Here is a 43,122-nt window from a genome sequence, read left to right on the forward strand (position 1 = left end):
GTGAAGTTCATCCGCTGAGATATTAGCTAAGGTATAATTACTATAATACTACAAAGAAACAATAAAAATTGTTGTGGCTTTCTTTATTTCTTAAAAATATTCTGCTATTTAGGGTTATGAATGCAATTGTAACGGGTGCAACGAAGGGGATAGGCAGGGCTATAGCAGTCAAACTTGCTGAGGCCGGATATAACATTGCGGTATGCGCAAGAAGTAATATTGATCTTGCAGTTCTTGCCGGGGATCTGGCTTATACAGGGGTAAAAGTGTTTTGCTGGACTGCAGATCTGAGCGTAAAAGATGAGGTTTACCGCTTTGCCGCAGAAGTGGGAACGACATTTGATAAGATTGACGTTCTGGTAAACAATGCGGGAGTATTTATTCCGGGTTCTGTACTCAATGAAGAGGATAAATCTTTTGAAGAACAGCTGTTCCTGAACCTGAATGCACCCTATTATCTGGCTAAATATTTCGGTAAAATGATGTCTGAACAACAATACGGGCACATCTTCAGTATTTGTTCGGTTTCAAGTAAAGAAATTAAAGAAAATGGGGGCAGTTATGCTGTAACTAAATCAGCATTGCTCAGTCTTAATAATGTATTACGGCAAGAGTTATCCAGATACAACGTTAAAGTAACGGCGATTTTGCCAGGTGAAACACTTACTCCGTCATGGGAAGGGACAGCCATCCCGGCAGACAGTTTTGTAAAGCCTGAAGACATCGCAGACGCTTTGTACACAATACTGAACTTAAGCAGCGGAGTGAATGTTGAAGAGATTATTTTAAAGCCGTTAAATTTTAAGGCCTAATATAGGAGAGAGAGTTATGGAAAACAGATTATTAAGAAACGAACACGACAAAGTAATTGCCGGCGTTTCATCGGGATTAGCAGCATATATGGAGGTAGACGTAACAATTATCAGGTTACTGTTTGTCTTGTCGACTATCTTTCTGGTAGGTACAGGAATACTTGTATATCTGGTAATGTGGATTGTAGTACCGGTAAATAATGATCCTGCGGCAAAGTTTTCTAAGTTTAATGATTTTTTTAAACAGCAGACACCACCATCAGGATTTAATGTTCCACCATTCGGACAGCCAAATCCCTTTACCAGCGAAAATGCCACTGAAACAAAAACAGGCGCAGGCGCAGGATGGCAGAATCCGGTAGATTTTAAAACACTGCCAAAAAATAATGGTACGGGCAGAACTGTGGGCGGGTTGTTTCTGCTGGTCATAGGGTTATATTTCCTGATGAATGAATTTGATATTATTCCATACTGGTTCAGGCTTGGTAAATTATGGCCACTGGTATTTGTAGCGATAGGACTGAGTTTTATCCTGAAATCCAAACGGAAAAACAGCTGGGAAGAATGGAAACGCGAGCAGGATGAAGCTATGAAAAAAACAGAGGAGAATACAGCTTACACAGCGCCCGCAGATTTCACAGAGAAAAAGCCTGCGGACTTCAGTCAGGATCTTCCCAAAGACGAACCAAAAGACCAGTTCTGATAAAAATTAAACTTACAAAGATGAACCCGAAGGCTCCATCTTTACCATTGAAAACATAAACTTACCAAAATGAAATTAAATAGAGTAATGTGGGGTATTATACTGCTGTTTGTAGGTATAGTCCTGTTGTTGGAGAATTTCAATGTAATCGAATTTTACTGGAGAAACGTATGGAGTTTCTGGCCGGTGTTCCTGATCATCTCAGGTGTAAATATTCTTTTCAACCGTAATAAATCGCAGGTAGGAAATATGATCTGCCTTGGAGTACTTGTACTGATGTTATGTGTAGTGTTTTACAAAGGACAGCAGCCTCCTGCCAACAAATTCTGGATAGGGGATAAGTTTACCAAAGATCTGGATATAGATATTGACGATGATAAGGATGGTGGTACGGCAGATAAATTATCTTTCGCACAGCCTTTGATGCTTACAGACAGTGCAAAAAAGACAGTACTGAACATTTCCGGAGGAGGTACTTCATTTAAACTGAGCGGCGAGTCGGACAGTCTGATCCAGGCTGAAGTAGAACGCAGATATGGCAATTTTATCCTGCAAAGGGAAAGCTCAGATTCTGTGACAACCCTGACGTTCAAAATGAAGAACAAGCAAAACAAATGGTCACTTGGCGATGGTGGGAACGACGTAGACCTGAAATTGAACAAGAAACCTGAATGGAACATCAACATGAATATGGGTGCTGGAGAAGTTGATCTGGACATGGCAGCATACAGACTGAGAAGCTTCAGGTTTGATGGCGGCGCGGCATCGATAGATCTTAAAGTAGGAGAGCTGCTGCCAATTACTGATGTGACAGTGAAAACTGGTGTTGCCGACGTGAAGATCAATATTCCCGAAGCCTCCGGATGCAGGATCAAAACTAAAACCGGCCTGTCGGCCAAAGATTTTACAGGCTTCATTAAAATAGACAACGGTAATTATGAAACTGCCAATTACAAAACCTCAGCAAAAAAGATTTTTATCAATCTTGATGGCGGATTGAGTAATTTTGAGGTCAACAGATATTAATACCCTTGAAAGACCTGGAAAATAATGAATATACGGTTGTTGTCAATGGTAAGCCTGAAGGGCCCTATGATTTGGACAGCATCAGAAAGATGAATATCCTGCCGGGAACATTTCTGAGAAAACCTGGTATGGATGATTATAAAGAAGCGCACGAGTTCCCCGAACTCCGTGCGCTTTTTGGTTTCAGCTATGAGCACACCGCGCCGCAGTATTTTGCTTCCTTTGACCAGCGCCTGCTGGCTTCGGTGATCGACTATTTTATATTATTACTTGTTTATATTTTTCTGCTGCTGTTTGCTTTTGTTTTCATTGAAGGAAAAGAGGAAAGGATCACCGCAGGTATACTGATGTTACCCCTGCTTCCGGTATTCAAGTTTATATATGGTGTTGCTGCGGAGTGTGCTGCCGGTCAGGGAACAATCGGAAAACGCCTGCTGAATATTAAGGTAACCGATCTGAAAGGCCGGAAGATCAGTTTTGCCACTGCAGTAATAAGAAATATAGCAAAGCTGCTTTCCGTCCTTCCCCTGTTTTTTGGGTATCTCTATAGTTTTCTCAATAAAAAGCAACAATGTTGGCATGATATTGCAGCAAATACTTTAGTTATTAAAGATCGATTGATTTAATCTTTATCTTTGCATTGCATGGAAAACGTATCAGTACAAAAGGATTTAGCCGGAGGATATTGCGAAAATTTAAACCAGTATTCGAGGTTCTTAACACGTGAAGTTTATATCGGGGATATTCCTATGGGTGGCGTAAACCCCATCAGGATCCAGTCGATGACTACTACTGATACCATGGATACCCTTGGAACAGTTGAGCAAACCATCAGAATGGTCGAATCCGGCTGTGAGTATGTGCGCGTCACCGCTCCAAGTATGAAAGAGGCAGAAAACCTGGCCCTGATCAAAAAGGAACTCCGTTACCGCGGGTACAACGTCCCCCTGGTTGCCGATATACATTTTACGCCCAACGCAGCTGAATCCGCTGCCCGTATAGTAGAAAAAGTAAGGATCAATCCCGGCAATTATGCTGATAAAAAACGCTTTGAAAACATAGAATATACCCAGCTGGCTTACCAGGCTGAACTGGAACGCATATACAAGAAATTTTCACCCCTGGTAAAAATCTGTAAAGAGTATGGTACGGCAATGCGTATCGGTACCAATCATGGCTCCCTGTCTGACAGGATCATGAGCCAGTATGGTGATACCCCGCGCGGAATGGTAGAATCTGCTATGGAATTCATCAGGATGTGCGAGGATATGAACTATTATAACCTGGTGATTTCTATGAAAGCCAGTAACACACAGGTAATGGTGCAGGCTTACCGCCTGCTGGTAGAAACAATGGTGAAGGAAGGGATGAACTATCCGCTGCACCTTGGGGTTACCGAAGCAGGAGATGGAGATGACGGCAGGATCAAATCAGCCGTAGGGATTGGTACATTGCTGGAAGATGGACTGGGAGATACTATCAGGGTTTCACTTACCGAAGATCCGGAATTTGAGGCTCCTGTAGCTAAGGCCCTGGCCGACCGCTATTCAAAACGCGGAGTCGCTGGAGCAGACACTCTGAACTCTGTATTTGAAAACGAGAAAATCAGCATTAAGGATCTTCCTTACAGTCCATATGTTTATAACCGAAGGCTTACACAAGCTGTACAGCACATCGGGGGACATCACCATCCGGTAGTTATGCTGGATGTTTCTTCGAAAAATTTAAAGGACCCTTACTTTTTGATGGAAGCAGGGTATCAGTATAGTGCTGTACTGGATAAATACAATATGGCCGATCAGGCATGTGACCTTGTTTATCTGGGTGATGCTTTGCCCTCTTTTTCATTTCCGGGAAATTTACGCCAGATCTATAACTATGGAACATGGCTCGGACTGAAAGACAAAACCAATTGCCATCCACTGCTGAAACTTGAACAATACGCTTCTACAGCAGTTAAAGATCCGCTTCTGAATCTGGTGAGTGTTAATGCAGCTGCTTATACTATTGATTTACTGCAATCTTTGGATCATACAGCTGTAATTGTGCTGGAAACTTCTGCTGAGCATGGCATGGCAGAACAACGGGCCTTTTTTATTGCACTGCTTAAAGCAGATATTCAGTTGCCGGTGATCATCAAAAGATCATATAATGATACCAATGCTGATGATACAACGCTGTATGCCGCGACAGACCTGGGTGCTTTGCTTACTGATGGATTTGGAGACGGTGTCTGGATAGACGCGCCAGCAGATATTGCGCTGTCAACAGTGAATGCCGTTAGTTTTATTATTCTGCAGGCTACCAGAACCAGGATCTCCAAGGCAGAATATATCTCCTGTCCGAGTTGCGGAAGAACGCTGTTCGACCTGCAGGAGACAACACAGCTGATCCGTTCGAGAACTGACCATTTGAAAGGGATCAAGATCGCTATTATGGGCTGTATAGTAAACGGACCCGGTGAAATGGCAGATGCCGATTATGGCTATGTTGGTGCCGGCCCGGATAAGATCACACTATACCGGAGTAAGGAAGTGGTGAAAAAGAACCTCAGCGCAGCTTTTGCACTGGACGCCCTGATTGATCTGATCAAAGAAGACGGCAACTGGACGGAAGTAAAGTAAGCTTATTCTTCCCTGACAAAAGCCAGCGTTTTATCAAAAACTTCCTGCAAATGCTGAGGGAGTTCTGCTGCTGTATAAGGGTGTGAAGCACCGTATACATGATTTGCTCCCTGTATTTTTTGCAGTTTTGCTTTGACCTGTACCTGGGCCAGTTGCTGTGCAACGCTGAAGGGTACGTTGATATCGTCATCCCCATGCAGGATTAACCAGGGTATTTTAATAAAAGAAGCAGCTTGCAGAATGTCAAACTCATCCTTATGTGCATTAAAGTCTTGCAGCAAGGTACTGTTTAAAGGCATCTTTTCTTTGGTACGCGCATTTTCCACGTAAATACGTCCTGTCTTTAGCCATTCCTCTTCCTGTTCCTTTTTCCAGAGAGAACTGAAATCCGCAATAGAAGACCAGGTAATTATTTTTTTTATCCTTTCATCGGCTGCACCCTTCAGGATTACGAGTCCGCCGCCCTTGCTGTGGCCGATCAGATAAATCGGTTCCAGTGGGTAAGTGTGTGCTACATAATTTATTGCAGTATCAAGATCTTGCAGTTCCATACTGGTTGTATTGGCCGCAAAAGCATCCAGATCGGTCACGTCGTTTGGTGACTCCAGAGTAACGCCGCTATGGCTCAGATTAAACTTCACATAACGGTAACCTTCTTTTGCAAACGACTCTGCAACAAGGTTATGAGTGCCCCAGTCTTTGAACCCCTTAAACCCGTGAACGAATATGATGCTGGGTTGATTTGTATGATTTTCGTCATATGTAACATCTCCGGCGATCATCTTGTCTCCGGCGCCCGACAAAATAAACTGCTCTTTCTTTATCATATCTGCTTCTGTGTATGTTATACTTGCAATAACAAACTATAACGCTCCTTGTTTAGTGTATATTTCCCTCAATTTAAAATCTTTCTAAATTAGTCTTAATTACAGCATAATGACAGACCATACTAGTCGTCTTGTTACTTTTGTTCGCACTAAAAAAATAACTCGAGCACACCTTGGAATATTTAAAGATACTTGCTTTCACACACAAACAGATTGACCTTAAATCATTAGGCAAACTGGTAATATGCGAGCAGACACTGGATGACAGACTAAAGAATATTCAAAAGGAACTGGATGTCAAAGAAGTCTTTTACATTGGTACCTGTAATCGTGTAGAGTTTGTTTTTACGACCAACCGCGAACTGGACCGTGAATTCATTTTACGCTTTCTGACTGTACTTAATATGGGACTGCCAGAGGAGTATATGGATAAGTTCATAGAGAACGTTTCTGTATATGAACAGGTAGAAGCCTTTAACCATTTGCTGCGTACTTCCTGCTCTCTGGAAAGCCTGGTGGTGGGTGAAAAAGAAATACTTGCCCAGGTGCGGAGAGCGTATGAAGCATGCCGGGTTTCAGGATTTACTGCAGACTATATGCGGATGATCATGAACCGCGTAGTGAAAACAGCAAAAGAAGTATATACCCATACCAATATCTCTAAAAACCCGGTATCTGTAGTTTCCCTGGCTTACCGCAAACTGCGCGACTTAACGATCACTGCCAACTCAAGGTTACTGATCATCGGCGCAGGAGAGACCAATAAAAACCTTGCTCAATATCTCAAAAAACATAAATATTCTAATTTTTCTATCTTCAACAGAACGGTAGAGAATGCAGAAAGCCTGGCGAAAGACCTAAACGGTATCGCTTACCCGCTTTCTGAACTGGAAAACTTTACCGGCGGCTTTGATGTGATCATCACCTGCACGGGAGCTACTGAACCAATCATCACTGAAGAGATCTACCGTAAACTGCTGAATGGAGATACCGGTAAAAAAGTAATTGTCGATCTGGCCATTCCCAACGATGTTGCCCCATCAGTGATCAGGAACTTCCCTGTCCATTATATCGAGGTAGAATCCTTAAAAGAAATTGCCCGCAAAAATATCCAGGAGCGTTACGACGAACTGGTAAGTGCGGAACAGATCATCGATCAGAACATCAAAGAATTTGACCTTGATCTTCGCCAGCGCAAGATAGAAATTGCTATGAGCGAGGTTCCCCAAAAGATCAAAGCCATCAAAACAAAGGCGCTTGACATCGTTTTTGCCGAAGAAATCAATACACTGGATGAAAACTCCAGACTGGTACTGGAACGTGTAATGGATTACATGGAGAAGAAATACATCAGCGTACCGATGGTCATGGCAAAAGAGATCCTGGTGAACAACAGCTAGTTTCCCTTAGATAAGTCACTGTAAATACATTATTCGTTTATTATTTAACTCTATAAATCTTTTAGGTTAAATTTGCGCAAATCTAATTACGTGATACCTACATTGGCTAACATCAAAAACTTATCAACTAACAGGCTTATGCAAGCTTCATCACCGTTAAAAATCTATATACTCTGATGAAAAAACTTATTATCGGTACCAGGGGAAGCGACCTGGCTTTATGGCAGGCCAATTTCACAAAAGACAAACTTGCTGAGATCGGCGTTGAATCTGAACTTAAAATCATTAAAACACAGGGTGACAAAATTCTTAACCTCAGGCTGGATAAGCTCGAAGGAAAAGGCTTCTTTACAAAAGAACTCGAAGAAGGATTGTTAAACGGTACGATTGATATTGCCGTACATTCACATAAAGATTTACCCACTACCCATCCTGCCGGTCTGATCATTGCGGCAGTATCTGAACGTGAAGACCCCTCAGAACTGTTGCTGATTTTAAAGGACTGCGTGGATGTTACCCAAAAGCTTTCGTTAAAGACAGGTGCCCAGGTAGGTACTTCATCAAACAGGCGCAAGGCACAATTGCTGGCGATGCGTACCGATTTGAACATTGAAGATCTCCGCGGAAATATCAATACGCGTATCCAGAAATTAAGGGACGAGAACTATGATGCAATCATGATCGCAAAAGCTGGTGTGGCCCGTTTGAACCTGGATCTTACAGAATTTCATATGGAAGTGATCGACCCTACTGAACTGGTTCCTGCACCTGCACAGGGTGTGCTGGCCATCCAGATCAGGGAAGATGACCAGGAATTATTCGAATTACTGCAGAAAATAAACGATGCTGATGTTGCTGCTGCTATCGCCGTAGAGCGTAAGGTGCTGAACCTTTTTGAAGGGGGCTGTCATATGCCGCTGGGCTGCTATTGCAGAAAGGAAGACGAGCAGTATGAAATCTGGACTTCCAAAGCAAATTCCGGTGATGATTTTCCTGACCGCCTGTTCTTAAGGGTGGATAGCCTGGAAGGACTGGCAGAAAAGATCGTTGCTAAATTTAATACCGAAAGAAAACTGCCCGCAAAAGTTTTTATCTCACGCGAGATCGGTGAGCACAGTTATTTCAGAAGGGCTTTAGAAAAAAATAATATTGAAATTGAAGGCAGATCGCTGATCCGCACTTTTCCAATTGTAAATGTGCTGGATCCGTTTTACCTGAAACATATCGACTGGATATTCTTCAGCAGCCGTAACGGTGTGGAGTACTTCTTTAACCTGAAACCCACATTACCAAAACACGTGAAATTTGGTGTGGTAGGCAGAGGCTCTGAAGATGCACTGCGTAAGTTTGGCCACCTGGCTGATTTTGTAGGCGAGACTGGTGATATTACCGAAGTGGCGGAAGTGTTTTCTCCGCTGGTTAAAGGAGCTACCGTACTTTTTCCGCGTGCACAGGACTCGTTGCTCACTATCCAGAAATCACTGTCGGCAGACACCAAAGTTGTGGACCTGCCTATTTATGAAACCGTAATAGAAGAAGACATCGACCAGACGCATGCCGATATCCTGATCTTTACCAGTCCCTCCAACGTAGAGGCCTACTTTGTAGATAATCTGCTGGAGCCCGGACAAAAGGTAATCGCAATCGGAAATTCCACAGGAAAGAAATTTGACGAAATGGGCGTGCAGTATGCCCTTCCGTATTCTCCTGATGAAATCGGCCTTGCCGAAGCTGTCTTCGGAATTGATATAAAATAAAAAAAAAGAGAGGTTGATTATGTTGCACCGTCCGCGTAGATTAAGAAAGAACCCAGTGGTTAGAGAAATGATGGCCGAAACAAGGCTGTCAAAAGACATGTTTATGTATCCATACTTTGTGGTACCTGGTAAGGGGGTAAAACATGCGATCGATTCAATGCCCGGCGTCAATCATTTTTCGCAGGATACCCTGATCAGTGATGTAGAGAAAGGTCTTGAACTGGGGGTAAATAAAATCATGCTGTTTGGTGTGGGTGATGAAAAGAGTGAAGATGCACACAGTGCATACCATGATCATTCCCTGGTGCCTTCAGCTGTTCGTGAACTGAAGAAACAATTCGGTGAGGATCTGTACGTTGTTACTGATGTATGTGTTTGTTCATATACTACACATGGCCATTGCGGTATCATGAAAGACGATTATGTGCAGAATGATGAAACTGTAGAGCTGATTGCAAAAATGGGTCTTGCCCATGCAGAAGCCGGAGCAGATATGCTGGCCCCCTCAGATATGATGGACGGGCGTATCGCTGCGATCAGGGAGTTACTGGATCAGAATAAATTTGTAAATACAGCGATTATGTCGCATGCCACCAAGTTTGCTTCTGCCTACTATGGCCCGTTCAGGGAGGCGGCCGACTGCGCACCAAGTAAAGGCGACAGGAAAGCATACCAGATGGATTTCAGAAATCCAAATGAAGCACTGAGAGAGGCTTTGCTCGACGAAAACCAGGGTGCTGATGTGCTGATGGTGAAACCGGCACTGGCTTATCTTGATATCATGCATAACCTTAAGCAGCACGCTAATCTGCCAATTGCCTGTTACAATGTATCAGGTGAATATGCAATGGTGAAAGCCGCAGCTGAAAGAGGCTGGATTGATGAGCAAAAGGTAGTTATGGAAACAATGTATGCCTTTGCGCGTGCAGGAGCAAGTATTATCACAACGTATCATATCAGGGATATGGTAGAAAACAACTGGATATAATATGTTAGAGTCAATAAAAAAAATGTTCTCCGGTAATGAAGAAGACCTGCCGGCTAACCCGGGCAGCAAACCTGATATCTCAAGGGCGAAATCAGCAGAGCTTTATGAAAAGGCAAAAACATATTTCCCGGGTGGGGTAAATTCACCTGTAAGGGCTTTTAAATCTGTTTACGGAACACCACTGTTTATCCAAAAAGGGGACGGATGTTTTGTATGGGATGCCGATGGCAACCAGTTTATAGATTTCTGTGGCAGCTGGGGCCCATTGATCCTGGGGCACAATCCACAGAAAGTAAGAGAGAAAGTTACTGAAGTAATGCAGAACGGTATGAGTTTCGGTGCGCCTACTGCGCTGGAAAATGAACTCGCTGAACTCATTATCAAAAATAATAAACATGTAGAAAAGATCCGCTTTACCAGTTCAGGTACTGAGGCGGTGATGTCTGCTATCCGTTTGGCAAGGGGATACACCAGGCGGGATAAAATCCTGAAGTTTGAAGGCTGTTACCATGGCCACAGTGATTCACTGCTCGTAAAAGCAGGTTCTGGTCTTGTGACCTTTGGCGAAACATCATCTTTAGGTGTTCCCAAATCCTTTGCCGAAGAAACTATTGTTGTTCCTTTGAATGACAAAGAAGCTTTAACCCAGGCATTCGGTCAGTTTAAAGATCAGATTGCGGCGGTGATCATTGAGGGCGTTCCTGCCAACAACGGTTTACTGATCCAGGATGCGGAATATATTGAGTTCCTGCAGAAGATCTGTAAAGACAACGGTACGCTGCTCATCTTTGATGAGGTAATTACAGGTTTCAGGCTGGGGTTTGAAGGTGCAGCAGGTTATTATGGTGCCAAACCGGATATCGTTACCTATGGAAAGATCCTTGGTGGCGGTTTACCCGTAGGTATGTATGGTGCTTCTGCTGAAATTATGGGGCATATTTCTCCTGACGGAGGCGTATACCAGGCAGGCACTTTATCTGGTAATCCTGTGGCTATGGCTGCGGGTATTGCCCAGCTAACCGAACTGCTCCGCTCTGGTTTTTATAAGGAACTGAACAATAAAGCTGCGGAATTTGTAGAAAGCATACAGCGTTTTGCTACTGCAAGAAGTTATAAGTTTAAGGTATTTAATATCGGATCGATCTTCTGGTTCGCTTTTACGGATAAGGATAAAATCCAGTGTGCAGATGATATTGATCCAGCAAGCATGGAGAAATTCAAAGTGATGCACCGTGAGCTGCTGAACAGGGGAATCTACCTTGGCCCATCGGGATATGAGGTTGGATTTGTATCTGCAGCACACAGCAAGATCGAACTGGAGAAAGCGAAAAGGGCAATCCTTGAAGCCCTCGATATTGTTTTTAGGAATAAGTAAATTAACACTATATTTAAACAGTTCAATCAAAGCTTTGAAGAAATCAATCATCATATTCTATTTCATGTTGCTGTACTCACTGGTACAGTTGATTTCCTGGGGAACGCTTGTCGTTAAACTCCAGCCTTCCAGAATGGCCATGGTTATGGGTGAAGGCTCTGTCTTCCTGTTTCTGCTTTGCGTAGGGGCATATTTCCTGCACCAGTCGATTAAAAAAGAAGATAAATTGCGCGAACAGCAACAAAACTTCCTTTTATCTGTTACTCATGAACTGAAGTCGCCTTTAGCTGCCATTAAATTGTCTTTGCAGACCATCATCAAGCGTGATCTTGACAAAGCCCGCCAGACTTCCCTGCTGAATAATTCACTGAAGGATATCGAACGGCTGGACGACCTGGTAGAAAATATGCTGCTGGCAACAAAGATTGAGAACCGCTCTTACTCTTTCCCTCAGGAAGAGTTTGATTTCTCTGAGCTGGTGAGTAAGATTACAGACAGGTTACAGGTGCATTCCTGCGGATGTGAGCAGATTATTAACCCTTCAATTGAGCCTAAGGTGAAAATTACGGGCGATCCGTTTACGCTTTCATCAGTAGTGACCAATCTGGTTGAGAATGCAGTGAAGTATTCGGGTCCATGTGCAGAGGTAAGTGTGGAACTGGAGATGCAGAACGGACATCCCTTTTTAAGGGTATCTGATACAGGGCCAGGTATTCCGGATGCGGAAAAAATGCTCATATTTGATAAGTTTTACCGTGTAGGTGAAGAAAATACAAGGAAGGCGAAAGGAACAGGATTAGGCCTGTTTATTGTGAAGGAAGTTTTGCAAAGACACGATGCAGACATCAGTGTTAAAGACAATGTGCCGCAGGGTACAATTTTTGAAATCACATTTAGTTGATCATTATGCAACAGAAATTAAGAATTTTACTGGTCGAAGATGAAGACCATTTATTAGATGCCATAAAATTGAATCTTGAGCTGGAAGGATATAAAGTCCATGCCGTAAAAGATGGTAAAACCGCGCTCAAAATATTTAAAGAAGAACGTTTTAACCTGATCATCCTGGATGTGATGCTTCCTGAAATGGATGGTTTCCAGGTGTGTGAAACCATACGTTTGGAAAATACAGAGGTGCCAATCTTATTTCTGACCGCCAAGAATACCAGCGAAGACCGTGTGATGGGACTCAAAAAAGGTGCCGATGATTACCTGGTGAAACCGTTTAACCTGGAAGAACTGATCCTTAGGGTTGGTATCCTGGTAAAACGCAGCATGAAATCTGATGACCTGAAAGAATTAAACTCTTACAAAATCGGTGAAAAAACTATCTATTTCAATTCTTTTGAACTGAAACAGGATGATGGTGTGATCGTTCCCCTGACTAAAAAGGAAACGATGCTGCTTAAACTGCTGATCGAAAGAAAGAATGAGGCCGTATCCAGGGAGCAGATCCTGGAAACCGTATGGAATTATGATGTTTATCCTTCTACACGTACGATTGATAACTTCATCCTTACCTTCCGTAAATACTTTGAGCCTGACCAAAAAAATCCGGTATATTTTCATTCGATCAGGGGTGTAGGTTATAAATTCACGGATATCCATAACTAATGTTTAACGCAGCAGGCAGGTATGCCCTGATGGCAATCTTTGTCATCGCAGCAGGGGTATGCCTTTTTTATGATGAAAACCAGATGGCAGCCGTTGCCGGGGTAATGTTTGCGTTTGTGCTGTGGAGCCATTTTAAAAGCAGTTCCATATTAATGGCCTCCAAATATTTTAAGGCAGGCGATTACGAAAAAGCACTTAAACTTTTAAAAGAAGTACCAAATCCGGACAGACTGGCAAGAAACAGGCGGGGCTATTATGAATTCATGATGGGGAACATTTCTCTTAAAAATGAAGATTATCAGGCCGCTGAATACCATTTTCAGATTTCCAGTCGTTTTCCATTAGGATCTAAAAACGATAAATCTTTTATTCTGATCCATCTGGCTAATCTTGCACTGCGTAAAAAAGACAGTGTCAGGGCTCTAGCTTATGCAGAAAAGGCAAAAGAACTTGCGGGCACGGAACGTACGAACGAAATTATCAATAAGATTATAAAAGAGGCGAAAAGCCTCAAACAAACAGTTTAACAAACAACAACAGATGAACACTTTATTTTTAGATGCAGCATGGTCAAAGCAAACAGAACGTCCACCAGTTTGGATGATGCGTCAGGCCGGTCGTTTTATGCCAGAATACTGGGAGATTAAAAACAAATATTCTTTCCTTGAAATGTGTAAAACACCAGAAATTGCAGCTGATGTAACGATGTTGCCTGTTGATTTGTTGGGTATTGATGCCGCTATCCTGTTTTGCGATATCCTCGTTACAGCAGAGGCAATGGGTGGTGACCTGAGCTTTACTCAGGGTGTAGGTCCGCGCTTTGCAAATCCTGTGCGCAGTATGCAGGATGTAGAAAACCTGGACGTGGATTGCCTGGACAAACTGGAATATGTAGCAGATGCAATCAAAGTTATCCAGCAACGCTTAAACGGAAGCATCCCATTGATTGGTTTTGCAGGTGCACCTTTTACTGTAATGAGTTATCTTGTAGAAGGAGAATCAACTAAAGATTTCAAAAAAACAAAACTGCTGATGCACAATCACCCGGAGATTGCACATGCACTCCTTGCTAAGATTGCAAAAGTAACAGCTGCCTATCTGAACCTTCAGATTGCTGCTGGTGTTAATGCTATACAGATCTTCGACAGCTGGGCTATGGCTTTATCCTGGAATGATTATGCCGAATTTTCACACAGCTATATCAAAGAAATTATCGCTAACCTGAACAGAAAAGATATCCCTGTGATCTCGTTCTGTAAAGGAAGTTCTGTATTTGCCCCAATGATGGCTACCGCACAGCCTGATGTGATCTCGGTAGACTGGAATGCTGACCTGCTGAATATCAAACAGATTTTACCTTCAGGAATTGCTGTTCAGGGAAATCTTGATCCTTTTATCCTGTATGCAGACAAAACTGTAATTAAAAAAACCATTCTGCAGTTGTTCGAAAGAATGCGTGGCGAAAACGGGTTTATCTTTAATCTTGGACATGGTATCATGCCCGACATTCCATTTGACAATGTAAAATATGCCATTGAAGTGATAAAAGAGTTTCGCTATTAAAGACAAGGATTAACTAATTTTGTCGGTAGTCTCTTTTTAAACTTATGGATCAATATTATCTCTACATTCTTGCGTTGCATATCATTTTTGTGGTGTGCTGGATGGCAGGGTTGTTTTATATTGTCCGTTTGTTTATCTATCATACTGAGGCCAATAGCCGCCCTGAACTTGAGCGTGATATTCTCCAGAAGCAATTCGTCATCATGGAGAAGAAGCTCTGGTATATCATCACCGTGCCGGCGATGGTACTCACTGTACTGGCAGGGCTGTCTATGATCGCTACCCGCCCGGGATTGCTTTACGCGCCCTGGCTGCACGTCAAACTTACTTTTGTGCTTTTCCTGCTGATTTATCACTTCCTGTGTCAGCGTATCATGAAACGTATGGAGCAGGGTATCTTTAAGCTGAGTTCCACTCAATTGCGTTTGTGGAATGAGCTCGCTACTATATTGCTGGTTGCTATAGTATTTACTGTGGTGCTCAAAAGTGCCATCGACTGGTTATATGGTTTAGCAGGCCTGGTCATATTTGCTATGGTACTGATGATCGCAGTGAAACTATACAAGAACTACAGGAAGAAAAAAGAAATTGAATAATCAGATGAAAAGAATTTTACTTGTTTTAATCTTCATATTTTCGGGATACCAGTTCAGTAAGGCGCAATTCAACAGCGCTGCTATAGAAAACAGGATCCGGCCAGACAGTAATGCTGTTGGCGAGGTACATTTCAACTTCTACAATTTTAACTATGTGCGGGATTATGAATATTCCAACCAGTTTCATGACGGCTATACATTGTATGGTACACAGCTTCAGCCCGAACTGGTTTATTATGCGCATCCCAACCTGGCGATAGTTGCGGGTGCATATATCCGTAAGGATTTTGGGGATAACGGGGTTCATGATTCCAAACCATTGTTCGCTTTAAAATATCATAAAAAAGACCTTTCCTTAATTTTCGGTAGTCTTGAAGGTGGTATCCATCATGGGTATATTGAACAATTGTGGGACTTTGAACGTCAGATCACTGATCCGATCCAGTATGGTACACAACTGATTATTGAAAAGGAAAAATGGAAACTGGATGCCTGGATTGCCTGGCAGAAACAGATATACACACCCTCTCCGGTTAAAGAACAGATTATAGGCGGATTAACTGCCGAACGTACATTGTTCCAAAACAATGGCTGGAAATTGAGCCTTCCTTTCCAGTTCCTGGTTTATCATAAAGGCGGGCAGATCGATACTTTAAAGTCGGTACCACTGCTTACAATGGGTAATGGGGCAACCGGCTTAAAACTTCACAAAGAAATTGGCGGAAACGTACAGGAGATCTTTACTGACAACTATATAGTCGGTTACAAAGATTTTTCCCCTACAAAAATACAGGCTTTCCAGGGTGGTTATGGATTATGGTTCAACGCCGGGGCCAATACCAAATGGGGTAGTTTAGTAGCATCTTACTGGAAAGGAAACAACTTCCAAACTATAAAGGGGATGCCTTTATATGAATCTGTATCCAGCACTTTATACGATGCCGGCCACAAAGAGAGCAACCGCAGTATCTTACTGCTCAGATATGCATATCAGCATGAACTATTGCCTCATCTGTACCTTGATGTACGCGTAGAACCACATGTCGACCTGGGAACATCCAGAACAGAGCAGCTTCAGTTCCAGGGCTCATTTTTCCTAACCTACAAACAAGACTTTAAGTTGTTTAAGATCAAGCAATAAACTTTTCGGAATACTGGTAACAATAAATATTTTTACCGGCGTGCAACCTTTAGTATAGTTCAGTCATCTGATATATAACTAACGAATCATGAAGTTGACGCCATCAAACACGATAAATGATTTACTGGAAGGCTGCAAAGCCGGCGACAGGAAGATGCAGGAACTGCTGTACAGGCAGACCTCATCAAAATTGCTCGCAGTTTGTATGCGATATGCCCGGGACAGGATGGAAGCAGAAGATGTTTTACAGGTCGGTTATATCAGGATCTTTCAGAAAATCAGCGAATACCGTGGTGATGGATCATTTGAAGGATGGATGAGGAAGGTAATGGTAAATTCTGCAATAGAGAGTTACCGCAAAAATTTAAGGAATTTAAATATTGTACCTATTGAAGATGGATATGAACAGCCTTCGGCTGGTTTTGACTTCAGCAGATTAGGTATGCAGGATCTTTTGGGACTGATTCAAAAGCTTGCTGATGGCTACCGCATCGTCTTCAATATGTATATTATTGAGGGGTATTCACATAAAGAAATTGCCGCAGCACTGGGAATTTCTGAAGGTGCCAGCAAATCGCAATTGTCGCGCGCAAGGGCAATTTTGAAAGAGGAGATCATTAAAATGGAGGGCATCAATTATGCAACACATACAGGATAATGAATTTGACCAGTCTTTCAGGGACAGGTTTGACGAGGCGGAGATCGAAGCCCCGGCTCATTTATGGGATAAAATTGAAACACAGCTCATAGTTAAGCCCAGGCGTATTTTTCCCGTTTACTGGCTGGCTGCTGCCATCGGAATTGTTGCCCTGTCAGTTGGCTTTTTCATAAGTAACGCAGATCACAGTGAGCGTAGTCATAGGATGGCAGTTGTGAAAACGAAGCCAGCAGTTGCAGTCGCTGTTCCTGCTGTTCAATCAACTATATCTTCCCATTCGCATGGCTCAGCGGTCAAAAATTTGCAGCATTCAAAGCGGTTTTCAGCATTAACAGCTGTTGCAGTTGAAAAAAAGGTTCAGTCTCCGGATGTATTAAGTGAATCCGCTAAAGAATCAACTGATTCAAAAAAAGATTTGGCAGACTTGCAACCTTTGGCACTGAATGCTCATCTTTATGCCAGAGAGGTTACTATAAAGCAGCAAAAACTGTCTCTGCCATTATCAGGGGATATTGTTTTAGCCAATAACGCTGAAGGACCTGCCACTGGGGATGGAGTGATGAACGAAAACGAAAACAGAACAGCAAACAGGGGAATCAGAAATATGGGTGACCTGATCAATTATGTTGTGGATAAAGTTGACAAGAGTGATGAAAAAATTATTCAGTTTAAAACTGAGGATGACAATTCATCTCTGGTTGCACTGAACATAGGCATTATCAGATTTAATACGAAGAAGCATAAATAAAATATAAACCAAAGATGAAGAAGCTCTTATTAACCATTTTACTGTTCAGCGGAATGACCGCAATCAAAGCTCAGGACACAAGTGCTCAGGACACAACCAAAACCACCAGAACAGCTGGTACAAAATCTGTAAGAAACTGGAAATATAAAATGGATCTTTCATTTGGTGATCATGAGGACAGCGTTAAAGTGAGAAAAGCGCATAAGGGTCGTTTTATGGGTGGAATCACTTTTACACGTATTGATATTGGATTTTCGCGCCTGATCGATAACGGAAGTTTCTCACTCTCTCCCGAAAATAAATTCCTGGATTACAAAGGTGCAAAGACCAGTACTTTCTCTTTTGATGTTTTATATTTTGGCTACCGATTCAATCCTAACTTTAAAATGTATATCGCAGGTGGGTTCGACTGGACTTTAATCAGGTTGAAGAATAACATTACGATCCAGCAGAATACACCAGACCTGAGCTATATCGAAGAGCCTGTAGACTTCAGCAAGAATAGGTTTTCAAGTAGCTATGTACACTTTCCACTAAACTTTGAGCTGCGCTCGAAAGAAAATCATAATGGAAAAAGGTTCTATTTCGTATTTGGCCCTGAAGTAAGCTTCTTGCTCAATGGAAAAGTAAAACAGATCAGCGATGAACGTGGCAAAGAAAAGTTCAGGGATGATTATGATTTTCAGCCGGTACGTGTTGGCGGTACGGTACGTCTTGGATATGGGGGCATAGGATTATTTACCAAATATTATTTTAACGATATGTTTGACAGTGTTCCTCAGGCCGGGTTGAAAAATATAGCCTTTGGTGTCACCTTTGGTCTGAATTAATCACACACGCCAATGAAACCGACCTCATAGCTCAAGGGCTCTGAGGTTTTTTTATGTCAAATCTTTTCATTTTACCTGCTTTGCACCAAATATTTGCGGTTGAAATGTATCTTTACGATGTGGACGAAAATATTATCAGCGTAAATAACTTAAGCAAACAGTATAAAACTGAACAATTATCAGGGATCAGAAATATCAGCTTTACGATCAAACGGGGACATATCGTTGCGGTCATCGGTGAAAGCGGCAGCGGGAAATCTACTTTGTTAAAATCTATATTTGGTTTGCTGCAGGTGGATGAAGGCGAAGTGTTGTTTAACAGCAAAAGGGTTTTAGGCCCCAATGAACAGCTGATCCCCGGCCACAAGGAGATGAAAATCGTTACCCAGGATTTCTCCCTCAATATCTATGCGAAAGTATATGACAATATAGCTTCCGTTCTTTCCAATACGGATGTGAAATCCAAACAGGAAAAGACAGAAAAAATGATGCAGCACCTGCACATTGAACACCTGAGAAATAAAAAGATCACAGAGTTGAGTGGTGGCGAGCAGCAGCGGGTTGCAATAGCAAGGGCGCTTGTTACTGATACCAGTCTCTTATTACTGGATGAACCTTTCAGTCAGGTAGACGCCTTACTAAAGAATCAATTGCGGGCCGATATTAAGCGTATAGCTGCAGAAACAGGTGTTACAGTGATCATTGTATCACATGACCCGGCAGATGGCTTGTTCCTGGGCAATCAGTTGTTACTGATCAAAGACGGGCAGCTGATCCAGGAAGGTGAGCCGGCTCATGTTTATAACCATCCTTCACATATCTATACTGCTCAGTTACTAGGCAACGCAGTAGTACTTACTGCAGCTGATGCGGTAAAACTTGGAATTGCTGCAACAAAAACATCTGTTGTTTTTTATCCGGAATGGGTCGAACTGAAAAGCGGCTGGAACAGTAAGCGTTATGAAGTGAAGGATGTTTACTACAAAGGTTTTTACGAAGAACTCCTGCTCGAAAGAAACGGTGTAATCGTCAGGGCGATACAACTCAATAGGGGAGAACATAAAAAAAACGACCACGTTCAGGCGAACATTGGTCGTTTTCTTGAATTTTAATCAGTTAATAAATCCCGCACCGCTTTAAGCAGCAAACTATAGGGATGACCTGATAAGTACGATTTTAACCCTTGCTGTCTGAGTCGGGCGTACGGGGATTGTGTTTTGGGCATCAGAAGTTTGCACATCTATAGTTACAATCCCGGGCTCAACAGTATAGCTATAGGTTTGACCGTTGTAAACAAAGGGCATTTTTTCATAGGTATCACTATCGTTTCTGGATATCATTAATGATATATCATCATTCTCAAAAGTATCACGGTCAATTTCTGCAACCGGAATGCCGACAGTCAATGATCTGCCATCTGAAGAGGAAAGCCATTGATTTGGGTTGATATATTTCAGAAGGGTGATGTTTGGTAAATCATTTGCTACCAGGACTTCCTTCTTACACGAGGAGAGGCCAACAGCAGCAATAAATAATAACAGTAAGTATTTTTTCATATTGTATTTTATAAAGCAGCATCAATTATGCTGCCATTTTTCTCGTAGATTAAGTATAAACGTAATAAATGATAATTCCACTCCGGCATGTTTCGTGGGGTAAAACTTATTATACGCTTTAAATACATTGTGGACCGGCCTCAATTCACAGCAAATTTTTTGATGCTGACCGGACATTATATATTTGATAAATATTTATATCTTCAATCCATTAACGTTCAATATGGAAGTACAAAGAAAATCGAACATCAGCTATCAGGAATTTATGGAGGAACACCATAATCCTGGCATACCGGTTATATTTACGGATGCTACTAAGGTCTGGAAGGCAAATGGCCTGTTAACGCCCGACTGGTTTCGTAAAAACTACCCTGATAAACTAAGTGACGTCAATGATAAAGTTACCGGTAAACCTTATACCATGACAGAAGTAATGGATCTGGTTGAAAACAGTACTGTAGATAAACCTGCTCCTTATCCGCTGACTTTTGATATCACTCATGAGATCCCGGAGATGCTGGATCTGCTGAAGCCTATGGGACTGAATTACGCCAAACCAAACTGGCTGGAAGATAAAGCCTTTAAACGCGGAAACTGGGGTGGTATCCTGGAACTGTTTGTAGGTGGTCCCGGGGGTAAATTTCCATACGTACACAAAGATTATTATCACCTGAGTGCCTGGATTAACCAGCTTTATGGCGAAAAGCGGTTTACTGTATTCCCAAGAGGGCAGGAAGAGTTTCTGTATGCTACTGAAAAGAACCAATGGAGGTCAGAAGTGAATATTTTTGAGCCTGATTATGATAAGCATCCGAAATTCAAACATGCAACGCCGATCAGCTTTACTGTTGGCCCGGGAGAAACATTGTATATTCCTTTTGGTGTATGGCATTCTGCTTACTCGCTGACACCAACGATTTCGGTAGCTTTTGATCAGCTGAATGCAAAGAACTTTCCCGGATTTATGGAAGATGTCTGGTACTTTAAAAATCAGGAGAGCAGTAAGCCGAAGGCAATAGCTGCATATGCGTATGCACTGGCTTCCGGAACAATGTGCAAGATTAAGGACAGTCTGAGTCCCGCTAAATAATAATAAAGGCCGTAGCATTTACAAATGATACGGCCTTTATACTAAACATGTTTACCCGGGACTGTATCAGACCAGGTATTCAAACAAAGTCTGATCGTTATTCAATTCGATCATCTCAAATTTGAAGTCGCTCATTCTCTGCTTCAGGGAAGCATAATCCGAAGCTTCCTGTAATTCAATCCCTACCAGGGCAGGTCCGTTTTCACGGTTGGTTTTTTTGATAAACTCAAACCTGGTGATATCATCATTTGGCCCTAATACATTGTTGACAAATGCTTTCAGCGCTCCCGGACGCTGAGGAAAACGGACGATAAAATAGTGTTTTAACCCTTCAAAAAGTAAAGACTTTTCTTTGATCTCCTGCATCCTTTCGATATCGTTGTTTCCACCGCTGACGATACACACGACAGTTTTACCGGCAATCGTATCTCTTAGCTGATCAAGCGCAGCCACAGCAAGTGCGCCGGCAGGTTCTACCACGATAGCATCTTCATTGTACAACTTTAAAATCGTAGTACAGATTTTCCCTTCAGGAATTAATAACATCTGGTCCAGCAGTTCGCTGCAATATTCAAACGTCAGGTTTCCTACACGTTTAACTGCTGCACCATCTACAAACCTGTCTATATATTCCAGTGTTACCGGACTGCCATTCTTCAGCGCCTGGTTCATTGATGGAGCGCCCTCAGGCTCTACACCGATAAGGCTGATCTCAGGCTTAACGTGTTTGAAATAACTCCCCACGCCTGATGCCAGTCCTCCACCACCAATAGGCATGATCACCACGTCGGTTGAAGGTAAATCTTCAAAGATTTCCACACCTACGGTACCTTGTCCCTCGATGATCTTTGCATTATCAAAAGGAGGGATGAATACCATCTGATGTGTAGTGGTATAAATCAGCGCTTCTTTCATGCAGTCATCAAAAGTATCACCTACCAATACAATCTTAATGTTATCCCCGCCAAACATTTCTGTTTGTTTGATCTTCTGCCTTGGTGTAATTTCAGGCATAAAAATCACACCCTGGATATTCAGTTTTTTGCAGGAATAAGCAACACCTTGCGCGTGGTTACCTGCGCTGGCGCACACTACACCCTGTTTACGCTGATCAGGATCAAGCGTACTGATCATATTGTATGCACCCCGCAATTTATAGGAGCGTACTACCTGTAAGTCTTCTCTTTTCAGATAGATCTTTGCATTATATTTTAATGAAAGCCCCTCATTGTACTCCAGCTGAGTACGTTTTACAGTATCTGCAATACGTGCCGCAGCAGCAATAAAGTCCAGTTCTACTTCTTTTTCCAGGTTTTCCATCTTTACAAAAATTTGTTCAGGGCGTCCAGGTAAGCATCTGCCGAAGCCTTCACGATATCGGTACTAAATCCATAGCCCAGATAAGATTTGTCTTCATAGGATACCCTCATATTTACTTTGCTGACATCATCGCTGCCGCCGTGAATAGCCTGGATAGTCAGTTCTTTCAACTGGATATCTTTGCCGATTACACTTTCGATAGCCTTGATCGTTGCATTTACGGGGCCGTTGCCTTCAGCTTTTGCCTCGTGTTCCACACCTTCGTATTCCAGCCTGATGGTAGCAGTTGGATTTGCACTATCGCCACAAACCACCTGTAAAGAGTTTAATTTATACCCGTTTTTGTAGGTATCTTCTTCGCCTTCGCTCATCAGTGCAAGTAAATCGTTATCTGATATTTCTTTTTTCTGATCGGCAATTAAAAGGAACTTCTCATATACCTGGTCAAGGTTGATCTTGTCAATGACGTATCCCAACCTCTCAAGGTGGTGTTTCAAGGCATGACGGCCACTGCGGGCTGTTAGGATAATATCGGCCTGATCCAGTCCTACATCTTCAGGATTGATGATCTCATAGTTTTCCCTGTGTTTGAGGAAACCGTCCTGGTGAATACCAGAGCTGTGTGCAAAGGCATTCTGTCCTACAATCGCTTTATTCGGCTGTACCGGCATGCGCATCATGCGGCTAACCTGTGAACTGATCCTGCTGAAATGTTTGGAGTTGATATTGGTGCTCAGGTTAAGGGCATGGTGTGTTTTCAATACCATCACCACTTCTTCCAATGCAGTGTTACCTGCACGCTCACCGATACCATTGATGGTACATTCTACCTGTCTGGCACCATTGATCACCCCAGCCAGTGTATTTGCTGTAGCAAGTCCCAAATCATTGTGGCAGTGTACAGATATTATTGCCTGATCTATGTTTTTTACATTTTCCTTCAGATAAAGGATTTTTGAACCATATTGTTCCGGCAGACAGTAACCGTTGGTATCCGGAATATTTACCACTGTTGCACCCGCAGCGATTACCGCTTCGATCATCTGCGCCAGAAAGAAATTGTCGGCACGACCGGCATCTTCTGCATAAAACTCGATGTCTTCTACAAACTGTTTTGCATATTTCACTGCTTCAACTGCGCGCGCAAGGATATCCTCACGAGTGCTGTTGAACTTATATTTGATGTGCATGTCCGACGATCCGATCCCGGTATGTATCCTTGGACGTTTCGCGTACTTCAACGCCGCCACAGCTGCATCGATATCACCTTTGTTAGCTCTTGTTAAAGCGCAGATAACAGGTTCACTCACTGCTTTGGAGAGTTCAACTACGCTTTGAAAATCACCCGGACTTGAAATAGGGAATCCTGCCTCAATAACATCTACGCCCAGGGCTTCCAGCGCTTTCGCGATTTCAATCTTTTCTGGTGTAGACAACTGACAGCCCGGTACCTGCTCTCCGTCACGAAGGGTGGTATCAAATACATAAACTCTATTCGGATCGTGTAACATATATGCTCTGGTTTAAATTCTAGTTAGTGTAAGTTTTTTGTGTTATAAATTTCAAAACGAGTTTCCCCATTTCTTCAGTACCCAGTACTTTGTACGGGCTGATCGTTTCATCTGCGATATCGCCGGTCCTGAAACCTTCTTTCAGTACCTGGTCAATTGCAGAGATAATCAGTTCAGCTTCTTCTTTCAGTCCGAAGCTGATTTCCAGCATCAGCGCTACCGACAGGATAGAGGCCAGTGGGTTAGCCAGGTTTTTACCGGCAATATCATGGGCAGAACCGTGGATAGGCTCAAAGAAGCCTGTTCCGTCGCCAACAGATGCAGAGGCCAGCATACCCATTGAACCGGCAATCTGTGAAGCCTCGTCGGTCAGGATATCGCCAAACAGGTTGGCAGTTACAACTACATCAAACTGTTTCGGATCTTTGATCAGCTGCATTGCTGCATTATCTACAAACATATGTGTAGTTTCTACTTCGGGATACAGTTTAGCGATCTCCTGTACTGTTTCTCTCCACAGACGTGAGCTTTCCAGCACGTTTGCTTTATCAACAGAACACAGTTTTCTGCCACGCTGCATAGCTGCCTCGTATGCTTTGTGTGCAATTCTTTCTACTTCATATTTGTTATAGATCATCAGGTCAGAAGCCGTATGTCTGTCTTCAGAACGTTTTTTCTCACCAAAATAAACATCACCTGTCAATTCTCTGAAGAACAGGATGTCTGTTCCCTTAAGGATATGTGCTTTGATACTTGAAGCATTCAGTAATTCATCAAATAACAGGATAGGACGTAGGTTCGCATAGAGGCCAAGTTCCTTGCGGATCTTTAACAGTCCCTGTTCCGGACGCACCTTCAGTGAAGGGTCGTTGTCATACAGGGCATGACCTACAGCACCAAAAAGGATAGCATCACTTTTTCTTGCTTTCTCCAGGGTCTCGTCTGGCAAAGGGTTACCTGTAGCTTCTATAGCTGCATGGCCCATCAGTGCTTCATCGAAAGTAAATTCGTGATTGAAACTTTTGGCGATCTGCTCCAGTACTGCTTTGCCCCAGGTGGTAACTTCTGGTCCTATTCCGTCTCCGGGAATTACTAATATGTTTTTCTTCATGCTATAAAATGCTTTCTAATATAGTTTCGACGGATTTTACTTCTCCGTTTTCCAATAAAATTCTTTTCTCAATACAAGCCGGCAGCTGTGATTCAAAATGGCCCACGTATATTAATGTGGTGCCGTTGCTGCATAATTCGTCTACCAGTTTGTTAAAATATTGCGCCTGCCGCTGGTCCAGACCCTGACACGGCTCATCCAGGATCAGCAGTTCCGGGTTTTTGATAATTGTACGTGCTAAAAATGCCAGCCGTTGCTTGCCAAGAGGAAGCTGGTTCATCAGGGTATCCTGGTACTCTTTCAGTCCGAAATAAGCGATCAGTTCATCGGCTTGCGTGCGCTGGGTGTAATTAGGCTCCCGAAATAAGCCCTGACTATCAAAAAATCCGGAGATGATACTTTGTTTTACCGTAGCCGAGGGATCGAAATACCATTGTAATTCAGGTGAAATCAACCCCATGCGTTTTTTGATATCCCAGATACTCTCACCACTTCCGCGTTTATGGCCAAACAGATAGAAATCGTTGGCATAAGCCTGAGGGTGGTCGCCCGTGATTAAACTCAGCAGGGTGGATTTACCAGAGCCGTTATGCCCCTGCAACAACCACTTTTCTCCTGGGTTAATTTCCCAGTTGATATTTTTCAACACCTGTTTATCGCCATAGCTGATGTTTACATTGTTCATCTTTACGATGCTCTCAGCTAAGGAAACAGGTCCTTCACGTAAAAATTCTGGCACTGGCATGTTTGTCTCTTCCCCGAAATCGGCTGTATGTCCGGCAGTAGTTTCATATACCTGGCCATCTTTGATTTCCGCAAAGCGGTTCACAGAAGAGGGCAGTTCCTTTTCATTACTGATGAGGATGAGCTGCGTGCCTGCTGCAGTGATTTCTTCAAGTAAAGCGTTCAGGTGCTGGCGGGAAAGTTTATCCAGACCGTTATAGGGCTGATCCATGATCAGCAACTGGGGGCGGTACCAGAGGGCTTCTACCAATTGTAATTTCTTATGTTCCCCGCTGGATAACTGGATCAGCGTGGAATCGATCAGCTCGCTGAAGCCCAGTGCAGCAACAAGCCTTTCAGCATCAGGAAAGTCAAGCTGATGAGTTTTACCGTAGTTTTCAAGCTCAGCCCTTACTGTAGCCGTAGTTTCTTCTGCCTGTTTATTGTAGCGCTGCTGGTAATAAAAATTTGATTGTCCTTCCAGGTCTTTGAACTGATACCAGTTTGCAACATAATGCGCAACCGGTGCTAAGGTACTTTGGGGATCAAAATGAGTAGCTACAGCACCATCGAACTTAATCAGTCCGGCAATAGCTTTCGCCAAAGATGTTTTCCCGCTGCCGCTGCTTCCCCTCAACAGCCAGTTATCCCCGCGGTTAATGGTCCAGCTCAAATCCTGGAACACGGTTTTATGGTGATACCTGAGATGTAAACCGGTAATATGTACGACGGGCTCTGACATTATCTTTTCTGTTCGAATTCTTCTATTAAGTCTTTTTGTGCGAGGATAAAATCAATATCATCATACCCATTGATCAGGCATGACTTTTTATAGGCATTGATTTCAAAATCTGCTTCTTCGCCTGTAGCAACAATTGTTACTGTCTGGCTTTCCAGATCAACATCCAGTTGAGCATGGTGATCTTTACTTACCGCAGTAAAGATTGCGGACAGGAACTCGTCACTCACCTGGATAGGCAGCAATCCGTTGTTCAGGGCATTTCCTTTGAAGATGTCAGCAAAAAAGCTGCTGATCACTACATCAAAACCTGCATCCTGTATTGCCCATGCAGCGTGCTCGCGGCTACTTCCGCAGCCAAAGTTTTTTCCTGCTACCAGAACGCGGCCATTATATGTGGGGTCGTTCAGTACAAAATCAGGTTTAGGCGTGTTATCGCCGTTATACCGCCAGTCGCGAAACAGGTTTTCTCCAAAGCCTTCACGTGTGGTAGCTTTTAAGAACCTGGCCGGAATGATCTGGTCAGTATCAATATTCTCTATATTTAAAGGCACGATAGCCGATGATAATCTTTCGAATTTCTTCATTTCAATATGTTTAAGCCTCGGTCAAAAATTCCCTTACATCAGTAATCTTTCCGGTGATTGCAGCAGCAGCAGCTGTCAGCGGGCTCACCAGTAAAGTTCTTGCATCCGGGCCCTGACGGCCTTCAAAATTTCTGTTCGACGTAGAAACACAATATTTTCCTGCCGGTATCTTATCTTCGTTCATTCCCAGACATGCACTGCATCCCGGTTCGCGAAGCTGAAAACCTGCCTCTTCAAATATCTTGTCCAGTCCTTCATTGATGGCCTGTTGTTCCACCTGTTTTGATCCGGGAACAATCCAAACCGTTACACTTTCTGCTTTTTGTTTATGTTTCACAAATTCGGCTACTTCGCGCAGGTCCTCAATGCGTGAGTTTGTGCAGCTGCCGATGAATACATAGTCAACAGGTTTTCCGATCAGTGATGAATCATCATCAAAACCCATATAGTCCAGCGCTTTCTGATAAGATAACTGCTCTTTGTCAGGCTGTGAACTGGTGGACGGAATATTTTCTTTAATGCCCATACCCATACCCGGATTTGTTCCGTAGGTAATCATAGGGCCAATGTCTTCAGCGTCAAAACTCAACACTTTATCAAACGCTGCATCAGCGTCGCTGTACAATGTTTTCCAGTAGGCGAGGGCTTTGTCCCATTCTGCACCTGCCGGCGCAAATTCCCTGCCTTCGATATAGTCAAATGTAGTCTGGTCAGGCGCAATCAATCCGCCTCTGGCACCCATTTCGATACTCATGTTACAGATCGTCATGCGGGCTTCCATACTTAAAGCTTCAATAGCTGTACCTGCATATTCAATAAAATATCCTGTACCACCGGCCGCAGATATTTTAGAGAGGATATACAGAATAATGTCTTTAGCAGTTACACCTTTTCCCAAAGTACCGTTCACCTCAATTTTCATGGTTTTCGGCTTTTGCTGCAACAGGCATTGTGTAGCGAATACCTGTTCTACCTGTGATGTACCAATACCAAAAGCAATCGCACCGAAGGCGCCATGCGTAGAAGTATGGCTATCGCCGCAAACCATTGTTTTACCGGGTAAAGTGATACCCAGTTCCGGACCGATTACATGGACGATTCCCTGGAAAGGATGACCCAGGCCATACAGTTCGATACCGAATTCTGCACAGTTTTTGGTCAGCATATCAACCTGGTAACGTGAAAGCTCTTCCTTGATCGGCAGCAGCTGATCAATTGTTGGCACATTATGGTCGGCAGTAGCCACCGTTTGTTTCGGGCGTAAAACAGGCAGGCCTCTTTTGCGTAAACCATCAAAAGCCTGTGGCGAGGTAACCTCGTGGATCAAGTGTGTATCAATATATAGAATATCAGGAAATCCTGCTTCGCTTTTTACCACGTGTGCATCCCATATTTTTTCTACTAATGTTTTTGACATTTTCTTTATTGTTTTTTAAACCTCCCCGGTAATAAAGCCGGAGAGGTTCTTATTGTTTCTTTATACCGTTTTAATCGACTTCATTGCAGTCATTGCTTTTCTCAGCTCAGCTCCAACAGTTTCAACCTCATGCGAACGGATCACTTCATTTACCGAAATCAAAGCGCTGTTATCTACAGAACCATCTTTTCCTTCGTTGAAGTTTTTACCGATCAGGTCAGTATCCACTTTGGTCATGAAATCTGCCAGTAAAGGCTTACAGGCATGATCAAATAAATAACAGCCGTATTCAGCAGTATCAGAGATCACCCTGTTCATTTCAAATAATTTCTTACGGGCAATTGTATTTGCAATCAGCGGAGTTTCGTGCAGCGACTCATAGTAAGCAGATTCAGGTTTGATTCCTGCTTCTACCATAGTTTCGAAAGCCAGCTCAACACCAGCCCTGATGAAGGCAACCATTAACAATGCATTGTCGAAATATTCCTGCTCACCGATTTTAACATCACCAGCCGGAGTTTTTTCAAAAGCAGTTTCGCCGGTAGCAGCACGCCATGCCAGCAGGTTTTTATCACCTGCAGCCCAGTCTTCCATCATGATACGGCTGAATTCACCGCTCATGATATCATCCTGGTGTTTCTGGAACAAAGGACGCATGATTGTTTTCAGTTCTTCAGAGATTTCAAAAGCCTTGATTTTAGCAACGTTGCTTAACCTGTCCATCATGGCAGTGATACCACCATGTTTTAAAGCTTCAGTAATTACTTCAACACCATATTGAACCAGTTTTGAAGCATAACCTGCATCGATACCTTTTTCAACCATTTTATCAAAAGATAAGATAGAACCTGTTTGCAACAGACCACAAAGGATCGTTTGCTCGCCCATCAGATCTGATTTTACTTCAGCTACGAAAGATGATTTCAATACACCAGCTTTGTGTCCGCCTGTTCCCACGCAGTAAGCTTTAGCCTGTACCAAACCTTTTCCTTCAGGATCATTCTCAGGGTGTACAGCAATTAAAGTGGGAACGCCGAAGCCCCTTACATATTCTGCTCTCACTTCAGATCCCGGGCTTTTCGGAGCAACCATGATCACTGTGATGTCTTTACGTACCTGTAATCCTTCTTCCACGATGTTGAAACCGTGTGAGTATAATAATGTAGAACCTTGTTTCATAAAAGGCATCACGGCATTTACTACTGCTGTATGCTGTTTATCAGGAGTAAGGTTGATCACTAAATCAGCTTCAGGGATCAGTTCTTCATAAGTGCCAACCGGGAAGTTGTTCTCAGTAGCGTTTTTCCATGAATCTCTTTTGCCTTCAATAGCTTCTTTACGCAAAGCGTAAGCAATATTCAAACCACTGTCTCTCAGGTTTAAACCCTGGTTAAGGCCTTGTGCACCGCAGCCTACAATTACAAGTTTTTTTCCTTTTAATGCATTTACACCATCCAGAAATTCAGAACTGTCCATGAAGTCACAAACACCCAATTGGTTTAGTTTCTCTCTGAGAGGCAATGTGTTAAAATAATTTGACATCGTTTTTGTTGTTTTTTGATTTTTAAGGTTCTTTTAAATTATTATTTGCTGATCTGCTGAGCCCGTTTTTTATTGCGCAGCTCCGCAAATCGTGGGATTACATAGTAAATACGTTTTTTTCCTTGTCCAGGAATTCGTTTTCTATCACTTCCTGGCCGGGCTCCAGTCTTTCAAACTCTCTGAGCTTGCTGTTAAAGCCTTCACTGTCCTTGATAATCGCCACCCTTGCACTGCGGACAAACTCAATCAGTCCGTATGGCTGGAGTACTTCGATCAGTTTATCTGTTTCCGAACGGTGACCTGTAGTTTCGAAGATGGTGTAATTCTTACGGATCACAACAACCCTTGCACCGTTTTCGCGCAGCAGGCGTTCTACGAACACTTTTTCTGCAACTATCTCCGTAGGTACCTTGTAAAGGGCAAGCTCCTGCCAGATGATATCATCATTTGTATTGGCATATACTTTTAACACCTCTACCTGTTTCTCGATCTGTCTTGCAAGTTTGCGTACCACATCTTCAGTCTCAGTGATCATGATTGTAAAGCGGTGAATGTGCTCAATTTCTGAAGGAGAGACATTCAGGCTTTCAATATTGATTTTTCTTCTCGAAAATATAATCGCAATACGGTTCAGTATGCCGATCTGGTTTTCAGTATATACCGTAATGGTAAATTCCTGCTTGGCATTTCCTAATTCTATATCTTTTGAATCGCTCATGGTCATTAATTATTTAAGTCTGATTTCACTTACGCTGCTACCCTGCGGAACCATAGGGAAAACATTGTGTTCTTTGGCAACCATTACCTCAAGCAGGAATGAGCCGGGGGTATTGAGCATCTCTTCAAGACCCGGGATCAGGTTTTCACGTTCAGTAACTCTCTTGCCCGCAATGGAATAGGAATCAGCGAGTTTTACAAAATCAGGGCTGGTAATGTCAACAAAAGAGTAACGTTTTTCGTTGAACAGTTGTTGCCACTGACGCACCATGCCCAGGAACTGGTTGTTGAGGATCAGGATCTTCACATCTACGCCAAACTGCATGATGGTACCCAGTTCCTGTAAAGTCATCTGGAAACCGCCATCACCGATTACGGCAACTACCGTCCGTTCAGGTGCGCCAAACTTAGCTCCGATAGCAGCAGGTAAACCGAATCCCATTGTACCAAGTCCACCACTGGTTACACTCAGACGGGTAGTGTTTAATTTACCGTATCTGCAGGCCGCCATCTGGTGCTGCCCAACGTCACTAACAATCACGGCTTCTCCTTTGGTCAGGATATTCAGCTGGTTGATCACTTCGCCCATTGTCAGTTCACCTGTCTGTGGCTCCAGTTCTTTTACAATAAGTTCATCCTTCTCAATTTTATCAAAAGCTTTGAACTCTGCATGCCATGCTTCATGTGATCGCTCTGTAATCAGTTCAGTCAATAAAGGTAGAGTTTCCTTGCAGTCGCCCCAAACAGGAACATCGGCTTTCACATTTTTGTCTATTTCGGCAGGGTCTATATCCAGGTGAACAACCTTTGCCTGTTTTGCATATTTATCCAGTCTTCCGGTTACCCGGTCGTCAAAACGCATTCCAATAGCGATCAGTACATCACAGGAATTGGTTTGAACATTAGGGCCATAATTTCCGTGCATACCCAGCATACCCACATTCAATGGATGATCTGTTGGGATTGCTCCGTTGCCCAGGATTGTCCATGCGGCAGGGATACCGCTTTTCTCTACAAAAGCTTTGAACTCCTGTTCGGCGCTACCCAGTATTACACCTTGGCCGAATAAAATGAAAGGCTTTTTTGCACTGTTAATCAATGCTGCTGCGGCCTCTATGTATTCGTTTCTGACAATTGGTTTTGGTCTGTAGCTGCGGATATGGTGACAAGGAGTATATCCTTCATATTCGAACAACTGCATCTGTGCATTTTTTGTGATGTCGATTAAAACAGGACCAGGCCTGCCGCTGCGGGCAATGTAGAACGCTTTGGCTAATGCTGCAGGGATTTCACTTGCTTCCGTTACCTGGTAATTCCATTTGGTGACAGGTGCACTGATATTGATTACATCTGTTTCCTGGAAGGCATCTGTACCCAGCAGAGTCGCAAAAACCTGCCCGGTGATACAAACGATTGGCGTACTGTCAATTTGAGCGTCAGCAAGGCCAGTGATAAGGTTAGTTGCACCGGGGCCACTTGTAGCGAATACTACGCCGACTTTGCCTGATGTGCGGGCAAAGCCCTGCGCTGCGTGGGCAGCACATTGTTCATGCCTGACTAATATATGGTTTAGTTTTTCTTTGTAATCATAGATCGCATCATAGATGGGCATGATAGCGCCTCCGGGATAACCGAAAATAGTTTCCGTTCCTTCGGCAATTAGTCCTTCCAGCAAGGCAACTGAACCTGTAACCGTTGTAGTTTTCTTTGGCTGGCTCAATGTGGTTGCTTCCTCTTGTACTGTTTCCATTTTAATCGTTTTAATTTGGGCCTTTGGTTAATTAATCTGTGTAGGCGTCAGTTACACAGCCTTCACTGGCATTGCTTACCTGTTTAATATATTTATAGAGTACACCACTTTTTACTGGTGGAGGCAACTGCACCCATGCTGCTCTGCGTGCTGCAAGTTCCTCATCAGAAATGTTCAGTTGTATAGTATTGTTAACAGCATCAATAGTAATGATGTCATTATCTTTTACAAGTCCGATGTTTCCACCGTCCCATGCTTCCGGTGTGATGTGGCCTACCACAAATCCGTGGGTACCACCGGAGAAACGTCCGTCAGTGATCAGGGCTACCGATTTGCCCAAACCTGCTCCGATAATTGCCGATGTCGGTTTCAGCATTTCCGGCATTCCCGGTGCGCCTTTTGGGCCAACCTGAATGATTACTACCACATCACCGCGTTGCACTTTTCCACTTTGGATACCGGCGATCAGCTTCTGCTCTCCTTCAAATACGCGGGCAGGACCTTCAAATTTTTCACCTTCTTTACCACTGATTTTTGCAACCGCGCCTTTTTCTGCAAGGTTTCCATACAGCATCTGCAGGTGACCGGTTGGTTTTAAAGCCTGTTCTACCGGGAAGATTACTTTTTGTGTCTCAAAGTTCAGGTCTGCTGCATCTGCAACATTTTCAGCTAAGGTTTTACCGGTAACCGTCATACAGTCGCCATGAACCAATCCTACTTTTAAAAGATATTTTAAGATCGCAGGTACACCGCCAATCTCATGTACATCCTCCATCAGATACTGTCCGCTTGGTTTTAAGTCGGCCAGCACAGGAGTGTTATCGCTGATGCGCTGAAAATCTTCAAGTGTCAGGTTTAATCCTACAGATTTGGCCATCGCAATCAAGTGAAGTACTGCATTGGTAGAACCACCCAATACCATCACCGTTACAATTGCATTGTGAAATGCTTTCTCCGTCATGATATCCGAAGGAAGGATATTTCTTTCCAGCAATACCCGGATTGCTTTTCCTGCCTCCAGGCATTCCTGTTTTTTCTCATCGCTTATTGCAGGGTGAGAAGAGCTGTATGGAAGGCTCATTCCCATTGCCTCAATAGCCGAAGCCATTGTATTTGCTGTGTACATACCACCACACGCGCCTGCTCCGGGGCAGGTATGGCGGATGATGCCCTGGTAATCTTCTTCAGATAAATTACCTGCTAATTTTTCTCCAAGGGCTTCGAAGGCCGACACGATATTTAAAGATTTACCTTTGTATTTTCCTGAATGGATACTGCCACCGTACACCATGATAGATGGTCTGTTCAGGCGGCCCATTGCCATAATTGAACCCGGCATATTTTTATCACAGCCCGGGATGGTGATCAGTCCGTCGTAATACTGACCGCCGCAGATGGTTTCAATAGAATCTGCGATCACGTCTCTCGACACCAGTGAATAACGCATGCCGTCTGTGCCATTTGACATACCATCACTTACACCTATTGTACCAAAAGTTAAACCCACCATGTCGTTGCCCCAGACTCCCTCTTTCACGATTTTCGCAAGATCATTCAGGTGCATATTACAGGTGTTACCATCGTAACCCATGCTGGCGATCCCTACCTGAGCTTTCGACATATCCTCAGTAGTCAGTCCGATACCATATAACATGGCCTGGGCTCCTGGCTGAGTAGGATCTTGTGTAAAAACTTTACTGTAGCGGTTTAGTTCTGGTGTTTGTTGTGACATTGCTTTTTTTACTTGTTATATGATTACTTCGTAATTTTGTTTTTCTAATACTAATGCTTTGTAGGTTCTCTGGATCGTTGCTCCGAGTGTTTCTGTCCATACTGCGGGAAAGACTGTATCGTCAACCGATTCGATGCCGATGATCTCCGCTGCTGTTCCACAGAAGAATGCGCTGTCCGCATCTTTCAGCTCTTCAACCGTCAGGTTTTTTTCAACACATTCGATATCCAGGGTTTTGCATAATTTGATTACTGTTGCCCTGGTTATTCCCGCCAGGATGCTGCCCAGTGGGGGAGTGTACAGTTTTCCGCTTTTCTCAATGAATATATTGGCTCCCGGAGCTTCAGCGATGTTGTTGTGCATATCCAGCAGAAGCGCTTCATCATAGCCGTTGTTTTTGGCTTCTGCGGTGGCCAGGATAGAATTAACATAGTGTCCGCTGGCTTTAGCCTCAACATGTGTGGATTTTGGATTGGGGCGCTGGTAACTTGACATCCCAACTCTCACCAGCTTGTTCCCAAGGTAGGCTCCCCATTCCCAGGCACAAATCATAATAGATGATGCTGCTGAGGGGCTGAGCGACATATTCTGTCCGCAGTAAACAAGGGGGCGGATATAGGCATCTTTTAAATTATTTTTCTTTAATAACTTATAGGTCTGCCTGATCAGGTCATCCTTGTCATAGGGGAAAGGGATATGCATGAGTTCGGCGGAGCGCTGCAGGCGGTCAAAGTGTTCCTTTGCTTTAAAAATCCTGGTGCCGTTATGGGTATTGTAGGCTCTTATTCCTTCAAATACGGCATAACCATAATGCAGGGACTGACCATACAAATCTGTTTTGGTCTCAGCTGATTTGATAAACTGTCCGTTCAGGTAAAGGACTGTGTTTGAATCGTAGTATTGCATGTGGTTCCAGGTATGTATTATGTTCATTAAAAAAGCGCCTCTTTTGGGGGGCGCTTTCAGATATTTTTATTAAAAATTCATTTACAGCGCCTTATTGTCCTGAAGAATCAGGAGAGTAGTCAGGTTGACAATGACATTAAGGTTTGTTGTAAATGAGGTGTTCATTTCGTTGTTTTTATATAAAACCAATTTACTTCATGCATTACAAACTGTCAATAGCAGATTGAAAATAAATGAAAAAAAATATTGGTTCGTTTAATGTTTAAACATAAGAATAATATTCCGGTTTCCCTATTTTATGCGATACTATAAATTGAGACATCTATACCAAATATGGTTTCGGTATTCGGTATGGGTATTATGCTTGCATTGTAAACTGTCAAAATTCTTCCTAAAATGCCTGAAAGGCCGCGGGAAGTTGAATTTTTTATACCTGTTCAGCCCTTCGGTAAAAGCTAACATACTTTTGAATCTGGTATAAAAAAAGAGGGTATCTTTTGAATACCCTCTTTTATAAAAGATTTATACTTAGATATTAGGCAACACCTTCAGCTAAAACAATGATCTTATTTTTTAAGACTTCTACAACTCCGCCTTTGATCACAATGATCTCTTCGTCGCTTTTAGTTTTAATAATTACCGGACCATCTTCCAAAGTTGAAATGATTGGTGCATGGTCTCTCAGTATCTGGAAAGATCCCATTGTACCAGGTACAGTAACTGCTGTTACTTCGCCTTCAAAGATTTTTTTATCTGGTGTTAATATTTCTAATGTCATATATTAAATGTATACGCTGGTTAAGCGTTTGCTTCAGCTAATAGTTTTTTACCTTTTTCAACTGCATCTTCAATGCTACCTACCAGGTTAAATGCAGCTTCAGGATACTCATCAACTTCACCGTCCATGATCATGTTAAACGCCCTGATGGTTTCTTTGATATCAACAAGTACTCCTTTTAAGCCTGTGAACTGTTCAGCTACGTGGAAAGGCTGAGATAAGAAACGCTGAACACGGCGTGCGCGGTGAACAACCAGTTTATCTTCTTCAGATAACTCATCCATACCTAAGATGGCGATGATATCCTGAAGTTCCTTGTAACGTTGCAGTAATTCTTTTACACGCTGAGCAGTGTTGTAGTGCTCATCGCCTAAAATAGCAGGAGAAAGGATACGTGATGTAGAGTTTAATGGATCTACAGCTGGGTAGATACCAAGCTCAGCAATTTTACGTGACAATAATGTAGTTGCATCCAAGTGGGCAAATGTAGTAGCCGGAGCCGGGTCAGTCTCATCATCCGCAGGTACATATACAGCTTGTACAGATGTAATTGAACCACGTTTGGTTGAGGTAATACGTTCCTGCATTAATCCCATTTCAGTTGCCAGTGTTGGCTGGTAACCTACTGCTGATGGCATACGGCCTAACAGTGCCGATACTTCTGAACCTGCCTGGGTGAAACGGAAGATGTTATCAACGAAGAAAAGGATATCTTTTCCTGCGCCTTCACCATCACCATCACGAAAATATTCAGCAACTGTTAATCCTGATAAAGCTACACGTGCACGTGCCCCAGGAGGCTCGTTCATTTGTCCGAATACCAGTGTTGCTTTAGATTCTTTTAATTTTTCAGTGTCAACTTTGCTCAGGTCCCATCCGCCTTTTTCCATCGAATGCAGGAATTCCTCGCCATAGTTGATTACACCAGATTCGATAAACTCACGTAAAAGGTCATTTCCTTCACGTGTACGTTCTCCAACTCCGGCGAATACTGATAAACCGTCATATGCCTTCGCAATGTTGTTTACCAATTCCATGATCAATACAGTCTTACCAACACCTGCACCACCAAATAAACCAATTTTACCACCTTTTACATAAGGCTCTAATAAATCGATTACCTTGATACCTGTGTAAAGTACTTCTGATTCAGTTGAAAGTTCATCGAAACGCGGAGGTGCATTGTGGATTGATTTACCAACAGTTTTGTCAACTGCATTGATACCATCAATTGCTTCACCTATAACATTGAATAAACGACCTTTGATCTGATCTCCAATCGGCATTTTGATAGGAGAACCTGTGCTTAATACAGACATCCCGCGAACCAAACCGTCAGTCGAGTCCATTGCAATGGTACGTACACGGTCTTCACCAAGATGTTGTTGAACTTCTAAAACGATCTTCTGACCGTTTTCTTTTTCAATCTCTAATGCAGAGAAGATTTGAGGTAAATGAGCATCGTCAGCAAAACTCACGTCTACTACCGGTCCTATAATCTGCGCTATTTTTCCAATGTTAGGCATATATTGTTTTTGGTAAAATTATAAATATCAAATTGTTAAAGGGATGTTTAAAGCCCTCAATTCGGTTTGCAAAGCTAAGATTTTCCAATATATTTCTTATATATAAATAAAAAGTTTTTCCACAGTTTTTTTATTGATAGTTTAGCAGCTATGAAAACCGTATTAGTTACCGGCAGCAATGGGCTTCTGGGGCAGAAAATAACCGCCGCTGTGCTTGCTGGCAGGCAATTTAATCTGATAGCCACATCAAAGGGGATGAACCGTTTCGGGGCCACAAAGGGGTATCAATATGAAACAATGGATATCCTCGATCCTGTAAATGTAAGGGCAGTAGTAGAAAAACACCTGCCTGATACTATCATTCATACTGCCGCTTTGACAAATGTGGATAAATGTCACGATCAAAAAGAGCTGGCATATCAGCTGAATGTAGAAGCTGTGGAGACACTGGCAGGTATATGTGAGGAATTCGGGATTCAGCTGATCCATTTATCCACCGATTTTGTTTTTGACGGTGCGGCAGGCCCCTATGATGAAGAGGGTATTCCAAATCCCCTGAGTTATTACGGGGAGACCAAGCTCAGGGCTGAAGAAGTAGTCAGAAACAGTAAATGCAGTTGGGCGATTGTGCGCACTATCATTGTATATGGCATTGTCAGTGAGAAAAGCAGAAGCAATATTGTACTCTGGGCCAAGGAAGCCCTGGAAAAGGGCGAGCCAATCAATGTCGTAAACGACCAGTGGCGCATGCCTACCCTGGCAGAAGATCTTGCAGAAGGCTGTCTGCTGATCGCCGAAAAAGATGCAGCAGGTGTTTTTAATATTTCAGGGGATGAAATGATGAGCATCTCTGAACTCGTGGCTAAGGTTGCAGATTTTTGGAAACTGGACCGGTCGCTGATCAGGGAGATCAGTTCGGCATCTTTGAATCAGGCAGCAAAACGGCCCGTAAAAACCGGCTTTATATTAGATAGGGCAATAGCTGTTCTGGGATATGCACCACATAGTTTCGAGCAGGGGCTCACATTACTGGATCATCAGCTGAAAGAAAGAGAAATTTTATAAAAATATCCGCGCCCTGATCTTCCTGATTTTAATGCGGTTAAGAAGGTTGTTGAAGGTTAAATAGTGGGTATTTGTATTGGATTGCAAGTTTATTTTCAAAAAAAGTTTTGAAATCCGAATACAAATACTACTTTTGCAATCCCGTAACGAACGGAATGCATTTGTAGCTCAATTGGATAGAGCATCTCACTACGGATGAGAAGGTTTGGGGTTCGAATCCCTACAAGTGCACAATCAACTGAGAAAAGCCTTGCTGCCTGTGGCGGGAAGGCTTTTAAAATTTTAAAGACAACCCAAATGCTTAATTTTGTTCTCTTTGGCCCACCGGGTGCAGGTAAAGGCACCCAATCAGAAAAATTGATCGAACGTTATCAATTGAACCACATCTCTACAGGTGACATTTTCAGAGCACACATCAGCAATCAGACCCCGCTTGGTAAACAGGTAAGTGCACTGATCGCAGACGGACAGCTTGTCCCTGATGCAATCACCATTGCCATGCTGGAAGACGAAGTGGATAAAAATCCGGGTGCTAAAGGCTTTATTTTTGACGGATTCCCCAGAACAGTTGCACAGGCTGCAGCACTGGATGAATTCCTGGAAAGTAAAGGAAGTTCGATCACAGCGGTTATTGCGCTGGATGTTGATCAGGATGAACTGACAAAAAGAATTGCCGAGCGCCAGAAATTGACCAACAGGGTTGATGACCAGGCTGACAAATTACAGAAGCGTATAGAAGAGTATTTCAGCAAGACAATTCATGTTTTGCCATATTACGAAGCACAGCATAAATTGAGTAAAGTTAATGGCATCGGTAAAATCGATGATATCTTTGCTGAGTTATGCGGGGTAGTCGATCAATATTAAAAAAGAGTTATGTCACAGGGTTCAAATTTTGTAGATTACGTTAAAATATGCTGCCGTTCCGGTAAAGGAGGCGCAGGATCTTCACATTTGCACCGTGATAAAATGACATCAACCGGCGGTCCCGATGGGGGAGACGGGGGAAGGGGAGGACACGTTATCCTGAAGGGTAATGCACAATTCTGGACACTGCTTCACCTGAAATACCGCAAACATATTCTTGCCTCTGATGGTGGCCCAGGTTCAAGTTCTACCAGTACAGGTAAGTCTGGTAAGGACGAATTTTTAGAAGTACCCCTTGGTACTATCGCTAAAGATGCTGAAACCGGCGAAGTACTTTTCGAAATCACTGAAGACGGACAGACAGAAATTCTTACACCCGGCGGAAGAGGTGGTTTGGGAAACTGGCATTTTAAAACTTCTACACTTCAAACTCCACGTTTCGCGCAACCAGGAGAATCCGGCATTGAGCAGTGGATTGTTCTTGAGTTAAAAGTACTTGCAGACGTTGGTCTGGTAGGGTTCCCCAATGCAGGAAAATCGACACTATTATCGGTTGTATCTGCAGCAAAACCTGAAATTGCCGATTATCCTTTTACTACACTTGTACCTAATCTGGGAATTGTTTCTTACCGCGGCAGTCAGTCCTTCGTTATGGCTGATATTCCCGGAATCATTGAAGGGGCGTCTAAAGGGAAAGGACTGGGATATCGCTTCCTGAGACATATCGAACGGAATTCAGTGCTGTTATTTATGGTTCCTGCGGATACCGCAAGGACGATCAAAGCAGAATACGAGATCCTCAAAACAGAATTGCTTGAATACAATCCTGAACTGATGCAGAAGCCTCATCTGCTGGCGATCACGAAATCTGACATGCTGGACGATGAACTGACCGCAGAAATGGAACGGGACCTGCCTGCAAATGTTCCTGCAATTTTTATTTCTTCAGTGGCGCAGAAAGGTATCACAGAATTAAAGGATATGATCTGGAAAGCTATTAATGCTGAAGAGCCCTCTCTTATTTCAAAATAAAATTTCTAAATTTTGTTAAATAATTTGTGAATAATCTTAATTTCTATTAAATTAGGTTTAACAATCAGCGCCTTACCCTCCCGGAAAGACTGATTTACAAATTTATTCATCCAAAAAGTTCAATTTTCCAGGTCATATTCTATAACAGGCACGGGATTTGTATTTTTTTTACTTATTCAGAAAACTATGGACAAGAGATCATTTAATTTGCTTTTTACACTTGTTGCAGCCTCAATGGTTGTTATCGGTACTTACAAACTGGCTAAAAAGAAGAGCCACACACCTGCTTCTCATGTTTCTGCCGCCACGGCAAAGACAAATAAGTAAGGGAAGGTCAAATCCGGTATTTGCCTGCTTATCTATATAAATCAACTATTCACCGGTAAACTCTGGTTGTTATCAGGGAATAAGAGTTAATTTGTATATGTTACGTCCCAAGGCATTTTCTGTTTTCTTACACATTGCCGGATGGCTGTTATTTCTGATCCTGCCCCTGTTATTTATGGAGAGCGGACAAGAAGGGAACTGGCCGGGTATTCTTTATTCATTGCCCTTTCTTCGTTTCTGCGTTTGTTATATTTCGCTGTTTTATATCAATATCTATTTTCTTATTCCTGACTACTTTATCCGGAAGAAGTATATTGCGTACTTTTCTTTTGCTATTCTGCTTTTTATCGGGGTTTTTTACCTGAGGCCATTTGATAAGCTGATGAACAGCAGGAATCGTAATTTCCGCAGGATGGAAATGGATGGCAGGATACAACGTGATTTTAATATGCCGCCTCCTCCGCCAGGGGAGTTTAACGGGCGGAACTTCGGTCCGGGGCCACATATGAATGAAGGGCCGCGGCGAATGGGCAGGCGCATTGATATCAACAGTTTGTTGATTTTTATACTTGTCATGGCATTTGGAATGGCCATACGATCGGTCGAACAGTGGCAGATTACCGAAAAAAGAGCCATTCTTGCAGAGGCAGACAAGGCAGTAGCAGAGCTGTCCTTTCTAAAGGCACAGATCAACCCGCATTTCCTGTACAATACTTTAAATAATATTTATACCCTTTCCGTTATTGGCAGTGAGAAAACCTCTGAGAGTATCATGAAGTTATCGAATATTATGCGTTATGTGACTGATGAGGCAGAAGCGGATTTTGTGCCGCTATCGAGCGAACTGAGCTGTATAAGCAATTTTATTGATTTACAGAAACTGCGCCTCGGTAAAATGGTGACCCTCAATTACAGTGTGGAAGGGGATCCTGCGGCCTACCAGATATGCCCCCTGGTGCTGATGACTTTCATTGAAAATGTGTTTAAGTACGGGCTTAGTAACCATGTACCGGCGCTGATCGTGATTAGTATCCGTATGGAAAAAGATAGGATCATCTTCCATAGTCAAAATACAATTTTTGATCATAACAAACATCCGGAACGCTCGGGCATAGGGATAGCAAATACAAGAAAAAGGCTCGGACACCTGTATCCGGATAAATATTCCCTCGACATCACTGAGGCAGATCAGTTGTTTACGGTAGATCTGGTGCTCCGTTCATAATCATAATTTATCTATATTTAGGCGAACAGAACTCACGATATGCCTTTAAAATGTGTTGCAATAGATGATGAACCTCTCGCTGTAGAACTGATCAGTACCTACATTTCACGTTTTCCCGATCTGGTACTTTTACAGACATTTGAAGATGCTGTTTCCGGCGCAGAGTATATGAACAGGAATGAGGTCGACCTGCTTTTCCTGGATATCAATATGCCAGATATTTCTGGTATTGATCTGGCAAGGGCCCTGGATAAAAAGCCAATGATCATTTTTACTACTGCCTATAAACAGTTTGCTTATGAGGGATTTGAACTGCAGGCGATTGATTACCTGTTAAAACCTATAGATTTTGAAAGATTTACAAAAGCAGTGAACAAGGCTGTAGATTATTACCGCTATAGGAACAATTCCCAGCCTTTATCTGACGATGCCTGTATTTATGTCCATTCAGAATACCGGATGGTAAAAATTGTATTAAAAAATATCGAATACCTGGAGAGTATGGAGGATTACGTAAAAATTCATCTCGAAGGTGTTTCTCCTGTACTTACGCTGATGCCACTGAAACGTATCCTGGAGAAGCTTCCTGCGGCTGAGTTTAAACGGATCCACCGCAGTTTCATAGTGCCCGTTAAAAAAGTGCAGTCTGTGCAGAACAGGAAGATCAGGTTAACTTCAGTTGAACTTCCGGTTAGCGGCAGTTACGCCGATGAAGTTAAATCCTGGCTGAAAAGTTAGTTTGGAAGAGGGTTTTTGTAGAAATTGACGCTTCTTTGCAGAAATGCAGCCGCTGCGCTATTGTTTTGAGCGTAAACAATAATAAATTATGGTATTTCACGTTAACTTTTTGACATTTCGCTTATAAAGTAAGTTCCGTCTTATGCAAAGTTGTTAAAAAGTGTTAATATTGTGTAGTGAATGATTGGAATTGCCATCTTC

Annotated in this window: 41 protein-coding genes and 1 tRNA gene; 27 read left to right on the plus strand and 15 right to left on the minus strand. The window is 42.9% G+C overall.

The annotated features are described in order from the left end of the window. The first annotated feature begins 116 nt into the window (after positions 1–116). From ABWY16_RS19240 to ispG, 5 genes are all read left to right on the plus strand, one after another. Positions 117–812, plus strand: a complete 696-nt coding sequence (locus tag ABWY16_RS19240; protein ID WP_353906291.1) for an SDR family oxidoreductase — start codon at positions 117–119, stop codon at positions 810–812. A 16-nt stretch (positions 813–828) separates the two neighbouring features. After that, on the plus strand, positions 829–1,515 hold the full coding sequence (locus ABWY16_RS19245; protein ID WP_353906292.1) for a PspC domain-containing protein: 687 nt from the start codon (positions 829–831) through the stop codon (positions 1,513–1,515). Positions 1,516–1,584: 69 nt separating this feature from the next. Then, on the plus strand, positions 1,585–2,541 hold the full coding sequence (locus ABWY16_RS19250; RefSeq protein ID WP_353906293.1) for a toast rack family protein: 957 nt from the start codon (positions 1,585–1,587) through the stop codon (positions 2,539–2,541). A 5-nt stretch (positions 2,542–2,546) separates the two neighbouring features. Beyond that, the gene (locus ABWY16_RS19255; protein WP_353906294.1) at positions 2,547–3,167 is read left to right on the plus strand and encodes an RDD family protein; all 621 of its coding nucleotides are present in this window, start codon (positions 2,547–2,549) and stop codon (positions 3,165–3,167) included. Between the two features lie 18 nt (positions 3,168–3,185). Further along, positions 3,186–5,165 (plus strand): (E)-4-hydroxy-3-methylbut-2-enyl-diphosphate synthase, encoded by a 1,980-nt coding sequence (gene ispG, locus ABWY16_RS19260; protein ID WP_353906295.1) that lies wholly within the window; start codon positions 3,186–3,188, stop codon positions 5,163–5,165. 2 nt (positions 5,166–5,167) lie between these two features. Here the strand turns inward: ispG and ABWY16_RS19265 are convergent, their stop codons facing one another. Then, positions 5,168–5,992, minus strand: coding sequence for an alpha/beta hydrolase family protein (locus ABWY16_RS19265; protein WP_353906296.1), 825 nt, complete (start codon positions 5,990–5,992; stop codon positions 5,168–5,170). A gap of 173 nt (positions 5,993–6,165) precedes the next feature. On the opposite strand from ABWY16_RS19265, the gene hemA reads away from it, so the two are divergent. From hemA to ABWY16_RS19335, 14 genes are all read left to right on the plus strand, one after another. After that, the gene (gene hemA, locus ABWY16_RS19270) at positions 6,166–7,392 is read left to right on the plus strand and encodes a glutamyl-tRNA reductase (protein WP_353906297.1); all 1,227 of its coding nucleotides are present in this window, start codon (positions 6,166–6,168) and stop codon (positions 7,390–7,392) included. Positions 7,393–7,568: 176 nt separating this feature from the next. Further along, positions 7,569–9,149, plus strand: a complete 1,581-nt coding sequence (gene hemC, locus ABWY16_RS19275) for a hydroxymethylbilane synthase (protein WP_353906298.1) — start codon at positions 7,569–7,571, stop codon at positions 9,147–9,149. Positions 9,150–9,168: 19 nt separating this feature from the next. Next, entirely contained in the window at positions 9,169–10,137 is a 969-nt protein-coding gene (hemB, locus tag ABWY16_RS19280) for a porphobilinogen synthase (RefSeq protein ID WP_353906299.1), read from the plus strand. A gap of 1 nt (position 10,138) precedes the next feature. Then, positions 10,139–11,512 carry a glutamate-1-semialdehyde 2,1-aminomutase gene (gene hemL, locus ABWY16_RS19285; protein WP_353906300.1) on the plus strand — a complete coding sequence of 458 codons (1,374 nt, stop codon included), beginning with the start codon at positions 10,139–10,141 and terminating at the stop codon, positions 11,510–11,512. A gap of 34 nt (positions 11,513–11,546) precedes the next feature. Further along, complete coding sequence (locus ABWY16_RS19290; protein WP_353906301.1) at positions 11,547–12,413, plus strand: sensor histidine kinase; 867 nt, start codon at positions 11,547–11,549, stop codon at positions 12,411–12,413. Positions 12,414–12,418: 5 nt separating this feature from the next. After that, positions 12,419–13,126 carry a response regulator transcription factor gene (locus tag ABWY16_RS19295; protein ID WP_041887337.1) on the plus strand — a complete coding sequence of 236 codons (708 nt, stop codon included), beginning with the start codon at positions 12,419–12,421 and terminating at the stop codon, positions 13,124–13,126. Beyond that, positions 13,126–13,653 (plus strand): hypothetical protein, encoded by a 528-nt coding sequence (locus tag ABWY16_RS19300; RefSeq protein ID WP_353906302.1) that lies wholly within the window; start codon positions 13,126–13,128, stop codon positions 13,651–13,653. Before ABWY16_RS19295 ends, ABWY16_RS19300 begins: the two co-directional genes overlap by 1 nt. A 13-nt stretch (positions 13,654–13,666) precedes the next feature. Further along, positions 13,667–14,689, plus strand: a complete 1,023-nt coding sequence (gene hemE, locus ABWY16_RS19305; RefSeq protein WP_353906303.1) for a uroporphyrinogen decarboxylase — start codon at positions 13,667–13,669, stop codon at positions 14,687–14,689. Between the two features lie 44 nt (positions 14,690–14,733). Next, entirely contained in the window at positions 14,734–15,285 is a 552-nt protein-coding gene (hemJ, locus tag ABWY16_RS19310) for a protoporphyrinogen oxidase HemJ (RefSeq protein WP_353906304.1), read from the plus strand. Positions 15,286–15,289: 4 nt separating this feature from the next. After that, positions 15,290–16,426, plus strand: coding sequence for a lipid A deacylase (locus tag ABWY16_RS19315; protein WP_353906305.1), 1,137 nt, complete (start codon positions 15,290–15,292; stop codon positions 16,424–16,426). 88 nt (positions 16,427–16,514) lie between these two features. Beyond that, positions 16,515–17,084 (plus strand): RNA polymerase sigma factor, encoded by a 570-nt coding sequence (locus ABWY16_RS19320; protein WP_353906306.1) that lies wholly within the window; start codon positions 16,515–16,517, stop codon positions 17,082–17,084. Then, positions 17,065–17,832: a hypothetical protein gene (locus ABWY16_RS19325; RefSeq protein ID WP_353906307.1), complete on the plus strand. Its 768-nt coding sequence runs from the start codon at positions 17,065–17,067 to the stop codon at positions 17,830–17,832. Before ABWY16_RS19320 ends, ABWY16_RS19325 begins: the two co-directional genes overlap by 20 nt. Positions 17,833–17,846: 14 nt before the next feature. Then, a complete protein-coding gene (locus ABWY16_RS19330; RefSeq protein ID WP_353906308.1) occupies positions 17,847–18,662 on the plus strand; it encodes an outer membrane beta-barrel protein in 816 nt (271 codons plus the stop codon). Positions 18,663–18,766: 104 nt separating this feature from the next. Further along, complete coding sequence (locus ABWY16_RS19335) at positions 18,767–19,774, plus strand: ABC transporter ATP-binding protein (RefSeq protein WP_353906309.1); 1,008 nt, start codon at positions 18,767–18,769, stop codon at positions 19,772–19,774. Between the two features lie 36 nt (positions 19,775–19,810). Here ABWY16_RS19335 and ABWY16_RS19340 read toward each other — a convergent pair whose 3' ends face one another. Continuing rightward, complete coding sequence (locus tag ABWY16_RS19340; RefSeq protein ID WP_353906310.1) at positions 19,811–20,218, minus strand: hypothetical protein; 408 nt, start codon at positions 20,216–20,218, stop codon at positions 19,811–19,813. A 223-nt stretch (positions 20,219–20,441) separates the two neighbouring features. Between ABWY16_RS19340 and ABWY16_RS19345 the strand changes: the two genes are divergently transcribed. After that, entirely contained in the window at positions 20,442–21,308 is an 867-nt protein-coding gene (locus ABWY16_RS19345; protein WP_353906311.1) for a cupin-like domain-containing protein, read from the plus strand. A 66-nt stretch (positions 21,309–21,374) separates the two neighbouring features. Here the strand turns inward: ABWY16_RS19345 and ilvA are convergent, their stop codons facing one another. The 13 genes from ilvA to atpD all read right to left on the minus strand — a co-directional run bounded on the left by ilvA (position 21,375) and on the right by atpD (position 37,667). Continuing rightward, complete coding sequence (gene ilvA, locus ABWY16_RS19350) at positions 21,375–22,628, minus strand: threonine ammonia-lyase IlvA (protein ID WP_353906312.1); 1,254 nt, start codon at positions 22,626–22,628, stop codon at positions 21,375–21,377. Between the two features lie 2 nt (positions 22,629–22,630). Then, a complete protein-coding gene (locus tag ABWY16_RS19355; protein WP_353906313.1) occupies positions 22,631–24,139 on the minus strand; it encodes a 2-isopropylmalate synthase in 1,509 nt (502 codons plus the stop codon). Positions 24,140–24,158: 19 nt separating this feature from the next. Then, a complete protein-coding gene (gene leuB, locus ABWY16_RS19360; protein WP_353906314.1) occupies positions 24,159–25,250 on the minus strand; it encodes a 3-isopropylmalate dehydrogenase in 1,092 nt (363 codons plus the stop codon). Position 25,251: 1 nt separating this feature from the next. Next, on the minus strand, positions 25,252–26,715 hold the full coding sequence (locus tag ABWY16_RS19365) for an ATP-binding cassette domain-containing protein (RefSeq protein WP_353906315.1): 1,464 nt from the start codon (positions 26,713–26,715) through the stop codon (positions 25,252–25,254). After that, positions 26,715–27,299 (minus strand): 3-isopropylmalate dehydratase small subunit, encoded by a 585-nt coding sequence (gene leuD / locus ABWY16_RS19370; RefSeq protein WP_353906316.1) that lies wholly within the window; start codon positions 27,297–27,299, stop codon positions 26,715–26,717. Before leuD ends, ABWY16_RS19365 begins: the two co-directional genes overlap by 1 nt. 10 nt (positions 27,300–27,309) lie before the next feature. Next, entirely contained in the window at positions 27,310–28,716 is a 1,407-nt protein-coding gene (gene leuC / locus ABWY16_RS19375; RefSeq protein WP_353906317.1) for a 3-isopropylmalate dehydratase large subunit, read from the minus strand. Between the two features lie 60 nt (positions 28,717–28,776). Next, complete coding sequence (ilvC, locus tag ABWY16_RS19380; protein ID WP_353906318.1) at positions 28,777–30,258, minus strand: ketol-acid reductoisomerase; 1,482 nt, start codon at positions 30,256–30,258, stop codon at positions 28,777–28,779. Between the two features lie 97 nt (positions 30,259–30,355). Further along, a complete protein-coding gene (gene ilvN, locus ABWY16_RS19385; RefSeq protein ID WP_353906319.1) occupies positions 30,356–30,976 on the minus strand; it encodes an acetolactate synthase small subunit in 621 nt (206 codons plus the stop codon). A gap of 9 nt (positions 30,977–30,985) precedes the next feature. Continuing rightward, positions 30,986–32,725 carry a biosynthetic-type acetolactate synthase large subunit gene (gene ilvB / locus ABWY16_RS19390; RefSeq protein ID WP_353906320.1) on the minus strand — a complete coding sequence of 580 codons (1,740 nt, stop codon included), beginning with the start codon at positions 32,723–32,725 and terminating at the stop codon, positions 30,986–30,988. A gap of 31 nt (positions 32,726–32,756) precedes the next feature. Further along, positions 32,757–34,457 carry a dihydroxy-acid dehydratase gene (gene ilvD, locus ABWY16_RS19395; protein WP_353906321.1) on the minus strand — a complete coding sequence of 567 codons (1,701 nt, stop codon included), beginning with the start codon at positions 34,455–34,457 and terminating at the stop codon, positions 32,757–32,759. Positions 34,458–34,472: 15 nt separating this feature from the next. Then, positions 34,473–35,390, minus strand: coding sequence for a branched-chain amino acid transaminase (locus tag ABWY16_RS19400; protein ID WP_353906322.1), 918 nt, complete (start codon positions 35,388–35,390; stop codon positions 34,473–34,475). A 508-nt stretch (positions 35,391–35,898) separates the two neighbouring features. Next, positions 35,899–36,141, minus strand: a complete 243-nt coding sequence (gene atpC, locus ABWY16_RS19405) for an ATP synthase F1 subunit epsilon (RefSeq protein ID WP_353906323.1) — start codon at positions 36,139–36,141, stop codon at positions 35,899–35,901. 20 nt (positions 36,142–36,161) lie between these two features. Continuing rightward, a complete protein-coding gene (gene atpD / locus ABWY16_RS19410; RefSeq protein WP_353906324.1) occupies positions 36,162–37,667 on the minus strand; it encodes a F0F1 ATP synthase subunit beta in 1,506 nt (501 codons plus the stop codon). Between the two features lie 150 nt (positions 37,668–37,817). Between atpD and ABWY16_RS19415 the strand changes: the two genes are divergently transcribed. The 7 genes from ABWY16_RS19415 to ABWY16_RS19445 all read left to right on the plus strand — a co-directional run bounded on the left by ABWY16_RS19415 (position 37,818) and on the right by ABWY16_RS19445 (position 42,921). Next, complete coding sequence (locus ABWY16_RS19415) at positions 37,818–38,732, plus strand: SDR family oxidoreductase (protein WP_353906325.1); 915 nt, start codon at positions 37,818–37,820, stop codon at positions 38,730–38,732. A 157-nt stretch (positions 38,733–38,889) separates the two neighbouring features. Beyond that, positions 38,890–38,963, plus strand: a tRNA-Arg gene (locus ABWY16_RS19420). Positions 38,964–39,029: 66 nt separating this feature from the next. After that, positions 39,030–39,599 (plus strand): adenylate kinase, encoded by a 570-nt coding sequence (locus ABWY16_RS19425; protein WP_353906326.1) that lies wholly within the window; start codon positions 39,030–39,032, stop codon positions 39,597–39,599. A 9-nt stretch (positions 39,600–39,608) separates the two neighbouring features. Beyond that, positions 39,609–40,631, plus strand: a complete 1,023-nt coding sequence (gene obgE / locus ABWY16_RS19430) for a GTPase ObgE (protein ID WP_353906327.1) — start codon at positions 39,609–39,611, stop codon at positions 40,629–40,631. 186 nt (positions 40,632–40,817) lie between these two features. Continuing rightward, the gene (locus ABWY16_RS19435; RefSeq protein WP_353906328.1) at positions 40,818–40,958 is read left to right on the plus strand and encodes a hypothetical protein; all 141 of its coding nucleotides are present in this window, start codon (positions 40,818–40,820) and stop codon (positions 40,956–40,958) included. 97 nt (positions 40,959–41,055) lie between these two features. Next, positions 41,056–42,183: a sensor histidine kinase gene (locus tag ABWY16_RS19440; protein ID WP_353906329.1), complete on the plus strand. Its 1,128-nt coding sequence runs from the start codon at positions 41,056–41,058 to the stop codon at positions 42,181–42,183. 39 nt (positions 42,184–42,222) lie between these two features. Further along, complete coding sequence (locus ABWY16_RS19445; RefSeq protein ID WP_353906330.1) at positions 42,223–42,921, plus strand: LytR/AlgR family response regulator transcription factor; 699 nt, start codon at positions 42,223–42,225, stop codon at positions 42,919–42,921. Positions 42,922–43,122 lie beyond the last annotated feature (201 nt).

This window comes from Pedobacter sp. (assembly GCF_040513095.1).
Classification (GTDB): Bacteria; Bacteroidota; Bacteroidia; order Sphingobacteriales; family Sphingobacteriaceae; genus Pedobacter.

Bases quoted from the DNA above. Each gene is read 5' to 3' on its own strand.
- ABWY16_RS19240 (WP_353906291.1), top strand. From the start codon at position 117: ATGAATGCAATTGTAACGGGTGCAACGAAGGGGATAGGCAGGGCTATA.
- ABWY16_RS19245 (WP_353906292.1), top strand. From the start codon at position 829: ATGGAAAACAGATTATTAAGAAACGAACACGACAAAGTAATTGCCGGC.
- ABWY16_RS19250 (WP_353906293.1), top strand. From the start codon at position 1,585: ATGAAATTAAATAGAGTAATGTGGGGTATTATACTGCTGTTTGTAGGT.
- ispG (WP_353906295.1), top strand. From the start codon at position 3,186: ATGGAAAACGTATCAGTACAAAAGGATTTAGCCGGAGGATATTGCGAA.
- ABWY16_RS19265 (WP_353906296.1), bottom strand. From the start codon at position 5,992: ATGATAAAGAAAGAGCAGTTTATTTTGTCGGGCGCCGGAGACAAGATG.
- hemC (WP_353906298.1), top strand. From the start codon at position 7,569: ATGAAAAAACTTATTATCGGTACCAGGGGAAGCGACCTGGCTTTATGG.
- hemB (WP_353906299.1), top strand. From the start codon at position 9,169: ATGTTGCACCGTCCGCGTAGATTAAGAAAGAACCCAGTGGTTAGAGAA.
- hemL (WP_353906300.1), top strand. From the start codon at position 10,139: ATGTTAGAGTCAATAAAAAAAATGTTCTCCGGTAATGAAGAAGACCTG.
- ABWY16_RS19295 (WP_041887337.1), top strand. From the start codon at position 12,419: ATGCAACAGAAATTAAGAATTTTACTGGTCGAAGATGAAGACCATTTA.
- ABWY16_RS19300 (WP_353906302.1), top strand. From the start codon at position 13,126: ATGTTTAACGCAGCAGGCAGGTATGCCCTGATGGCAATCTTTGTCATC.
- hemE (WP_353906303.1), top strand. From the start codon at position 13,667: ATGAACACTTTATTTTTAGATGCAGCATGGTCAAAGCAAACAGAACGT.
- hemJ (WP_353906304.1), top strand. From the start codon at position 14,734: ATGGATCAATATTATCTCTACATTCTTGCGTTGCATATCATTTTTGTG.
- ABWY16_RS19315 (WP_353906305.1), top strand. From the start codon at position 15,290: ATGAAAAGAATTTTACTTGTTTTAATCTTCATATTTTCGGGATACCAG.
- ABWY16_RS19320 (WP_353906306.1), top strand. From the start codon at position 16,515: ATGAAGTTGACGCCATCAAACACGATAAATGATTTACTGGAAGGCTGC.
- ABWY16_RS19325 (WP_353906307.1), top strand. From the start codon at position 17,065: ATGCAACACATACAGGATAATGAATTTGACCAGTCTTTCAGGGACAGG.
- ABWY16_RS19330 (WP_353906308.1), top strand. From the start codon at position 17,847: ATGAAGAAGCTCTTATTAACCATTTTACTGTTCAGCGGAATGACCGCA.
- ABWY16_RS19335 (WP_353906309.1), top strand. From the start codon at position 18,767: ATGTATCTTTACGATGTGGACGAAAATATTATCAGCGTAAATAACTTA.
- ABWY16_RS19340 (WP_353906310.1), bottom strand. From the start codon at position 20,218: ATGAAAAAATACTTACTGTTATTATTTATTGCTGCTGTTGGCCTCTCC.
- ABWY16_RS19345 (WP_353906311.1), top strand. From the start codon at position 20,442: ATGGAAGTACAAAGAAAATCGAACATCAGCTATCAGGAATTTATGGAG.
- ilvA (WP_353906312.1), bottom strand. From the start codon at position 22,628: ATGGAAAACCTGGAAAAAGAAGTAGAACTGGACTTTATTGCTGCTGCG.
- ABWY16_RS19355 (WP_353906313.1), bottom strand. From the start codon at position 24,139: ATGTTACACGATCCGAATAGAGTTTATGTATTTGATACCACCCTTCGT.
- leuB (WP_353906314.1), bottom strand. From the start codon at position 25,250: ATGAAGAAAAACATATTAGTAATTCCCGGAGACGGAATAGGACCAGAA.
- ABWY16_RS19365 (WP_353906315.1), bottom strand. From the start codon at position 26,715: ATGTCAGAGCCCGTCGTACATATTACCGGTTTACATCTCAGGTATCAC.
- leuD (WP_353906316.1), bottom strand. From the start codon at position 27,299: ATGAAGAAATTCGAAAGATTATCATCGGCTATCGTGCCTTTAAATATA.
- leuC (WP_353906317.1), bottom strand. From the start codon at position 28,716: ATGTCAAAAACATTAGTAGAAAAAATATGGGATGCACACGTGGTAAAA.
- ilvC (WP_353906318.1), bottom strand. From the start codon at position 30,258: ATGTCAAATTATTTTAACACATTGCCTCTCAGAGAGAAACTAAACCAA.
- ilvN (WP_353906319.1), bottom strand. From the start codon at position 30,976: ATGAGCGATTCAAAAGATATAGAATTAGGAAATGCCAAGCAGGAATTT.
- ilvB (WP_353906320.1), bottom strand. From the start codon at position 32,725: ATGGAAACAGTACAAGAGGAAGCAACCACATTGAGCCAGCCAAAGAAA.
- ilvD (WP_353906321.1), bottom strand. From the start codon at position 34,457: ATGTCACAACAAACACCAGAACTAAACCGCTACAGTAAAGTTTTTACA.
- ABWY16_RS19400 (WP_353906322.1), bottom strand. From the start codon at position 35,390: ATGAACATAATACATACCTGGAACCACATGCAATACTACGATTCAAAC.
- atpC (WP_353906323.1), bottom strand. From the start codon at position 36,141: ATGACATTAGAAATATTAACACCAGATAAAAAAATCTTTGAAGGCGAA.
- atpD (WP_353906324.1), bottom strand. From the start codon at position 37,667: ATGCCTAACATTGGAAAAATAGCGCAGATTATAGGACCGGTAGTAGAC.
- ABWY16_RS19415 (WP_353906325.1), top strand. From the start codon at position 37,818: ATGAAAACCGTATTAGTTACCGGCAGCAATGGGCTTCTGGGGCAGAAA.
- ABWY16_RS19425 (WP_353906326.1), top strand. From the start codon at position 39,030: ATGCTTAATTTTGTTCTCTTTGGCCCACCGGGTGCAGGTAAAGGCACC.
- obgE (WP_353906327.1), top strand. From the start codon at position 39,609: ATGTCACAGGGTTCAAATTTTGTAGATTACGTTAAAATATGCTGCCGT.
- ABWY16_RS19435 (WP_353906328.1), top strand. From the start codon at position 40,818: ATGGACAAGAGATCATTTAATTTGCTTTTTACACTTGTTGCAGCCTCA.
- ABWY16_RS19440 (WP_353906329.1), top strand. From the start codon at position 41,056: ATGTTACGTCCCAAGGCATTTTCTGTTTTCTTACACATTGCCGGATGG.
- ABWY16_RS19445 (WP_353906330.1), top strand. From the start codon at position 42,223: ATGCCTTTAAAATGTGTTGCAATAGATGATGAACCTCTCGCTGTAGAA.